The 57,671-nt window shown below is 42.8% G+C and carries 37 protein-coding genes (1 of these 37 cut by a window edge); 19 read left to right on the plus strand and 18 right to left on the minus strand.

The annotated features are described in order from the left end of the window. Nucleotides 1–55: 55 nt before the first annotated feature. Together ABIC84_RS19660 and ABIC84_RS19665 are read left to right on the plus strand one after the other, a co-directional pair. Nucleotides 56–895, plus strand: coding sequence for an MBL fold metallo-hydrolase (locus ABIC84_RS19660; protein ID WP_429264637.1), 840 nt, complete (start codon nucleotides 56–58; stop codon nucleotides 893–895). A gap of 12 nt (nucleotides 896–907) precedes the next feature. Then, nucleotides 908–1,297 carry a nuclear transport factor 2 family protein gene (locus ABIC84_RS19665; RefSeq protein WP_426585850.1) on the plus strand — a complete coding sequence of 130 codons (390 nt, stop codon included), beginning with the start codon at nucleotides 908–910 and terminating at the stop codon, nucleotides 1,295–1,297. An 88-nt stretch (nucleotides 1,298–1,385) separates the two neighbouring features. Here the strand turns inward: ABIC84_RS19665 and ABIC84_RS19670 are convergent, their stop codons facing one another. The 4 genes from ABIC84_RS19670 to ABIC84_RS19685 all read right to left on the minus strand — a co-directional run bounded on the left by ABIC84_RS19670 (nucleotide 1,386) and on the right by ABIC84_RS19685 (nucleotide 9,276). Next, on the minus strand, nucleotides 1,386–2,852 hold the full coding sequence (locus ABIC84_RS19670) for a cellulase family glycosylhydrolase (RefSeq protein WP_429264638.1): 1,467 nt from the start codon (nucleotides 2,850–2,852) through the stop codon (nucleotides 1,386–1,388). A gap of 384 nt (nucleotides 2,853–3,236) precedes the next feature. Then, entirely contained in the window at nucleotides 3,237–4,451 is a 1,215-nt protein-coding gene (locus ABIC84_RS19675) for a glycan-binding surface protein (RefSeq protein ID WP_429264639.1), read from the minus strand. Nucleotides 4,452–4,486: 35 nt separating this feature from the next. After that, complete coding sequence (locus tag ABIC84_RS19680; RefSeq protein WP_429264640.1) at nucleotides 4,487–6,103, minus strand: RagB/SusD family nutrient uptake outer membrane protein; 1,617 nt, start codon at nucleotides 6,101–6,103, stop codon at nucleotides 4,487–4,489. Nucleotides 6,104–6,114: 11 nt separating this feature from the next. After that, a complete protein-coding gene (locus tag ABIC84_RS19685) occupies nucleotides 6,115–9,276 on the minus strand; it encodes a SusC/RagA family TonB-linked outer membrane protein (protein ID WP_426585858.1) in 3,162 nt (1,053 codons plus the stop codon). A gap of 817 nt (nucleotides 9,277–10,093) precedes the next feature. Here ABIC84_RS19685 and ABIC84_RS19690 point away from each other — a divergent pair. The 3 genes from ABIC84_RS19690 to ABIC84_RS19700 all read left to right on the plus strand — a co-directional run bounded on the left by ABIC84_RS19690 (nucleotide 10,094) and on the right by ABIC84_RS19700 (nucleotide 16,849). After that, nucleotides 10,094–11,677, plus strand: a complete 1,584-nt coding sequence (locus ABIC84_RS19690) for a GH39 family glycosyl hydrolase (protein WP_426585860.1) — start codon at nucleotides 10,094–10,096, stop codon at nucleotides 11,675–11,677. A gap of 847 nt (nucleotides 11,678–12,524) precedes the next feature. Further along, on the plus strand, nucleotides 12,525–14,219 hold the full coding sequence (locus ABIC84_RS19695) for a cellulase family glycosylhydrolase (protein ID WP_429264641.1): 1,695 nt from the start codon (nucleotides 12,525–12,527) through the stop codon (nucleotides 14,217–14,219). Nucleotides 14,220–14,503: 284 nt separating this feature from the next. Next, nucleotides 14,504–16,849, plus strand: coding sequence for a beta-L-arabinofuranosidase domain-containing protein (locus ABIC84_RS19700; RefSeq protein ID WP_429264642.1), 2,346 nt, complete (start codon nucleotides 14,504–14,506; stop codon nucleotides 16,847–16,849). A 190-nt stretch (nucleotides 16,850–17,039) separates the two neighbouring features. Here the strand turns inward: ABIC84_RS19700 and ABIC84_RS19705 are convergent, their stop codons facing one another. From ABIC84_RS19705 to ABIC84_RS19720, 4 genes are all read right to left on the minus strand, one after another. Further along, nucleotides 17,040–18,446 carry a sugar porter family MFS transporter gene (locus ABIC84_RS19705; RefSeq protein WP_429264643.1) on the minus strand — a complete coding sequence of 469 codons (1,407 nt, stop codon included), beginning with the start codon at nucleotides 18,444–18,446 and terminating at the stop codon, nucleotides 17,040–17,042. A gap of 7 nt (nucleotides 18,447–18,453) precedes the next feature. Then, nucleotides 18,454–21,336, minus strand: a complete 2,883-nt coding sequence (locus tag ABIC84_RS19710) for a glycoside hydrolase family 38 C-terminal domain-containing protein (protein ID WP_429264644.1) — start codon at nucleotides 21,334–21,336, stop codon at nucleotides 18,454–18,456. A 52-nt stretch (nucleotides 21,337–21,388) separates the two neighbouring features. Continuing rightward, entirely contained in the window at nucleotides 21,389–23,191 is a 1,803-nt protein-coding gene (locus ABIC84_RS19715; RefSeq protein WP_429264645.1) for a class I mannose-6-phosphate isomerase, read from the minus strand. Between the two features lie 71 nt (nucleotides 23,192–23,262). Continuing rightward, nucleotides 23,263–23,997 (minus strand): GntR family transcriptional regulator, encoded by a 735-nt coding sequence (locus ABIC84_RS19720; RefSeq protein WP_429264646.1) that lies wholly within the window; start codon nucleotides 23,995–23,997, stop codon nucleotides 23,263–23,265. Nucleotides 23,998–24,312: 315 nt separating this feature from the next. On the opposite strand from ABIC84_RS19720, the gene ABIC84_RS19725 reads away from it, so the two are divergent. The 3 genes from ABIC84_RS19725 (at nucleotide 24,313) to ABIC84_RS19735 (ending at nucleotide 30,446) form a co-directional block, all read left to right on the plus strand. Further along, a complete protein-coding gene (locus tag ABIC84_RS19725; RefSeq protein WP_429264647.1) occupies nucleotides 24,313–25,611 on the plus strand; it encodes a GH36-type glycosyl hydrolase domain-containing protein in 1,299 nt (432 codons plus the stop codon). Between the two features lie 205 nt (nucleotides 25,612–25,816). Next, the gene (locus ABIC84_RS19730; RefSeq protein ID WP_429264648.1) at nucleotides 25,817–28,891 is read left to right on the plus strand and encodes a SusC/RagA family TonB-linked outer membrane protein; all 3,075 of its coding nucleotides are present in this window, start codon (nucleotides 25,817–25,819) and stop codon (nucleotides 28,889–28,891) included. A gap of 46 nt (nucleotides 28,892–28,937) precedes the next feature. Further along, nucleotides 28,938–30,446, plus strand: a complete 1,509-nt coding sequence (locus ABIC84_RS19735) for a RagB/SusD family nutrient uptake outer membrane protein (RefSeq protein WP_429264649.1) — start codon at nucleotides 28,938–28,940, stop codon at nucleotides 30,444–30,446. A gap of 383 nt (nucleotides 30,447–30,829) precedes the next feature. Here the strand turns inward: ABIC84_RS19735 and ABIC84_RS19740 are convergent, their stop codons facing one another. The 9 genes from ABIC84_RS19740 to ABIC84_RS19780 all read right to left on the minus strand — a co-directional run bounded on the left by ABIC84_RS19740 (nucleotide 30,830) and on the right by ABIC84_RS19780 (nucleotide 43,935). Next, nucleotides 30,830–31,804 (minus strand): hypothetical protein, encoded by a 975-nt coding sequence (locus ABIC84_RS19740; protein WP_429264650.1) that lies wholly within the window; start codon nucleotides 31,802–31,804, stop codon nucleotides 30,830–30,832. An 8-nt stretch (nucleotides 31,805–31,812) separates the two neighbouring features. Further along, nucleotides 31,813–33,240 carry an MBOAT family O-acyltransferase gene (locus ABIC84_RS19745; protein WP_426585882.1) on the minus strand — a complete coding sequence of 476 codons (1,428 nt, stop codon included), beginning with the start codon at nucleotides 33,238–33,240 and terminating at the stop codon, nucleotides 31,813–31,815. Nucleotides 33,241–34,470: 1,230 nt separating this feature from the next. Next, the gene (locus ABIC84_RS19750) at nucleotides 34,471–36,354 is read right to left on the minus strand and encodes a RagB/SusD family nutrient uptake outer membrane protein (RefSeq protein ID WP_429264651.1); all 1,884 of its coding nucleotides are present in this window, start codon (nucleotides 36,352–36,354) and stop codon (nucleotides 34,471–34,473) included. 35 nt (nucleotides 36,355–36,389) lie between these two features. Further along, nucleotides 36,390–39,848, minus strand: coding sequence for a TonB-dependent receptor (locus ABIC84_RS19755; protein ID WP_429264652.1), 3,459 nt, complete (start codon nucleotides 39,846–39,848; stop codon nucleotides 36,390–36,392). Between the two features lie 291 nt (nucleotides 39,849–40,139). Next, the gene (locus ABIC84_RS19760; protein ID WP_176628670.1) at nucleotides 40,140–41,285 is read right to left on the minus strand and encodes a FecR family protein; all 1,146 of its coding nucleotides are present in this window, start codon (nucleotides 41,283–41,285) and stop codon (nucleotides 40,140–40,142) included. A 60-nt stretch (nucleotides 41,286–41,345) separates the two neighbouring features. Further along, nucleotides 41,346–41,924 carry an RNA polymerase sigma-70 factor gene (locus tag ABIC84_RS19765; protein WP_090533154.1) on the minus strand — a complete coding sequence of 193 codons (579 nt, stop codon included), beginning with the start codon at nucleotides 41,922–41,924 and terminating at the stop codon, nucleotides 41,346–41,348. A 688-nt stretch (nucleotides 41,925–42,612) separates the two neighbouring features. Beyond that, nucleotides 42,613–42,750, minus strand: coding sequence for a hypothetical protein (locus tag ABIC84_RS19770; protein WP_429264653.1), 138 nt, complete (start codon nucleotides 42,748–42,750; stop codon nucleotides 42,613–42,615). Further along, the gene (locus tag ABIC84_RS19775) at nucleotides 42,747–43,637 is read right to left on the minus strand and encodes an amidohydrolase family protein (protein ID WP_429264654.1); all 891 of its coding nucleotides are present in this window, start codon (nucleotides 43,635–43,637) and stop codon (nucleotides 42,747–42,749) included. Before ABIC84_RS19775 ends, ABIC84_RS19770 begins: the two co-directional genes overlap by 4 nt. Nucleotides 43,638–43,788: 151 nt before the next feature. Next, the gene (locus ABIC84_RS19780; RefSeq protein ID WP_426585894.1) at nucleotides 43,789–43,935 is read right to left on the minus strand and encodes an ester cyclase; all 147 of its coding nucleotides are present in this window, start codon (nucleotides 43,933–43,935) and stop codon (nucleotides 43,789–43,791) included. 376 nt (nucleotides 43,936–44,311) lie between these two features. Here ABIC84_RS19780 and ABIC84_RS19785 point away from each other — a divergent pair, with 376 nt between their 5' ends. The 4 genes from ABIC84_RS19785 to ABIC84_RS19800 all read left to right on the plus strand — a co-directional run bounded on the left by ABIC84_RS19785 (nucleotide 44,312) and on the right by ABIC84_RS19800 (nucleotide 47,019). Continuing rightward, nucleotides 44,312–45,352: a serine hydrolase domain-containing protein gene (locus tag ABIC84_RS19785; RefSeq protein ID WP_429264655.1), complete on the plus strand. Its 1,041-nt coding sequence runs from the start codon at nucleotides 44,312–44,314 to the stop codon at nucleotides 45,350–45,352. Between the two features lie 13 nt (nucleotides 45,353–45,365). After that, nucleotides 45,366–45,833: a nuclear transport factor 2 family protein gene (locus tag ABIC84_RS19790; RefSeq protein WP_429264656.1), complete on the plus strand. Its 468-nt coding sequence runs from the start codon at nucleotides 45,366–45,368 to the stop codon at nucleotides 45,831–45,833. 415 nt (nucleotides 45,834–46,248) lie between these two features. After that, nucleotides 46,249–46,749: a hypothetical protein gene (locus ABIC84_RS19795; protein WP_429264657.1), complete on the plus strand. Its 501-nt coding sequence runs from the start codon at nucleotides 46,249–46,251 to the stop codon at nucleotides 46,747–46,749. A gap of 45 nt (nucleotides 46,750–46,794) precedes the next feature. Further along, nucleotides 46,795–47,019, plus strand: coding sequence for a hypothetical protein (locus tag ABIC84_RS19800; RefSeq protein WP_429264658.1), 225 nt, complete (start codon nucleotides 46,795–46,797; stop codon nucleotides 47,017–47,019). Nucleotides 47,020–47,741: 722 nt separating this feature from the next. Here ABIC84_RS19800 and ABIC84_RS19805 read toward each other — a convergent pair. After that, nucleotides 47,742–48,101 (minus strand): DUF4180 domain-containing protein, encoded by a 360-nt coding sequence (locus ABIC84_RS19805; RefSeq protein WP_429264659.1) that lies wholly within the window; start codon nucleotides 48,099–48,101, stop codon nucleotides 47,742–47,744. 234 nt (nucleotides 48,102–48,335) lie between these two features. On the opposite strand from ABIC84_RS19805, the gene ABIC84_RS19810 reads away from it, so the two are divergent. The 7 genes from ABIC84_RS19810 to ABIC84_RS19840 form a co-directional block, all read left to right on the plus strand. Next, on the plus strand, nucleotides 48,336–48,821 hold the full coding sequence (locus ABIC84_RS19810; protein WP_429264660.1) for a Crp/Fnr family transcriptional regulator: 486 nt from the start codon (nucleotides 48,336–48,338) through the stop codon (nucleotides 48,819–48,821). A gap of 77 nt (nucleotides 48,822–48,898) precedes the next feature. After that, the gene (locus tag ABIC84_RS19815; protein WP_429264661.1) at nucleotides 48,899–49,282 is read left to right on the plus strand and encodes a VOC family protein; all 384 of its coding nucleotides are present in this window, start codon (nucleotides 48,899–48,901) and stop codon (nucleotides 49,280–49,282) included. A 784-nt stretch (nucleotides 49,283–50,066) separates the two neighbouring features. Beyond that, entirely contained in the window at nucleotides 50,067–53,177 is a 3,111-nt protein-coding gene (locus ABIC84_RS19820) for a SusC/RagA family TonB-linked outer membrane protein (protein WP_429264662.1), read from the plus strand. 17 nt (nucleotides 53,178–53,194) lie between these two features. After that, entirely contained in the window at nucleotides 53,195–54,817 is a 1,623-nt protein-coding gene (locus ABIC84_RS19825) for a RagB/SusD family nutrient uptake outer membrane protein (protein ID WP_429264663.1), read from the plus strand. Nucleotides 54,818–54,953: 136 nt separating this feature from the next. Next, nucleotides 54,954–55,964 (plus strand): winged helix-turn-helix domain-containing protein, encoded by a 1,011-nt coding sequence (locus ABIC84_RS19830; RefSeq protein ID WP_429264664.1) that lies wholly within the window; start codon nucleotides 54,954–54,956, stop codon nucleotides 55,962–55,964. 22 nt (nucleotides 55,965–55,986) lie between these two features. Next, nucleotides 55,987–57,585, plus strand: coding sequence for a solute:sodium symporter family transporter (locus ABIC84_RS19835; protein ID WP_429264665.1), 1,599 nt, complete (start codon nucleotides 55,987–55,989; stop codon nucleotides 57,583–57,585). A 57-nt stretch (nucleotides 57,586–57,642) separates the two neighbouring features. Next, nucleotides 57,643–57,671 carry the start of a hypothetical protein gene (locus ABIC84_RS19840; RefSeq protein ID WP_429264666.1) on the plus strand. The gene runs 1,429 nt beyond the window's last position, so 29 of the gene's 1,458 nt are visible here — the first part of the coding sequence; the start codon lies at nucleotides 57,643–57,645; the stop codon falls past the right edge of the window.

The raw sequence follows: 57,671 nt of genomic DNA on the forward strand, positions 1-57,671 counted from the left end.
TGGGTACCTTTGTTTAATCTATTAATCAACAAGGTTTAACAAAAGGTTTTTAACTATGGAAGCGCAGGCACAGCAATTTAAACAATTTCAATCAGGCAATCTTACACTTGATGTATTTATAGCAGCGGAAACCAGTTTTGGCGTAACATCAACAATTATTTCGGGGAAGACGGAAGCAATACTCGTCGATGCCCAGTTTACCCTGGCCGAGGCGGAAGTTGTTGCGGAGCATATCAAAAACTCGGGTAAGAAATTATCGTTAATTTATATCAGTTATGCCGATCCCGACTTCTATTTCGGATTGGAGATCTTCAAACGCTACTTTCCTGAGGTTACAGTTTACGCAAATGATACAACCATTGAACATATTAAAGCAACCTCGCAAAAAAAACTTGACGTTTGGGGAGGCCGCCTTGGCAATGCCCTTACCAAAAATGTGGTATTGCCGCAATTGCTAAAGGATGGTTCATTTGAATTGGAGGACGAAAAAATTGAAATATACGGACTTGAAGAGTTCCCTTCGAGATCTTTTGTATGGATCCCTTCCGTAAAAGCTGTAATAGGGGGCATTAATATTTTTGGCAGCAATTTCAACCTGTGGACAGCCGACGCACAAACGCCCGATGCCCGCGATAAATGGATCGCTATCCTGGATAAGATTACTGCTCTGGCACCATCTATTGTAATTCCTGCCCATACTGATCAGTATTCCGCTTTCGATACTGCGTCAGTGTCCCACACTAAAAACTACCTTTTATTTTACGAAGAAGCCCTGAAAGCAAATAAAACATCAGGGGAGTTGGTTGATGCTGTAAAGAGCCATTATCCAGATCTTCGTTTTGATGTAGCGCTTCAAATTGGAGCAAAGGTAAATACGGGCGAAATGAAATGGTAAATAGTAACAGCAATGACAAACCTTGAAATTGTAAAGAGTACTTACGAAGGGAAATCTTCGGAAGAGAACGGTAAAAACCTTCAGAAATTTCTTGCACCGGCAGCCGTTTGGACAGAGGCGGCGGGTTTTCCACTCGCCGGCACTTACGTGGGTTTTGACGAGATTAAGCAAAATGTGTTTTATCGGCTGGCTACCGAGTGGATTGATTATAAGTTTACGCCGGAGGGTTATGTTGCTGATGGCGATAAAGTAGTTGCCTTTGGTACATATAGCGGTACCTATAAAGAAACAAACAAATTTTTTAAAGCGCGTGTGGCGCACCTATGGCAATTGGAAAACGGCAGTATAACGTTATTTGAACAGTTTGTAGATAGTAAAACGGTTAATGACGCAACAAAATGAATAATCAATAATGAGCTCAGTTGAGTTTATTATTGATTAGGTGGGCAAAAAAAATACCCGGGGCCAGTGGAAGCCCCGGGCGTTTTTTTTAATTTGCGCCTTGCTTAATAGCGGTTATCGTACGCTGATCTTTTACAGTATAATTTCTTCTGTCCAGAGCGCCGCCTGTATCCCAATAAAATGGCAGCATGCCACGGGTTTTCGCTTGTTTTGTAACATAGGTATTCCAATAGTCCACCGAACTTTCGTGCGTTGGTAAATCTAAAGGAACATGCGCTGTGTTGTCGCGCCTGTAGGCACCATATTCACCTAAAAGAACAGGAATTCCCTTGTCAACGAATTTTGTCTTCATTAGGTTGAATGAGGCGTCAACATCGGCTTCTTCGCCCCAGGTGGCATTTCGTTCTGGTTCGATAGCTGAGTGGTGCCCTGAGCCCCAATAATAAAACATTTTACCCCAGCTTGCATCATTGTCCAGCAGGCAGCAGAACTGAAATGGAGAGTAGTAATGTACCTCTACCATCAGCTTGTTTGCCACTTGATCTTGCGGAAGAGTGGTCATGAAATCACTTGTTTTCTCCATATTAGTAGAGGGGCCCTGAAGCACCAATACACGATAGGCGTTTTTACCACCGGTTGATCTAACTGCGTTTATGAAGGTTTGATGATAGGTAGAAAGTATCGCCGTTGCCGCGGCATCATCTGCAGCTGGCTCATTGGCACTGGCAAACATCAGGCGTTCATCAAAATCGCGCATAGCTGTGGCAATTTGTTCCCATAATGCCTTTTGTTTAGCATTAACTGAATCTTGTTTGGCTTGGGTAATGTTATTTTCAAGCCAGCCACCATCCCAATGGATGTTAAGCAAAACGTACATGTCATTGCTTACGCAATACCCTACTACTTCTTTTACCCTTTTTATCCAGTTTGGATCTATTTGCGCAGTTGCCGGGTTACTTAAATGGCCCATGTTCCAGGCGCAGGGAAGGCGTATAGCATTAAAGCCTTGTTGTTTTACAAATTTTACATAATCTTCCGTGATTAACGGATTGCCCCAGCCTGTTTCGCCGCCAGAAGCTTCCAGTGTATTGCCGATATTCCAACCCAATTTTATTTTCGCGGCAAGCTGAACAGCGTTACTGCTCATTCCGGTTGCATCAGGAGCTATTGGCGAAGTATTGTAATTGGGGAAAAGGTTTGATGTTTGAGATACTTTTATGGTTCTCGCCTGTCCGTTTGAGGAATTTATGGTTAGGGTACTGGAACGTGTTGATCCTGTACCGTTTTCTGATAACGTTTTGATATGAATGACGATACTACCGTTATTGCCTGATGTGGTGCTTAACTGCAGCCAGGTAGAGCCTGGATTAACGATATTCCATGTTGCATTACACGAAATAGAAAAATCCTGCGTACCGCCTTCGGGCGTAAAAGTTATTGCTGTTTGGTTTACGGTAAGTTCCGGCGGTGCACTATTCGTTTTTTTACACGAAAAAAACGATATCAATACAACTGTTATTAAAAATACCGATTTTAAGGAAAATGTTTTTTTCATTTTTTAAATGATTGGTAATAAATTCTTTGTTTGTATTTGCATGCGATTATTGGTTTGGGTTAGGTAAGTATTAGAACAATTGTGGTGTAGTCATTTGAGGTACACAGAGCAGTTTTTAAAATTTCATGCTGTATAAAGCATTGTTGGCTTATGTCTCGTTAAAAAATGCCGGGGCCCTGCTACAACCCCAGGCATTCACTTATTCAACTAACTTTTACTTTTTAATTTAAACTGTTGTGAGGTTATGAACAGTTATATTAAAATCTTTACCAGAATTTTCTCCGTATCTCAGCTTTCGGAGTTTTAATATCCAGGCATCAGCTACAAAAAATGCCGGGGCTTGTTAAGACCCCGCGCATTCATTTATAATCAACTAACTCTCGCTTATTTAACTCTTACTACTCTGATATTATCAATAGCTGCCTCGAAATTTTGAACAGTACTTGAACCATCATTAGTAAATGTAACGTTGATGGCCCCGGCTCCTGCTGAACCAAGCAGATCTGAAAGCGTTGGTGCCGGAAAGCCTTTACTGTCAACAAAATTTGACAATGGAATGGTAACTGTTTGCCAGCCCTTGGTAGTAAACGGAACTGTTGCTCCTGTGGAGGTTTTCCATGGATGATAAAGGGCTGAATAATTCCATGAATAATCTTTTACTATTTGGATAGAGCCGTTTGTCCACGGCTTGGTAACCGATATCTCGAATTTTAAAACATAATGGCTTAAGGTATCTTTCATGTTGGCCTGAGGTATCCATTGCGCCGAGTTTGTATTGATTGACCTGCCGTCATTCCACCAGGATCCATCGCCGGCAGGAACATTTGATGCTTTCAGAATCCCATAATAACCGGTGTTGCCAGGGTAAGTTGCTGAGCTGTTGGAAGTGCCCGAACCCCACGAGAAATTATTAATGTTATCGTAATTATTCAATACCCCGTTTACTAAATTGTGTATCGAATAAACAGTAGCAGCTTTACCTGATTTTGTTTCAACGCTAACAATACCACCCGTTTGCGTAATGCCTGCAGGCACTGCAAGGCTGATGCTTGTACCATCATTCGACGATTTAAAACTGGTAATATTAATTCCGCCGTAAATGACGCTTTTAACAAAGAAAAAGCTAAGCCCGTTTATTTTAACCGAATCGCCCGGATTAGCGTCTTCGTTAGAAACGCCTGTAATAGTAGGGGCGGGCGCTACAATAGGGAACGAAAACGTAGTTTGACCATGATTGGTAATGTATTGTATGGTATTCAGCTTATCCGATGGTACCGTCGGGAACGCGATAACAGCCGGAATCAGGGCGATAGCGCTGGTATCTGAAAACCAGGCGTCATTAAAAGAGCCTTTTACGCCATCAAAATTGATAGCAAGTGCACCTTTTAAATTTTTACCCGAAATAACTACCCATTGACCGGTACCCACACTGCTCAGTAGCGAATCCCCGGGATGGGCCACATAATTACGGATAGAGGTAATCACAGGAGTCCCTTTTGATGATGATGTTGCATCCTTTTTACAGCCGGATTGCATGAATGCGGCTGCGGCAAGCCAGACAAGTAGCAAACAGCTTTTAATATGATTTAATTTTTTCATGATTTTAAGAATTATCTAAATGATTCTGAATGCAATTAATAATAGGGTACAGGAGCCTCTAACAACTTAGGGTCTGCCGTTTGCTCATTTGCCGGTATAGGCAGCATAAATGTGTTAATGGTCGGCGGCGTTATGATCAGGCTATTATTAGATGCTTTTTTTACTCCAGTGGCCGGATCATAGCTAAATTGCGAACGCGGTATATACCTGTTATTAGGATCAGGGTCATTAGTAAGGGTTATCTGCTTACTAATTATCGAAATTGCCTTATTAGGGTCGTAATAAGAAAGGCGTACCAGGTCAAACCAGTATTGGCCTTCAAAAGCGAGCTCAATCCGCCTTTCCTTCATAATGACATCAGGAGTAAGTTGGGTAACAACATCAACGCCGGCCCTGCTGCGCACCTGGTTGAAGTATAGCAATGCGTCCGCGTTAGTGGTTGTTGCGTTGTTGCCTAATAAAGCTTCGGCATAAATTAAGTATACATCAGCAAGGCGTAATACTGTATTATGCTCGATAGATGACCAAAGGTCCATCGTAGGCGAGTTGTTATCGGCGGCGGTACCTACTATGTGTTTTTTAACGTTTACACCAGTTGCTGTGTAGCCTCCGCCTGCCGCGTTAAGCTCAGGGTATTTATCACCGGTAAGCATGAATGTAGCTTTGCGGCGTACCGAGTCCTGGGCAGTATACTGGTTTGCAAGATCTATCGTTGGGCCAATTGCTCCCCCCCAGCCGCCGCCGCCGGTAACCAGGCTGCCGCTTGGTGCAAATTGGGCTTGTATTGAATTACCTTGCCCGTAAGGTACGCCAGGCGCCCATTGATAGGCAAATAATGATTCAGAATTGTCATTATACTGTGTCCTGAAAAGATTGTAGTAGCTTGGTAAAAGAGATAAACCGCTGGTTTTGCAAACATTACCGGCATAGTACGCTGCGCTGTCCAGATCAGACTGGTTGCGTGAGCCTTTTTGATTTAAACCGGCCCGGGTTAAATAAACTTTTGCCAGCATACCCTGTGCCGACCATGTAGTAACACGGCCAGGCTGATCAGTTCGCGGTAAATTAGCAACGGCATATCTTAAATCATTGATAATAAACTTATATACATCCTCAAGCTTATGGCGAGGTACCAGCGGGTTAGCTATCAATTTATCGTTATCTTCAACAATAGGTACAGGGCCCCACAACTGGGCAAGATAAAAATAGGAAGTAGCACGAATAAACCTTATTTCACCAAGCGCGCCTGTTTTACTTTTTACGGCTACGCTATCGGGCATTTTGGTATTAATGGCTTTAAGATTGATGTTGCAATGCGCCACAACATTGTAAAAGCTTTGCCATGCCGATGTTAGCGTTCCGTTTTGCGGCGTGATGGAAAAGGTAGTAAGCTGAACAAGATCGGCGTTATAAGGCTGTAACATATTACCGCTCATGATGTCGCCCATACCGAGCAATGGAAAGTTATTCCAGGTAGCCCAGGGCTGTGCATACAGAGTAGCTGTAGCTAATCTCAAATCCGAACCGCTTTTATAAAAATTATCAGTAGTGATACCGGTTAAAGGGGGCCGGTTGAGGTAATCTTTTTTGCAGCTGCTTATGATAATTATGCCGATAACCAGCAAGATTATATTTATTTTGATGCGTTTCATGAATCTTGATTTTAATTGTTTAAGGATAGATTAAGGCCAAATGTGTAAACACGCGGCTGGGCGTAATATCCATTATCAATACCGGCTGCTAATGGGTTCCATGAGCCAATCTCAGGATCGTAGCCGGTATATTTAGTAATGGTGAACACATTAGTTACGTTGACATATACCCTTAGTGACCGTAATTTGATTTTGTTTAAAAGGTTATTTGAAAAGCTATATCCTAAAGCGATGCTTTTGCACTTTAAGAACGAACCGTTTTCGACGTATTTGTCGGAAAAACGCTGGTTATCATTACCGCTGCTTTGGCTAATCCTTACAATATTGGTTGAAGGGTTTGTAATGAATACATTGTTGATATCCGAAGTAGAACCGGTTGGATTAATCAACCCGATTTTTGCATAGTTGAACACAGACGGGAAATAACCAAAGTTTTGATTAGGGTTATCGCCGTTTACCTTTAACTGGTTATAAACTTTATTGCCATAATTGCCGGCCATAAAAATATTCAGGTCGAAATTTTTATAGTTGAAACTGTTATTGATGCCAAATTGAAATTTAGGCATAGGAGAGCCCAAAAAGGTTTGATCGTTGGCGTCAATTTTACCATCGCCGTTAATGTCTTTAAAAATAACATCACCTACCCAAACACCGCCAGAACCGGGCGTTATAGGTATGGGGCCGCTGCCATTTTGGGGCAAAGCGGGGTATTTTGCAAAATCTGCGGCATTTTTATAAATGCCCAGTACCTGATACCCGTAAAATTCGCCGATTGAACGGCCAACAACAGTTTTGGAAACAGAACCGTAAATGGCAGGGGTGCCGTCAACCAAAGCAAGCACTTTGTTGATATTTCGGGAAAAGTTAATATTTGTGGTCCAGTTAAAATCTTTTGACCGGATGTTTTGCGTAGAAAGTGAAAACTCAAACCCCTTATTGCTCACCGCGCCAACGTTTACATATGGAGCCTGCACTGCACCCGGTGAATATCCGCCGGCGGCAAATGTTCCCGAGTAGTACGGCAGGGTAAGGCTAAGCAACAGGTTATTGGTTTTGCGGTAATAAACGTCACCGGATAAACTGATTCTTCCATTTAACACGCTTGCATCCAGGCCAATGTTATATGATTTTGTAGTTTCCCATTTGATGTTTGGGTTTCCGGTTGTTGTAGCTATTTGCGAGTTACCTGACAAGCCCGTAGATATCGTACTTAAAGTTGAACCATAAGCATATTCAGCAATATTTTGATTGTTTACCAATCCGTAGCCGAGCCTGAGCTTAAGATCATTGATCGCTTTTACACTTTTAAGAAAATTTTCGTGGTTAATTTTCCATGCAAGGGCACCGGAATATGTGGTGTTCCACCGGTTAGCTTCGGCAAATTTCGATGAACCATCATGACGGACGGTTGCGGTTAACAAATAACGGTCGTCGTAGGTAAAGTTAGCCCTGCCAAAGTAGGCTTCCAAAGATCCCTGGCCCTTAACACCAGTATTGGTTGCAGTTGTGGCGTCGCCGCTGCTGATTGTTTGTACGTTATTACTTGCAAAATTGGTTCGGGTAGCCGATATGCCGCTATTTTTAAGCAACTGGGCTTCATGGCCAGCCACTACGTTTACCCAGTATTTTTTTGCAAATGTGTGCTGGTAGGTTAAATAATTCGAAATTGAGTTATAGAAATTTTGCGCGCTTGAAGCAGTACCGTTGTTATTACTTTTGGTGTACGCACCCATAACATAACTTGGATTAAAGTAATCCTCCGTTGCAAAGTCGAAATTTCCTGCTACCTCATTACGCAAGGTTAAATCTCTGGTGAATTGGATTTCTGCATAAGCATTACTGAATAGCTGGTAGCGGCTTTTAAAATCTTTCACAATAGTTGCTATTGCAAATGGGTTAGTGCCCACCGCACCATAAATATTGGGATCATTACCTCCCCATGTACCATCAGGGTTTTTTACAGCTACATCGGGCGTTTGATTAAGCGCTTGCAAAATCACACCTGTATTGGAAGTGGTAACATTCTCGGCCACATGCGCCATATTCAAGTTGATGCCAACCTTCAACCAATCGGTGGTTTTATTATCGATATTTGCTTTTACCGAAGTCCTTTTAAAATCTGAGCCTAACGCTATCCCTGTTTGGGAAAAATAGGTGCCTGATATATAATATTTTGTCCTGTTATCACCACCGCTGATGGCTAAATTATGGTTTTGCATAGGAGCAGTGCGGAACAGGGCTTTTTGCCAGTTGGTACCAACACCCAGGTATTGAGGATTAGCAAATTGCGGCCGCATATCATAACCGATAATTGCCGATTTTTCATTCATGAAAGTGGCGTACTGCCTTAAATCCATCACATCATAATACTTGGGTAATTTTTGCCAGCCCTGGTATCCGTCATAACTAATTAGCGGTGGGCCTGTGGCGCCTCTTTTAGTGGTAATAATAATTACACCGTTAGATGCCTGCGAACCATAAATAGCGGTAGCTGAAGCATCTTTTAACACATCTATCGAAGCTATATCTGAAGGGTTGATGCTGGATAAGGGGTTGGTGCCATTGCCTGCAATTGCCGACTGTCCATTCGGTGGGATCTGCACACCATCGATTACATATAGCGGAGGAGCACCTGTAAAACCACCCAAACCGCGGATCTGCACGTTAACGTCACCACCGGGCTGGCCTGACACCTGCTGCACAACCACACCGGCTACTCTTCCTTGTAAAGCCTGGTCAAATGTGGTAGGTTGCGCTTTTAACAGGTCTGCCGCTGTTACTGACGATATAGCCCCGGTAAGGTCATGTCTTTTCCTGGTGCCATAACCAATTACAACAACTTCGTTCAGGTCGCTGGTTGCGGGTTTGAGGGCTACGTTTATAACGGTAGATGAGCTTACGTATATTTGCTGGGAATTGTAGCTTATAAAGCTAAAAATCAGCACATCCCCGTTTTTTGCATTGATACTGTAGCTGCCATCTGCACCAGATAGTGTGCCCGTTGGCGAATCCTTTACTTTAATAGTTACACCGGGCAGCGGCTGATTATTGTCTGCACTGGTAATTTTACCTGTAATTTTAACACTTTGCGCGTAACCTGTAAGGTTTAGCAACAACAAAGTTGTAAACAGCAGTACTACATGTCTTAATCTTTTTCGTAAATCTTTTTCCATGTTAATTGGGGTTCATAATTGTTTGGTTATTTGGTTTGTTTATTTGATTGGTTTCGGACATTGATTTATCCTGTCATATTCACATTTGATGCTGTGGAACCGGAGTCGGGGACAGCATCGGTATGTTTACACGAAAGCATACTGATGTAATGCGGACGGGATATTTACAATAAATCCTGAATTGATTTTTTTAATGGGCTGCCTCGTGAAAGGCACAGGCATTAATAAGTACGCGTTTTGGCATAATGCTTAGTTTAAATTAGGTTATTCATAAAATTGGTTATCTCATCTGTCCCTTTGTTCAGGCATCAGACTACGGTATCGGTATAGAAGATATGCCGCTTTATGGAGGATGAAATTAGATGACCAATCGCAATCGATTGTTTACAAATGGGGGTACAAATGTTAATTGAAATTAACTAATTGATTATAAGGAAATTAAAGTTATTTTTATCAATAAATGGTGGCAAAACGCAGTTGCAGAGCCAGCAATATTCTCAAAAAAAGTAAAAGAGAGGCGTTTAAGAACGATATTGACATTGAAATTTGAAGGTAAAATCGCCGAAAAGTGCTAACAAATGCGAAAATAATACCAACTTTAAAACCTGTTGGGGAGGCCAGCGCGGGTTATTGCAGACTCCATCATTTGAAAATTAACATTTGTATCCCTATTTACCAACAATAAGGAGCGTGGTGCAACATAAATTTGCCGCCTCTGATAAAATATTGTTTGGCTTCGTTTATCGCTGCGTACTAATATTGTATCCCATGTAATAATTATCAGACAAGTCTTGTAAACAGAGATATAAAAATAAATATGAAAATCTTACCCATTATTTTAGGAAGCCTGTTTTTTAGTAACGTTTTTGCTCAGGGCAACAGCCCGGAAAAAGCAAATCAAGCAAAAAGGGTTATCAACATCGATTTTAAAAAAGAAAAAGGACGTTTTAATACCTCTTTTAATTTATGTGTAGGAGCAGGGCGCGCAAATGAAGGCTTGCGGGCCGACTGGCAGCAACAATTGGCTATTGTAAAAAAAGAATGTGGTTTTAAATATATCAGGATGCATGGCCTGCTTACAGATGATATGGCTGTTTACAGGGAAGACAGGAATGGTAAGCCAGAATATAATTACCAATACGTTGACGCCCTATATGATTATATTTTAAGTATAGGCATGAAACCGTTTGTTGAACTGGGATTTATGCCGGGAGCGCTGGCAAGTGGTAATAAAACAATTTTTTGGTGGAGAGGAAATGTAACACCCCCGAAAGACTATAATAAATGGGAAGGTTTGATCCGTAACCTTACCCAGCATTTTACCGAGCGGTACGGAATTGATGAAGTTAAAAAATGGTATTTTGAAGTTTGGAATGAGCCGAACCTCAAAGATGGTTTTTGGACTGGCTCGCAAGAAGAGTATTTTAAATTGTATCAATATAGCGCTAAGGCGATAAAAAGTGTAAATCCAGCCTATAAAGTAGGAGGGCCGGCCACTGCCGGTGCGGCATGGGTACCTGAAATGATAGATTTTTGCAGCAAAAATTCAGTTCCTATTGATTTTATAAGTACCCATGCTTATGGTGTAAAACAAGGCTTTTTGGATGAGTATGGTTCAACCGGTACCGTACTTGACAAAAACCAGGAAAGCGTTAGCGGTGATGTTCGGAATTCACGCAAGCAAATAGAAAATTCTACAATTCCAGGCCTCGAATTACATTATACTGAATGGAGCTCATCTTATACTCCGTCAGATCCCATACACGATAGCTATCACGAAGCTGCGTATATACTTGAAAAATTGAAACAAACCGGATCGGCAGCAAATTCCATGTCTTACTGGACGTTTACTGACATCTTTGAAGAGGCCGGACCACGGTTTACGCCATTCCACGGAGGTTTCGGTTTACTCAATACTCAAGGGATAAAAAAGCCGGCGTTTTTTGCCTATTCTTTTTTAAACAAATTAGGCGAAACGGAAATAGCAGATCAGGATAGTTCCTCCTGGGCTTGTAAAAATAAAAACGGCGATGTTCAGGTGTTGCTTTGGGACTACACTTATACTTTGCCTGATTCTGTCAATAACCAGGCTTACTATGTCCGCGATCTGCCCGCTAAATCAAAAGGAGAGGTTGAATTGGTAATATCCGGTATGCCCAGCGGTAAATACCGAATGGAAATTTATAAGACGGGATATAAAGTAAATGATCCGTACACAACGTACCTGTCTTTCAATAAACCTGATCAATTGACAAAAGCACAAGTTGACAAGCTAAAAAAAGAAAATAATGGTGCAGCCATCTGGCATGAGGATATTACAGTAAATGCATCAGGTAAGGTGTTAAAGAAACTTCCTGTCAGGGAAAATGATGTTGCTTTCATCAATATCGTTAAGCTTTAGTAAGCCTTCAGTTAGCTCATTTTAATACATCAGCGGGTGATACTCATTTAAAAGTATCACCTGCTGATGTATTCCCGGTATGGTTTGTTATTTAATTTGCAAAGCTAAGCCTCTTAAACAGTTATTTTTATTTTTGAAACTCAATTAAGCCGGCACGTATATTTATTCGTTTTATATACCGGTTAAAATTCACAACGTAGCCTGTCCGCATCGAATTTGGCAATTGCTTGGGCTAACTGCTGAGCAACATTTATTACTGGTCGGATATTTTATAAATATCCTTATGAGTACTTTAAATAATATTCAGGGTTTCTTTTTTTTTGTTGAATACCTGATTTGAAAAATCACCATTGCCATTAATAAAGTAAGAGATGTATAAAACCCGAAATTTTGTAGCGGCGAACCCACGGACATGGTCGCGGCTGTTTTTTCTATTTTGCTAATCATTTAAAGTAGGTTGAGGTATTAATAATATTACTAAATTACTATTATTTACAACTTAAAGGAGTAAAACGAATTGGTTTTATTTAAATTACTTCAGTAAGGCCTTAATTTCAGTTGATAATAATTTTCGTTATATTTTATCTTGAGTTGTACATATAGTATTCAAGATTATAGTCACCTGTACCATATTTTCTTTTAAATTAAACATTCAGTACCCTATTTATTCACTTTTGTGGCCTTGCCGGCCTATATATTTGGCTCCCAAACCAATAGCGCAAGAGTGGCTTTAACCAAAAAACAACCTGCACTGATTTGAAACAGAAGTACAATCGCTAAAACGACGTTTGTTTATGGGCTCTGTTTAACTGTTCTTTTTTTGCTATAAACCAATTAATATTTAAATATGAGAACACTTAACTATTTTTTCGGCGTAGCCGCGATTTTATTGTTTACCCGGTGCCAAAAGCAACAAATTGCCAGCCCGGCTGTTAAACCGCCTGTTTCCAAACCAGTTAAAACATTGGCTATAACCAGTTATCCAAATTACAATACGTCACCTCTTGCGCCAGATCAAGCAGGAGTAACCAGCACAGCCGCACAGCTTGCAGCAAAGTTTCAATTGGGCTGGAACATCGGTAATTCACTTGAAGCAATAGGCGGCGAGACATATTGGGGTAACCCTGTGGTAACCCAGGCCCTTATTGATGAGGTAAAAAAAGCCGGGTTCACTGCAGTACGTATCCCTTGCGCATGGGATCAGTATTCTGACCAAAGTACCGGGCAAATTCAGCAAAGCTGGCTTAACAGGGTACAACAAGTAGTTCAATACTGCGTTAACGACGGTTTGTACGTAATACTCAACATACACTGGGATGGCGGGTGGCTGGAGAACAATTGTACCACCGCCGCACAGGCCGCAGTTAATGCCAAACAAAAAGCCTTTTGGGAACAAATAGCTACTCAAATGCGAGGCTTTGACGAACATGTAATCTTTGCCAGCGCAAATGAACCTGCAGTATCTGATGCTACGGGAATGGGGGTACTGCTTTCTTATCACCAAACGTTTGTCAATGCGGTGCGGTCAACTGGGGGGCATAACAGTTACAGGGTGCTCCTTATCCAGGGGCCGGGTACTAACATAGATAATACCAACAGTTTAATGAATACCTTGCCTACAGATCCGGCATCCAATCGACTGATGGTTGAAGTACATTATTATACTCCCTTTAATTTTGCCGGTTTGTCATCAGATGCAAGCTGGGGAAGCATGTTCTATTATTGGGGCAATGGCTACCATTCTACAACGGATGCTTCAAGGAATCCCACCTATGGTGAGGAGTCGGATGCAGTTGCAGAGTTTCCTTTGATGAAGTCTAAGTTCATTGACAAGGGCATTCCGGTGATATTGGGTGAATATGGAGCTATCCGCCGGTCCACAACACTGACGGGAGATGCGTTAACATTGCATCTTGCAGGCAGGGCGTATTATCTTAATTATGTTACCCATAAAGCATTACAATATGGCTTGCGTCCGTTTTATTTTGATGACGGCGCGACAGGTAATAATGCATTCAGGCTTATGAGTAGGCAAACTAACGGAGCGGCCGATCAACAAGGTTTAGCCGCAGTAATACAGGGCGGGCAAAACAATACGTCTTCATCGATTCAGGTTGGGCAGGTTTACCAGATTTACAGCAGAAACAGTTTTAAAGCCCTGGAATTTGCGGGCTGGGGCACTGCAAATCAAACCCAGGCCGACCAATGGGACTATTTATCAGGTGCAAACCAACAATTTAAAGTAGAAGATGCAGGAGGTGGCTACTATAGATTAACACCTATGCATGCTACCGGAAAGTGCCTGGAAGTTTATGGCTGGAACACTGGTAACGGCGGACAGGTAGCGTTATGGGATTACAGTGGCGGCGCAAATCAAAAATGGTCCATTCAGCTAACAGACAACGGATATTATAAAATCATCAATGCCAATAGTGGAAAGGCATTGGACGTTAACGGAGCTTCGCTTAATAACGACGTCGCAGTTGAGCAATGGACTTATTCCGGAAGCCGTAATCAGCAATGGGGCTTTGTGAAAATATAATGTAACTGTTAAAACCATTACGGCCTTTTTAGGCTATTGATAGGTAAAAAGGCAAAAAACAAAAAGCCTTCAGATTTAGCGATTTGAAGGCTTTTTGTTTCTCGTCGATTGCTTTTTAGTCTTTAAATCGGCCAGTCCGACCGGAAATGCATGCGATGCATCCCTGCAAAAACTTTCCATTCGTTTTTAAACAGCTTCTTAGAATGGTGGGCTTTTTTATGATGTTGTTTTTTTTATTGTTGTTTTAACACTTAATGATGTATCTTGCCGATGAAAACCCAATTATGAGACGCATCGCTTTTTTATTAATTCTTAGCCCATTTTTGCTGTGGGCGCAACAAAAGCAGGTTGTCAAAAGCTTCCCTCTACATGATGTCAGGCTATTACCGGGGATTTTTAAAGAACAGGAGCAGACAGACCTCAACTATATGCTTGCCCTGCAGCCCGACCGCCTGCTTGCACCTTTTAGAAGGGAGGCGGGGTTGCCACAAAAAGCTAAAAGTTATACAAACTGGGAAAACTCGGGCCTGGATGGGCATATCGGTGGCCACTATCTTTCTGCCCTGGCTATGATGTATGCTTCTACAGGTGATAACCGCATACGCCAGCGCCTTGACTACATGGTCAATGAGCTTAAATTGTGCCAGGACAAAAACGGTGACGGATATTTGGGAGGCGTGCCTGGAAGCCGCGAACTTTGGCCCCAGGTGATGAAGGGTGATTTTACAGATTTCAATAAGAAATGGGTGCCTTTCTATAATATTCATAAAGTATTTGCCGGGCTGCGCGATGCATGGCTGTATGAAAATAATCAAACAGCAAAAGTCATGCTGATCAAGCTGGCAGACTGGTTTTACAATATCAGTACTGCACTTAGCCAGTTACAAATGCAGCAACTGCTTGGGAATGAGCATGGGGGTGTCAATGAGGTACTGGCAGATGTATACGGCATCACCGGCAAAAAAAAATACCTTGACGCGGCCTACAGTTTCTCTCACCAGGCTCTCCTTCAACCGCTGGAAAAAGGCCAGGATAAACTGGATAACTTACATGCAAATACGCAGATCCCAAAAGTGATTGGTTTTAAGCGGATTGCTGATTACAGTGGTGATACCGCTTACAATCATGCCGCGACATTCTTTTGGGAAACCGTGGTACACCATCGTTCGGTTGCAACAGGTGGCAATAGCGTAAGGGAACATTTTAACCCTGCTGCAGATTTCTCTACTATGATCTCCAGCGTGGAAGGCCCCGAAACATGCAATACCTATAACATGCTTAAACTTACCGAAGATCTGTATATGTCAGATCCGGATATTGCCTATATCGATTATTACGAACGGGCGTTGTATAACCATATCCTTACAACCCAGCGGCCCGGCAAGGGAGGTTTTGTTTACTTTACTCCAATGCGGCCCGGGCATTACAGGGTTTACTCGCAGCCACAAACAAGCATGTGGTGCTGCGTTGGCTCCGGGATGGAAAATCATTCAAAGTATGGTGAAATGATCTACAGCCATTCAGATAACGAGCTATATGTTAATCTGTTTATTCCGTCTCAGCTTATATGGAAGCAAAAGGGCTTGCAACTTAAGCAGGAAACCATGTTCCCTGACAAGGAAACAACAACGCTGAAGATTTTGAAGACTGGCAATAGTGTATACGGGATAAATATCAGGTATCCTTCATGGGTAAAAACTGGTGCACTTTCAATTAACATCAATAGCCAGCTTGTTCAAGTTACAGCACAGCCGTCATCATATGTGCAGCTAAAAAGAAAATGGAGGAAAGGAGATATAATCACCGTCCAATTACCGATGCACACGACGACGGAGAAACTTCCTGACGGCTCTAATTATGAAGCCGTGCTGCATGGGCCGATCGTACTTGCTTCAGTGATTGATACAATTGCTCAAAAAGGCCGTGAGGCCGATGACAGCAGGATGGGCCATGTTGCTACGGGCAACCTGTATAAGCTTACAGATATGCCGGCTTTTGTAAGCGATTCTGCTAATGATGCCCTGATGATAATTGGTGATAAAAATAAACCGATGTCCTTTACTGCCAGGCGGCTAATATACCCGGTTAAATACCGAAACCTGAAGTTGGTGCCGTTTTATAAGATCCAGGATGCCCGTTATGTAGTGTACTGGCGAAAAGAATCGGCCAGGGGCTTTGACGAATTGCAGGCTAAGTTAGCGGAAGAGGACGCGAAGGAAGCAAAATTGGCTGCTAATACTATCGATATGGTAACTCCGGGCGAACAACAGCCCGAATCAGATCATTTCATGGAAAAAGAGAATTCGTTTGCCGACGTTAATTTCAACAGGCACTTCAGGGCTGCAACGGGTTCATTCAGCTATAAGCTCACCGATAAAAATAAAGCCGCAAAGAAAATTAGTATCACGTATTTTGGAATTGAAAGGAACCATAAGTTCTCCGTCCTTATCAATGAACAGGAATTGGTCAGAGTCGACTTAAAAGATGGTAAACGTGACACTTTCTATACCGTGGAATATGATCTGCCGGCAGATTTGAAATACAACGCAGACCAAAGTCTCCGGATAAAATTCCAGGCGGATAAGGGTGCAATGGCCGGACCTGTTTATGAAGTAAGGCTTTTAAAATAATTGAGGGTTTAAATCTGTTCCAACCTGTTGCCATAACAGGAGTGGTTCACTGTTACATGGTAAATGCCCTAAATAATAGGATTTGGAGCGGCCCGCGATACTCAGAAAGTTGCCAGCCTGTTGCCGGGAATAAACCTCAGACGGATGATAAGCAGCAGTTTGAGGTGATCTTTCAGAATGCAAATTCAGATTAGTGCCCAGCCCAGATTTCCTGAACCTCTTCCAATGATTTTCCTTTGGTTTCGGGAACCATTTTATACACAATCACTAAAGAAAAAAAACAACACGCCGCAAAGAACCAGAAGGTGACCGCCGGCCCGATTGAATTTAAAAACATAGGGGTTAGCTGCCCTACAATTGTATCCGCCACCCACATGGTCATGATGCTTAAGCCTAAAGCTCGGCCTCGGATTCTTGTTGGATAAATTTCGGATGCGATAACGAATTTCAACGGGCCTATCGAGAACGCGAAACAAGCTAAAAATAGGATGATGCTAACAACTAATGCAAGGCCGGTTGTAGCACCTGTATAAAAGCAAGCCCCGGTAAAAAGAAGGCAAATCGTGGCGCCTAAAGCGCCGGCTATATATAGCGGTCTGCGCCCCATTTTATCAACTTTCCAAATGGCTATTAGCGTAAAAGCGAAGTTAGCAATGCCAAATATGATCTGGCTAAGCAGGGCGTTGCTTATATTGATGCCTGCATCGCTCAATATTCTCGGGCCGTAATAAATAACTGCATTAATACCACTGAACTGAGAGAACAGCGGCAGCAGCAACCCAATTAGCAATGGTTTACGCATAGCTGGTGCAAATATCTCGCGGTAGGTGCCTATGTTGCGACTTGGGTTGTTCTTTATCAGTGTCACGTCTTTTAGAGCCGATGCATAGTCGGTTACTTTTGAGAGGATGGCAATGCCATCGTCGGCTTTCCCGTTTTGAATAAGCCAGCGTGGGCTTTCGGGTACAAAGCACAGGCCAACAAAAAACAGCAGGGCAGGGATGGCGCCCAGGCCAAGCATACTGCGCCAAACTTCTTTAATCGTCACCAGATCGATAATTGTACCTAAGCTATTGCTCTTATGGTGTAATGAAAAATTAAGCAAACCGGCATTGGTAAGGTAAGCTACAAGAATGCCAGCGGTGATGGCCAGTTGATAAAAAGTTACCAGACGGCCGCGTATCCGTGCCGGGGCAATTTCTGATATGTATAGTGGTGCCACAATTGACGCCACGCCAACACCCATACCGCCCAGCATTCGGGCTAAGATAAGCAAGGTAAAGCCCGATGACAAGGCCGAACCCACGGCAGAAAGCAAGAAAAGCACCGCCGATAACATCAGCATTTTTTTACGCCCTACCCGGTCGCTCAAGTCCCCCGAAAAAGCTACACCGATAATACACCCGATAAGTGCCGACGATACGAACCAGCCTTCGGTAACGGCCGATAACGCGAATTGGCTTTTTACAAACGGGAGCACACCCGAAATAACTGCCATATCAAAACCAAAAAGCAGGCCGCCTAAGGTAGCTATAAGGGTTACAGCAGTTAAAAACAAGACGGAGGGTTTGGTGTCCGGTGATAGTTTTTGTTTCATGGCGATTTTATTTTTCGATGCGTACAGTGATTATTCCTTTTACCGGAATCTTAAAATTGTTATCAAGCGCGGCCACCTTTTCTTCGGTCAGATTGCTTTTCCAGATCTTTATCTTCGCTTTTGCTTTCGGAGTGATGTTCACTTCACTATCGCCGGTACTCACTATCTGCGCAATAACGCCATTGCCATCATCGGCAGGTTTTAAGGATTCTATGTAGATCTGCTTACCACCGATATTAAAAAACAGTTCGTCATCCTGATTATCCGAAGCGGAAACTATTAATGGCTGATGATTGCTAAGGCCAAACCGGTTGGCATCAAAACTATCGTATCCTAAGGTGTGGGAACGGAAGATATAACGGAACGTGGCCAGCCCTTTTTCCTGCTCAGCCCGGAAATTGGTGTGCCATAAGTTGTTCATTACCCACGAATAAATCTTTGGCGACTGCGCCGTGAATGTTAACCACTGCGGCGCATGATGCAAACCACCAAGCAAATCGGCAGTTGTGATCTTGCCTATCTCGAACAAAGGCGCATCCGGACTTGACCAGGTAATACCGAACGCCGCGTTTGAAACATCAACCCAGCGCTGCATGGTAAACCAATTTTTATTAGCGTTAGGGAGCTGGTCGGCTTCGGCAGCAGCACTTCCCCACGGAATACTATAACGTACCTGTGCGCCTGGAACACTAAACGGAAACGCGAAGTGAAAGCTCTCTTTAGTGCGAATACTTTCCTTATCAATGGTATTAATCAGCTCAATTTTATCAAGCCCGTTAATCAGCCTGATTTCGCGGGTTAAGCCATAGGCTCCAGGCGCTTTTGAGGTAGCCAAAAGGCTCACCACCAATGGCCCATTTTCTTTAATGCTAATGATGGCGTCGGTACTTGTTTGCTGGCGCTGCAGTGAATCGCCGGGCATATAAATGTATTTGTTAAAACCGGTGCTATCCACCAATACCTGTTGTTTACTACCCCCGGTTTTTACCAGTTTACTTATATCGCCGGTTTTGCTGTCAATTGTGACGGTGTAGATGCCGTTAGCCAACCCGTTTAACGAAATTATAGCTTTGCTGTTTACAAAAGCTTTACCACGGTTAATAGTGTAAGTTTTTTTACCAAACGCCGGCACCCCGGTGACTACCAAAGCCAGCTCGCCCGAACTTAAACGTTGCGATGGGATAGCATTACCTGTTGCATCTTTAACCAGGTCGCCTGCTTTGCTTAAACCGGCCGGTACATAAACAACATCGGTACGCGGCCATGACAGGGTGTTGTAAACGTCTACCTTATTTGCTGTTGCGGTTTTTACAGCCAATACCAAATTGCTGAGCGAATCGGTTTGCTTTTGGGCGCTTAGTGAATAGCCTTTTTTAATAGTCCACTCGCTTTTAACCTTTGCATCTTCGGGGGCGTCAACACTATTATATGCGCCCCAGGTGTGTTCATTGTAAAGCAGCAGGTTTTTCCAGGTGTCATCAAAATCATCAACAGGGTAGGCTCGTTTATTACGGATGGCCCAGAGGGCCGATGCCTGTTTTAGCTTATCAGATGTTTGGCGGCTGATGGCTGTTTCTTTCGCGGCTGACGACACGCCGTCCGTCCAGTACTCAGTATAATCGCCGGTGAACGACGGGATTTTGTCTTGATATTGTTTCTCAAAATCATGGAAAAACTGTTTTACCGAGGTGATCACCAGTTTTGGCGAGGCAAAATGCTCGTTCCAGCCTTTAACAGCATCGGGAAGTTCAGGATCGATAGGGGCATTATCGCTCATAGCCCAGGTTAACAACGACATGTTATACGGAAAATTATTTTGTTCAAGGCCGCCGAGATATTGGAAAAGGTGCGGGTTTAGAAAATTATCCGATGGGTGACCAGTGTAAAAAGGTTTAGGATCGTCTATAGTAAAAAAATTAGGGATTCTGGTTCCTTTTAACGCATAGCCTATCGAGTAAGGCTGGCATTGCCAGAACAGTAGTTTTTGTTTACCCGATGGCGAAATCCAATAAAATGGTTTATCCTGCCATTTGGCAAGGTTGCCTATCCTGTCGGATGCGTTTGGGCCTGATAAAAAATATTTGATCCCGGTTTGTTCGCTTTGCGCAGCAAGGCCCCAACTGGCGCCCGGCACATCGCCCTGGAACATGGTATGGATCTCAACCCCATGAGTCTTAGCCAGTTTTTGTGATTTGGCGAACATTTGCATCAACTGGTAGGAGTCTGTCATACTGGTATTGATATTACCGTAAGCGCCATCCAAATTGATCCATCCTTTTTTCACCGCGTCCCAAAAGCGCTCTTTTTTAGCTTCATCTGCCGCTTTCAGGTAATTATCAACTACCCAAATGGCTTCTGTTGTCCATTTATAGCGGGCTTCCACTGGGTAGTTGGCCGTTTTTTTAGCCAGATCAATAGCTTCATCAATATTATCCATGTGCAGTTTCAAAACCTTTGCCTGTGTGTTGGTGTAACCAATATCTACATGTGAGTGAGGGAGGATATACATGGTCCAGTTGTTGCGGGCCGGTTCAACAATGCAGCGGGCCATATAGGTTTGCCCGCCGGCATTTAAGGTAACAGTAACCTGCGCCGCCGAGGTTATTGGCGGGCCGGGAAGCGGAAGCTCAAATACATCAGTGCCCTCTTTACTGGCCGGTATTATAACATGATCGGTTATGCCATTGAAGGAAACGGTGGCTTCTGTGGCTGCGAAGTTTTTACCCTCATGAAATAGCAGCCGGGCCATTCTGCGGGACTGGCCCTGGTAATTGACATAGGCAATTGTTGGTTGCAGGGTGATTCCATTAAAATGCTTACCACCTGTTTGCGCCATTGCTGATGCACATATGAAAATGAATGCCGACAGGATGGAGAAAATCTTATTCATAACTTAGAAGGTTTTAAGAGGATGCGTTTTGAGTTTGATTTAAGCAGATATATTAACAACATTCGTCTTTAACAAAAGCTTTGATAACCTTAACCCTTGTTTTGCCCGTATTTTTAAGTGTATAGCTTTTAACCGCGGCCGGAATAATAAAGGTTTCGGCATAATTAATAACCTGTTCACGACCGTTAGTGATCACTGCAATGCTTTCGCCCTCAACCAGGCTCAATACATGGCATTGGTTATTGGTATCTTCAGTTATCTCGGCATCAAACTCAAAGCGCTCAATAGCGTAAAAGTGCTCAGGATGAGTTGATAAGCTAATAATCTCCCAGTTATGGCCTTTTTTTAAGGTGGTTTGTTTGGAGATGAGTGTTTCGGTCACTACATCACCTTTTCTTTCGAAATTGAGGTTTTCAAAGGCCCGGTCGATATTCAGTGTTCGTGGATTTCCGCTTAAGTCGGGGCGGAGCCAGTCGTATATTTTAAAGGTAAAGATGTACGGCGTGGCGCTGATCTCCAGTACCATATTATTTTTGCCCGAACAATGTACCGTACCATTTGGGATCAGGAACAAGTCGTGCCTGGCTGCCGGGAAGGTTTGTACGTAGTCTTTGATCTCTACCGGTTCGTTTTGCTCAAAACTGTTCTCTAAAACACTCCTGAATTGTTGTTTATTGATGTTTTCCCGGAAACCAAGGTAAACTTCGGCGCCTGGTTCTGCATCGAGGATATAATAAGTTTCATCCTGCGTAAAATCTTCGCCGAAGTTATCTTTAATGTATTCAACAGAAGGGTGGCATTGCAATGAAAGGTTGCCACCGTCAAAAGTATCCAAAAAATCAAACCGGATAGGAAAGGCATCGCCAAACCTGGTTGCCGCTTTGCCTAAAATGGCTTCGTTATCCAGTAACAGCAAGGTATCCAACGATACCTCTAACATATTGTTGCCGCTTTGCAGCAGAATGCCGTTCTCCGGGGCGATAAGTTCAAATGACCAGGCATAGTTTACAACATCTTTGTTCAAGCCATTGATGTTGTTTTTAATCCATTGGCCTCCCCAAACCCCGGGCTCAAACCATGGCCTGGCCCTAAACATGTGACTGGACATGGTTTTAAGTCCGTTTCTTAACGCATCGCCAGTTGTCCACGAAATTTTATTGATCCTTTGCTCATCGATGATTGCATCTATCGCAGGCAAAAGCTGTTTTTTATGCTTATTGAGTACCGGCCAATCTATAAAATAAAAACGTTTGTATTGATTTTTGGGATCGGAAGGCAGCTTTTCGCCAAGGTTGCAGATTGTGTTGGCCCTTGACCGGAACTGGATCTCATTTTTAGGAACATCGATATATAGCAATGTACATTTCCATTCGGCAAAAGCGGCACCCGCACCATACAATATGTTTAATTTGTTTGGTTCGGGTTTAAGACTTTGGAGTTTTTCGACATCAAAAAAATCGCTCAGCTCTCCATCGTATAGCTTACCAAATAACGGGTCATCGCCACCATCGTAATTAGCGGTTATTTCATGAATAATGCTTTCCGGTTTTAATGCTTTATTTACATTAATCCAATTAGCCTGGATGTCTGAAGCAGCAAATTCATCGTTTAGGCCGCAGATAAGTACATCCCAATATACGCCCGAATAGCCATCTATAACAATGTCATGGTTGCATGTAATGATCCAATTGGCTAAAGTTTTATAGCCGGTATATATCGGCCCGGCAATGTCGAAAGTGGGGTAAATGTCATACTCCTGCCTTTTCGCAGCTTTCTTCAGATCCGGAAGCAGAAACTGTTTGGTGTTCCTCATCGTTTCGATATTAACCGAGTTCGATAAAATAGATTTATTCATGCATTAATATGTTGTAATGTGCAAACATATTTTATTTCGTTTATATTTCAAATAAGTCAAAAAAAATAAATTTAGGAACTGCGCCTGCTTTCTACCGTATAAACAAAGCTTTCGGCTTTATAATAGCCCAGGTTATACTCCATCAGCCGTTCGCCCTGGTCGTAAACAAACCGTTTCCTGATCAAAACAGGACTGCCCGGATCTATCTCCAGTTTACCTGCTATGAATTTATCGGCCGCCTTGGCGCTTATTTCTTCCTTTGATAGGTCTGCAACTACAGAATGCTCACTCTCAAGCATTTCGTAAAGTGGTTTCTTGAAATCTTCTTCGCCCGTAAGCCCGATCCGTGGATGAAAATACGAAATAAAATATACAAAAGCTTCTTCGGCGTTCCCCCTTAACCTTTCCATTTTCAAAATTTTCTTATCTGTTTTGATATCGAAAAAATTGGCTATATGATCTTCCGGAAAGACCCAGCTAATATGAAGCTCGTAATTTTTTATAGGGATGCTGCGGGCTTCCATCTCCTGTGTAAAGCTCAACCAATTCATTGATTTGGAGCTCATTTTGGTATGGGCCACTTTGGTTCCGAGCCTTTTTTTCCTCACCAGCAGCTCTTCATAAACCAGTTTGTTAATAGCCTGGCGTAAAGTGGTGCGCGATATAGCTAACTTTTTAGCAAGATCAACCTCGTTAGGCAATAATTTACCGGCCTGATATTCAGGCTCGCGGATGAGCTCTCTTAGCAGGTTCTCTGCCTGGATATGTAAGGGTACGGCGCTTTTATGATCGATGGAAATTTTCATAATGAATTAAGTGGCAAGGTAATAATTTATCAGGAAAACGGCAGGGGCCGGCATGTAGTGGTATCACTTTTGGAGGAGGAACATCTACGGAGCAGAAAAAGGTTGAATTTTTTTATAATACGGTTTTGGGGTTCAGTAGCAGTCTCCTTTACTAAGGTAATTTTCTGACCTCTGTTCATTTTTTATCATAGTTAATAAAAAAACTTTGGAAAAACTTTGGAATATAATATTATGATACTATGTTTGTACATATTATAACAATCTGTCTCCATTTCTATCTGGTAAGGCAGCAACCTAGATTACATATTTACCTGCATGAAAAAACGTCTACTCATTTCTACGGCATTGTCTTGCTTTGTTTTTTGCATTGCCGGAGCGCAACAGTCCTCCAACAAAGCTTTGGCAGGGAAAATTCTTGCCGATATCCGGCTTGATACAGTCCAGGTGAAAGCTTTAAAACTGCTATCCGGTTTTTCTGCAGGTACATCCTACAGCGAGGTGTGGATCCGCGACTTCAACACTTTCATCAATGGCTCATTAAAAGTACATCCCAAAGAAGAAGTAAAAACCAAACTATTGATGTTTTTTCGCATCCAGGGCCAGGGCGGGGATATTGTGGATGGTGTAGTTGACAGCGCTAAAGCCAGTGTAGGTTATAAATACCGCTACTCATCCTTATTACCGGGTTGGGCAGCGCATAAAAACACGGTAGAGACCGACCAGGAATCGTCATTGATCCAGGCTGTGAAAAAATACATTGATTTTACCGGTGACCAATCTATTTTAAACGAGTGTATTGGTGGTAAAACGATTTTGCAACGAATGGAGGAGGCGCTGACCTATCTGCATAAAGATCGCTGGTCGGAAAAATATGGTTTGATAACCGGGGCCACCACTATTGATTGGGGCGATGTGCAATCCGAAAACGGCGGGGGCGTGGCTATTAATGATAAAACCAAATGGGCTTTGGATATTTATGATAACGCCATGTTTGTGAAGGCAGTTCAAGATTTCCTTGCAATGGCACCTCGAGGCTATAAAGCCCAAACTGATTGGAAGGCCGTTGCCTCAAAAGTCACTGCCAATGTTCGTAAATACCTTTGGGATGCTGCCGCTCAAAAATATATTCCGCATATCTACCTTAACGGCAGCCCTTTCTCTTCGGATTTTAATGAAAAAAAGATCTTATACACAGGTGGATCTATATGTGCTATCATAGCGGGGTTTAACACTCCGGCCGAAGTTTTAGAAATAAACAAACAAATGCTTGCAGCCGCGGCTAAAGAAAAGCATGCCACTATCGGCATTACAGTGTACCCTCCTTATCCTGAAAAGCAGTATCCAAACATGAAACCCTATAATTATCAAAACGGCGGCGACTGGACATGGTTTGGCGGACGAATGATAGCACCGCTCATTATCTATGGTCGCCCGCAGGAAGCTTACGCCGAGTTATCACCGATGCTCGACAGGATGCTTGCCAACAAGGGCTTTTTTGAATGGTATGATGTACAATCCGGCGCACCAAAAGGTTCGGGCGATTTCAGGGGTGAAGCAGGTGTTTTATATGATGCCATTACGGCACTAAGGCAATGGGCCGCTAAAAACCGGTAGCCTGCCAGCCAATAAGCTGACATAAACTAAAGTAAACTATAATCCAAATTCATGAAAAAAAATGATGCCATAAAGGCAATCCGGACTTCTTTGCCCTTTCTGAAGGGCAACTTCCGGCCTTGCGGCGGTTATAAACCGCCATGAATGCTTCGCAGAGAAGTGTTCCTATAATTACCAGTTTAAAAACAACCTACTAAACAATGTTATGAAGAAAAATCTTATCTACTCAATTCTGCTCACCTTGCTGTCGCTGCACACGATGGCGCAGGTTAAGATCAGCGGCAAGGTAACCGATGCTAAGGATAATTCAGCTTTACCTGGTGTAAGTATCAAAATAAAGGGCACCCAGGGTGGTACCCAGACGGATCTTAATGGAAATTACACGATACAGGTAACCAGTGCCAAACCCGTATTGATATTTTCATATACAGGTTATGCCAGTCAGGAAATATCAACCGTTGGCAAAACTGTCGTTAACGTGCAGTTAGCTGGAACGTCCAGCGCCCTTAACGAAGTTGTGGTGATCGGCTACGGAACTGTTAAAAAATCGGATCTTACCGGCGCTGTTACCGGCATCAAAGGCGATCAGTTAAATGATAAACCCGTGGCTAACGTAACCCAGGCCCTGCAAGGCAAAATAGCCGGTGTGGAAGTTAGTGTTAACAGCACGGCCCCCGGCGCGGGCGCTAAAGTGAGAATTAGGGGTATCGGATCCATCAACTCCAATGTCGATCCATTATATGTGGTGGATGGCGTGGTAGGAGTTGATCCAAACTCTATCAACCCGCTGGATATAGCCTCGGCCGAGGTGTTAAAAGATGCTTCGTCCACAGCTATTTACGGTTCGCGTGGTGCCAATGGTGTAATTATGATCACTACCAAACGTGGCCGTACAGGTGCTGCAACTATTACTTATGATGATAACTTTAACGTAAGCGAATTGTATCGTCATTTACGCACTTTAAACTCGGCCGAGTTTGTTAAAGTTTACAATGAATCATTCGCAAACGGTCAAAAATTTGACCCGGCCGGAGGCGTATGGGCACCGCCGGTTGCATTAAACCATGCTAATTTCCCTAAGCTTTTTGACGCTAATGATAACCCAATTTATGATACCAATTGGGAAAAGGAAACCTATAAACCAGCGTTTTCGCAAAGTCACCAGTTAAATATTCAGGGTGGCAGCGAAAAATCGCTTTACAGTTTATCGCTTGGCTATTTTAACCAGAATGGTCTTGCGCCAACATCGGCCTTTAAGAGATATACCATAAAAATGACAATGGATAACGACCTGAAAAGTTGGTTGAAAGTGGGTGGCAGCATCAATCTCATCAGCAGCAGGCAACGTTTAGTTACCGATGGTAATGGTGGGCTAAACGTGCCAAGGGACGTATCAGAAGAGGTGCCAATAGTGCCTGTTAAATATCCTGATGGCACATGGGCAGGCAATTATGATATTGCTGGTCTTGAGGGCGCGCCAAACCCGGTGCAGGTTGCCAACGAGCGTTACACGCTTAACAATAACCTGCAAATGTTAGGTAACATCTACTCTCTGTTCCACATTACAAAAGAGCTGGATTTTAAAACAGATTTCGGCTATAACTTAAGCGCTCAAAAAAATAACTTCTACTCAGCAGGCGATCTGCCGCACTTATCACAAGATCAGGGAGGTGTAGCTAACGTAAATGCTTACAATAATTACTACTGGCAAACAGAAAACTACCTTACCTGGAACAAAAAGATCAACGAAAGGCAGCGCTTCACCGCCTTGTTAGGTATCTCGTTCCAGCAACAAGGGTATGCCCGGGTACGCTCAGAAACGCAGAATTTTATTGATGATATTTTCCAGTACCACTACGAGCAGGCGGGTTCTGTGAGGAGTGCCAATGAAACGCAGGATGAAAAATCATCATTAAGTTCATATTACGCCCGTTTAACTTATAACCTTGATGAAAAATACCTGTTTACCGCAACGGGCCGGTACGATGGCTCATCGCGGTTTGGGGTGAATAACAAGTACGCATTCTTCCCTTCGGTGGGTGCCGCCTGGCGTGTATCGCAGGAGAATTTCCTGAAGGATAACCATACCATCACCAACATGAAATTGCGGGCCAGTTACGGTACTTCGGGTAACCAGGAGATAGGTAACTATCGTTCGCTGGCACAGATCCAGCCGAGCACCACGGTTTTGGGTGGGGCTGCTCAGTCAACATTGTTGCCAAGCTATATTGGTAACCCTAACTTAAAATGGGAGCGTTCTGTTCAGTTTGATGCCGGTTTGGAGTTAGGTTTATTTCATGATCGTGTAAACCTTAACCTCGATTATTATAACCGCACCACTAAAGATCTGTTGTTGCAGGCCCCTATACCATGGTCTGCCGGTGAAACCAATGCCAATGTATATAAAAACGTAGGATCGGTGCGTAACTCAGGTGTCGAGGTTAGCCTGAATACCCTAAACGTTAAAACACCCGATTTTGAATGGAGGACCAATTTTATATTTACTACCAATAAAAACAAAGTTTTAAAACTGAACGATAACGGCGCGGACATCTTCCCGGGCCCTAATTTCCTTGGTCAAAACTTTGTGATCAGGGTTGGCGAACCTATCGGTTCGTTTTATGGTATGACAAGGCTTGGCACCTATAGCACTTCGGCCGAGGATGTAGCCGAAGCCGCTAAACACAGCTTAAAGCCCGGCGACAGGAAATATATTTACAACCCGGATGGCAGTAATTATTATAGTATTATCGGCCGCGCTTATCCTAAATGGACGGGCACTTTCAGCAGCAGCTTCAGATATAAAGCTTTCGATTTTTCGTTCGATATCCGCTTTGTTCAGGGTGTAAATACTGCCGCCAACTTCAAACACTCGGTTGAGGACAGGCAAACCCTTTCAAACAGTTTGGCCACCGTGCTTAACGCCTGGACACCTAATAACCAGAACACCTATATTTCGCAGGTGCGTAACTACAAATTTGCGCAGGATTCGCATTTCGATACCTGGTGGGTTGAGGATGGTTCGTTTATTCGCGGCCAAAACTTTACGTTGGGCTATACCTTGCCACAGCCAGTGCTTAGAAAGCTTCATGCCAATCGTTTCAGGATATATGCAAGTGTTCAAAACGCGTTCATCATAACCAAATACACCGGTTATGACCCGGAGGTGGATACCTTCAATTCAAGCTACGGGTCGAACGGTTCGTTCTCGCAGAATTTAGATTTCTTCTCAAACCCCCGACCCCGTGTATGGAACCTTGGTTTACAGGTGACTTTTTAAACAGCGGTAGAGGATCGATTGATAGTTTAATTTAAATTATATAAAAATGAAAACCATAAAAAATATATTGCTTGTAGGGGTGGTGTTGTTTGCATGCTCCTGCAAAAAGTTTTTGAAGGAGGAGCCTACCAGTTTCCTTACGCCCGAGTCAAATGTATCGAGTGTTAAAGTGGCCAGGGCTTTTGCCAATTCGGGTTACCAAAACCTGCAGGGCTTTTTATCAGGCCAAAGTGGTTCGTACGGTGGTAATACCTGGAATTTGATGGAATTTATGACCGGCAAATCGGGCAGCGACCTTGGGCAAACCGGTTACGTAAATTACCAGAACCTAACTTACAGCAGTACTTCATTTTACTTTGATACATGGTGGCAACAAATGTACCTTGGCATAGGCGCGTGTAACCTGGCCATTGGTAAAATACCAACCATCAATGCACCCGGCCTTACTGACGAGGTAAAGAACAATATGCTGGCCGAAGTAAAAAGCCTGCGGGCGCTTTACTATTTTCAACTGGTACGTATGTATGGCGCGGTACCCATGGTTACCGAAACGCCCAAAGACCTGAATCTCAATGTTCCACGTACAGCTGCTAAGGATATATATGATAAAGTGATTATCCCCGATCTGTTAGCTGCCGAAAAATCAACGCTGCCATGGAAGGATAACACCGGCAAAGTATCGATGGGTGCTGTTGAGGCCTTACTGGCCGATGTGTATTTAACCTATGCAGGTGCCGCGATCAACGGCGGTAAAACATTCTACGCCGAATCGGCCAAGCGCTCGCTCAACGTGATCCAGAATGGTGGTTATACCCTGTTTCCGGAATATACCGACATGATCAAACCTGCAAATAAAAATACAGGCGAATTTATATTCCAGGTGCAATATGCGGCGTCGGTACCATCGTCAAATCCGCTTACACCACTTACTATTCCAAATTTTTCGGGTGTTTCGCAATACTCAGATGAGTATGGTTCGGTTTATCCTACAACTCAGTTTTTAGCATCATTTGCTGCTGGCGATAAAAGAGTACAAGAAAAACAGTTCTTTTACTCCAGCTATACCAATACAAAAACGGGCAAAAAAATCACTTTCCGCAGCCCTTATATCTACAAATGGTTTGATTCTACTGCAGTTAATACCACATTAAAATCTGATCTTAACTACACCCTTTACCGTTTGGCCGATGTTGAGTTGATGTACGCCGAAGCATCAAACGAAGCTGAAGGCGCACCAAATGCTACGGCTATATTGATGGTTAATAATATCCGCGCAAGGGCTAAGCTGGCCCCGATAGGGGCGTTAACCCAATCAGCATTTGAGCAGGAGGTGTGGTTGCAGCGGTATTTTGAGCTCTGCTTTGAAAATAAAATGTGGTTTGATATGCTCCGAACCCGCAAAGTTCATAACGATATTACCGGTAACTGGGACAATTTTATAGGCCATAAAACTGTATTTGGCGCCACGTTTACTGATAAACAGCTGCTGTTCCCGCTGCCTAAACAGGAAACAGATGTCAATCCGAAGTTGTTACCTAACAATCCGGGTTTTTAAAGGGAAAACAATCTGAAATTTATTAATAACAAACAGTAAAAGGCCGCGCAAGTGGCCTTTTACTGTTTATGGGTTTGACTCATAGCTACCTGCCGTATTTCAAATTTAATATCTTACCAGCTTAACAGTGAGCGGGGCTATGATCACGCCTGGTCCTTTATCAGAGGAGTCACCTCCTTTGGTTCCGGGAAAATCGATCCGTTGATATTAATAGATGTATGGAATCGGCAGCGAACGAGCTTGCCAGTCTCCAGCCGGGCGATATTCCAGCATTTTCGGTTTTGAAAATGCGGCTGCATCATCATTATATGGTGTACGGGCAGCATTGAAGGCCGGGGCAAACCGATGATACTTATCCCATTTACATTCAGACGGTTGCTTATCTATATTTTGTTGACGAGCTTAGATTTTATGTAGTGTGCTATGCTATTTGAAAACTCCTCTGCCCCTTGTTTATTTAAGTGAAATACATCTGAGAACTTTTCAGGCCGGAAATTAAAGTGGGGGTCTGACGAATAATCCAAAAACGTTACGTTAGGATATTGTTGGGTAAGCTTCACGAGCAATTCTTTTTCTACAGCTTGATTATCCAGGTAAAAAGGATTTCTTAATACAGTTGGTGAAATGACTACTAATGTTTTAACGTGTCTTTTGGTGCTATTCTCCAAAAATGTTTTAAAATACCTGATAGCCTTTTCTTCCGGAATATCTTTACGCTTTTTGATTTTTAAATAGCGCTTATTCATTCTTAAACTATAATCGTCAACCTCGGGTTTGGTCATTTGACCTTCCAGTGGTAAATATCCGTTATCATCTTTTTTTACTGTTTTAGCAAACAAGACATTAGTAGCCAGTATAAACACCGAGGAGTTGAATGGATAGGTTTGGGATAAAAGTTTGTAAGGCTCAAACGGACTAATTTCCTGAACGTATTTGATAAGTTCCGGATGTTTATTACAATAGGGCAGCAAGATGCTTAATTTATCGTATTTGGATTGATCAATCCCTAATTCTCTGGGACTGATATCTAATATGATAAGTTTGGGAGTATGCCTGCTTAACGAAATTTCTTCCATGGCGGTTGAGTACGGTATCATTAGTCCGTCCCGGCCGGAATCATAACAAGTTAGCCCTGTTATTTTAGATATAATGGATGGCGAATAATGACGGACAGCCCTTGAACTGCCATAAATCATAATGTCATGCCTGGCGCTGTCAACAGCATAGGTAGTTTGACTAAACTGCCCAACCTGCTGGCTGAAGTAGATTTTTCTGAGTCCGGTTCCCACTAAATAGTCAAGTGATATCAATACTACAAGAAAGCAGGCTGGTTTAATCAGAAACTTAGCAAGAGACATGGTTTTTATCAAAATTGGAAATATATAAACTGGCCACCATTAAACACACCCAATAACAATATCAAAATAATGGTGAAGGCTACGGAGCCCCATCTTAAGGCAATATTGGGTGAAGTAAAGAAATTGAATTTTTCAGGGTAATATTCCATTTTGTACTCCACTGCAAATAGCAGAAATATGGCCAAAATAGAATGGGCAAAATTGCTTATTCCATCGCCAAAAAATGGTTTTGCTCCAAAGCTCCTTAAATTATAGATCAGCGTCAATGCATCGGAAACGCTATTGGCCCGGAAAAATATCCAGGCAAAGGTTACGAATAAGCAGGTCAAGGCCATATTTCCTATTCGTATTGCTGTGGCGGTTGCCTTACTTTGCTGCTCTTTGCGTAAATATGGTTTAATGATCATATACACAACAGAATATAAACCATGTAAAATTCCCCATATGATATAAGTATAGTTGGCGCCATGCCATATCCCGCTTATTAAAAATACGATAAACAGATTAAGGTATTGCCTTTGTTTTGATACCCGGTTTCCTCCCAGCGGGATATACAAATAATCACGGAACCAGGTTGATAAAGAGATGTGCCACCTGCGCCAGAAGTCCTGAATGTTGGTTGCAAAATATGGGCGTTCGAAATTTTTCATCAGGTCAAACCCCATTGTTCTGGCGCAGCCAATAGCTATGTCAGTATAACCGGAAAAGTCGCAATAAATTTGTACCGAAAAAAAGATAGATGCGATTACAATGGTGGTTCCGTTATGGAGTTCAGGATTGTTAAATACCGAATTTACAAAAATGGAAAGGCGGTCGGCCACTACTATTTTTTTGAAAAATCCCCAAAGCATCATTTTTAAACCGGACTTCATTAATTCGTAATCAAAACGATGTTCGGTATGCATCTGTGGAAGGATATTCTGAGGCCTTTCTATTGGTCCGGCTACCAGTTGCGGGTAAAACATGACATACAAGCTGTAAATACCCAGATGCCTTTCTGCCTTTTGATTACCCCGGTACACCTCAATTGTGTAGCTCATGGCCTGAAAAGTATGGAACGACAAACCGATAGGTAATAAAATAGTTAAATAGGGTATCGGATCATGATAGTTAAACTTTCCCATAAACCTATCTATATTAAGATTCAGAAAGTTGAAGTATTTAAAAAATGCGAGGATACCTATATTGGCCACTAAACTTGCTGCTAAAAGAAGCTTCCGGCGCCGTTTATCTTTGGCTTTTTCAATGTATATGCCTGCCAGGTAGTCAATTATGATAGTAAAGCCTAATATCAGAATATAGATGGGGACAAAGGCCATATAGAAGTAACAGCTTGCAAGTAACAGTATGATCCATCTGAATTTATGGGGAAAGGCAAAATATAGCGATGTAACTATTACATAAAAGAGTATAAAACCTACAGAGTTAAACAGCATATGTATATAAGTAAGCTATGCTTACGTGATAAGAAGTAAAGGTCAAATATTTGCAAATATATCAATGTATATCCTTATATCAATGATATATTTATCAAATAATCTCAAATCATAACCCATAGTAATAATTTCGTCCCTTTCATTTTTGCGTATACAAAGTTGTCAATAAGGGCCAACTGAAGTGCTTAATGGCTGAATGCATTGTTGCCAGGTTAAATAGAACGGGCTACAGCTATACCCGCTAAGGCTTTTTACCCAAGTTGCTTACTAATGCAACGGCGATGTATGCCTTGTTGATCTTTTGCCAGTTGTGTTGGCCTTACGTTCTAAATAGACATCTGTTCCTGTTTGCACGGTCGTATCAGCGAACAATCGGCCGATAACTGCGCCCGATTTGTCGAATAATAAATGCGCCACTTTGGGCTGGTTTTAATGATCGTGCTGGCAAGCTATCCTGCATTGTGCCAGTTTATTATCATTTGCTATAAGCGAACGCGTTAATATCCCATCCGGGGCCGAAGGCGACAAATCATACCGGTGATTTATAAAATTAACTTTTGATTAACAGATAATATGTTGAAACTAATAAATATGTTTTAATGATAAATAATTATATAAAATAATCGAATATATCGTATTGACTAAATGATTTCATCGAGCCGTTCAAAGGGGTAGCGTAGCCGATCGTTTGTTTGCCATAGGTTTGCATAAATAGGTGAAGATGAATGTTTTCCCGCCTCACTAACGGAGGGCATTGCGCTTCCGGGTAATTCCGGCAAGTATCATCAAAGTTAAAGTCATTCATACCGTTGTGGCTTGATCCTGATCAAAATTTGGTTATTGCGGTTAAGAACATTTTTATGAAGAACACAATGCCTTGTTCATCTGTTTGATCGAAGAAATCCTTACCCCGCAACCAATAATGAATGTGAAAATCATTATAAAGAACCTACAGTATTAGAAAAAGAACTCATCTAAATTTGGAATAAAATGGAGATCAGGGATTTTACTGCAATATATATATATAACAAAGTAGCCAAATACGTTGTATCTGGCTACTTTGGTGATCCCGCTGGTACAAAACCCGAACCATTTGGAAAATGATTTGAAGTTGTTAGTTTTAATAAACCCGATAAGTAAGTAAATTCGATTGCCCGGTTGGCAATTTTTTCATTCGTTACTTAAGGTTAGCGCTGTTTAAACCAACTTAGAGGTCTCTTTCGGATATATTTAATATCCGGGGTTTTGTATTAGTAAATTGTTCTTGTTTACTTCATCGCGGGTGATTGGCCTGAAGTAAAGCGCGTTGTTCCAGGCCCTGTTTTCCAATACATTATATTCGGACGGTGTGTAGCTATAATCATAAACCGACGGGTCATAATGGTAAGGAGAGGATTGCGTTTTTCCCGATTTGAATTTTCCGGTAACAGTTACTATGGTTACCTTCCTGCCTACGGTTTCGTTGGCTATCAGCCATCTGCGTACATCATGATATCGCTGTTCTTCATAGGCCATCTCAATCCGGCGCTCATGACGGTAAATGTTTCTCAGGCTTGTTTGATCTGAGGCTGTAACCGCGGGCATACCAACCCTGAAGCGGATCTTGTTTAACCATTCTACCGCCGGGCCTGTGTCACCGAGTTCTATAGACGCTTCAATATAATTCAAAACCGCTTCTGTATATCTGAAAAAAGGCCAGGGAATAGTTTGCGGCATGTTTTGATCAATGATATTAGGATCCGGATCGGTAAATTTATGATAGTAATAGCCGGTGTAGGTACCATTCCAATTTTCTAACGAGCTGTTGCGGGTGTCCAGTCCGCTGAAAGATGTTAGTTTGCCGCTCACCATCAAATCATAAGTGCCGGTTTGAATTTGATTGGCGGGGTCAACATTGCCGGATACTTTATCGCGGGGTTTCCAATCCGAGCCATCGTACAACACCGTTGCGTAAAATCGGGGGTCACGGTTTTGATAGGGATTAGCTTTTTCCAATGGGTTCGACCAGCTGAATGGGGTGCCGTCCTGCATATCGTAATCATCAACAAGTAAGCCTATCGGAGAGTTTCCTCCCCAGTTATGATAACCGTTAGGCCCGTTGTAAAGGTTTGGCGTTACCGCATAGTTTGGCAGCAGGAAATACTTTGCAAAGATGATTTCTGAAGCCCCGGCGGGGTCGATATTGGGCGCTTTACTGCCTCCACCCATTGCGATACTCGCATAATTGATAGTTCCCTGGCTGGCCGAAACAGGAGCTGATAAATTAAGTTTATAACCCATGCGCGGATCAGCATCCATCACCGCCTTTGCCGCGGTTTGTGCGAGGCGGTAACGATCGGCCTGGTTGCCGCTTGTGTAACATAGCAGGGGAAGGGTTTGATCCGGAATACCACTAACTTTTGCTGTTAGTTTAGCTTTATCATGCAAGTCACTCGCTGCGTAAAGTAATACCCTCGATTTAATGGCCAGTGCTGCAAGCGCCGTGGCACGACCTTGCCCCATTGTTTTACCGGATAATAATTTGTTCACTTCATCGCAATCTTTTACAATGAAGTTTACACACTCCTCGTAGGTATTACGCTTTACCTTAAGATCGTCGGTAATATTATATACTTTGGTGATGAGGGGGACACCGCCGTAAAAGCGCAATAATTGCTGATAGTAATAGGCCCTCAAAAAATAGGCTTCACCTAAAAACTGGTCTTTTTTGGTCTGGTCGGAAATACTGTTTTTGCCGCTTACAATTCTGTCGATAGCCGTATTACAGGTTCTGATATACAGGTACATCCTGTCCCAGTTCCACGAATCGTCAATCCAGCCGGTAGTAGTGGGGCTAACATTGCCAGTATTGACGATATCGATACCCCGTCCGGTATGGTTAAACAGAGATTCGTCGGATACGGAGGCGAGCATCTGCTCAGATAATCCACCGTTTATCAGACCTTTATAGGCATCGTTCATATAGGCTTCGGCCAAAGTCGGGTCGCTCCAAACCACATCAGCAGATAGTTGGTTAGGTGGCGTAACATTCAGGAAATCCTTTTTACAAGCCGCGCCCATTATCATAATGAACACAAGCAGATATAGATTTTTATTTTTTAATGTTGTTTTCATATCAATTCCTTTCATAATGCGTTTTCTCACGCTCCTTAAAAAGTAACTTTAACACCCATGTTAATCACTTTAGCCTGCGGATAATACTGCCCGCTGGTATTGGTAGATTCGGGGTCCCAAATTTTGATCTTATCAAAAGTGGCCAGGTTGATGCCATTAGCGTAGATCCTCAATGAATTGAGCCCTAACTTTTGTATCCATTCTTTCGGAAGTGTATAACCCAACTCCACATTCTTTATCCGGATGTAATTGCTGTTGATTACATAATAGCTATTGTCTGACGCGCTGGAAGTGAAGTAGGTAGCGCCGCTATTAGAGTCAGATAACCGCGGATAAAGGTTGTTAGGATGATCAATACTCCAGCGTTTTTGATATGACCATTCCAGGTAGTTACCGATACTTCCTGATTCGGTCAGCCCTATTTTTTGTAAGCCGCCGGTAGCTCCCTGAACCAATACGCTTAGGTCAAATCCTTTGTAACCCAGGTTGATGTTCACGCCACCTGTAAAGGTAGGAGTGCCGTTTTTATCCATCCGTATTTTGTCATCACCATTAATTTTACCGTCGTGGTTTACATCTTTAAATTTCATATCTCCGGGCCTTAAGCTCGAATTTGAAATTCCTAATCCGCTGTAGTCAAGCTTATTGGCGTCGATATCTCCCTGGTCTTTAAAAACGCCGTCATATTGGTATAACAGCCAGGCATCTGTTGGATGATCGGTTGCTCGCTGCCAGTCTGGCGCGCCCGGGGTTTCGTCAAAATACAATACTTTATTTTTAGCATATCCGGCGTTTACACTAACGCTGTAATTAAAATCGCCGGCGCGGTCACTGTAATTCACGCTGAAATCATACCCCGAGTTTTTCAACCTGCCGAGGTTAACAGGAGGGAAGTTGTATACAGGGATACCTGCGCTTCCCGGTATCGATCCGGTTTTAGGCGCCAGCACATTTGAGCGGAGGTTATAAAAATAATCGAACGTTACTGATAACCGGCTGTTTAAAAAGCTTGCTTCAAGGCCAACATCGGTATTGTTTGCAACTTCCCAGGTAAAATCATAATTAGGTACGGTGCCTTCATAAACCGTCGCAACGGGCTGTCCGTTAAACATGTTATTGCTGGTTGCCAATAAAGTTAGGTATTGGTACTCTTTAAGCGCACCGCCATAATATGCTTCGGCCCCCATCCGGCCCCATGAGCCCCTTAGCTTCAAATTATCGACAAAGTGAATGTTGTTTTTAAAGAAGCCCTCTTCCGAAATGCGCCATGCTGCCGTAACACCCGGGAAGAAGCCAAACCGGTGGCTGGGGGGAAAGATATAGGAGCCATCTACACGCCAAAGAAATTGCGCGATATATTTTTCTTTGTAGTTATAATTGGCCGAACCGAAATAGCTTAAGCGCGCACTTTTAAATACATCATTGGCCCCGTTTGATTGTCCCAATTCCTGGCCAAATGATAACTGCGGGATTTGCGAGGATATAAAATTGGTTTTAAAAGCTGTAAAGCCGCTGCTATTAGCAGTTTGGCGCTGTACACCGGCCATTAATGAAACCGCATGGCCATTAAAGTTCCGGTCATAATTGATGATGCCGGTTAAGTTTATATCCAGCTCATTAATGTTTTTTTCTGTAAGATTTGGTGTATGAAACTGGTCAGGATAGAAGTTTTTAACCTGCAATTGCGGGCTGCCATCAGCATTCTGGGTAGTTTTATCCCACGAATACAATTCATAAGGTGTTCTCCAGGTACTTTGCCTGTTCCAGTATTTATCCAACGACGCCGTACCGGTTAATTTTAAGCCTTCTACACCCGGTACTTTAATTTCAATTTTACCGGTAGTCTGCAGGTAATCTTTAGTGTTTTTATCATACCCTGTTTGGTTAGTGGTGGCCACAACCGGGTTGATACCGTTTTCAATATCCGGACCGGCTAAACCGTTGGGCCAAATGGCCACATCGGTCGGCCTGCCACGCATAATAAACCTGAAAATGTTGGCGGCACTCACTGTTGGGTAGTTGGGGTTTTCTTCCCTGCCGGTAACATTTAAGCTCGTGGTGATATATTTACTAACTTTAGATTCTACATTGATTCGCAAATCGTACTGCTTGTACCTGGTGGCCGAGTTCTTATAAAAACCGTCCTGGTTTAAATAGCCCAGCGAAACAAGATATTTGGTAAACTCATTACCGCCTGTAACTTGCAGGTTATGCCTTTGTTGTGGTGACCATTTTTGAAATACGGTGCCAAACCAATCGGTATTTGGGTATCTAAGCGGGTCAGATCCATCCCTGAATTTCTGCATAGCCTCCGGCGAAAAAGCCGCGTTTATATCGCCATTGCCATCGGGCCGGGTGTACGTGCCCGTGCTTTTCAAAGCTTGCCAGGCATCGTTCCAGTTGCTTTGATTTAAGCCCGAATTGAATATTTGTAATTCGTTCATAATCTCGGCATATTCAGGTGCATTGGCCATTTTAGGTGTACGGGTAGGGCGCTGCAAACCATAATAAAAATCATAACTGAATTGTGGCTTACCCGATTTACCTTGCTTGGTAGTAACCAAAATTACACCGTTACCGGCCCTTGATCCATATATTGCGGCAGATGCATCTTTCAGGATTGATATACTTTCTACGTCGTTAGGATTGATCCTGTCAATACCACCTGCACGTCCCGGTACCCCGTCAATTACAATCAACGGGTCTGTGTTACCACCTGATAAGGAGTTGATACCGCGGATGCGAATAGTAGAGCCATCACCACCAGGTTCGCCGCTTGATTGGATAGCAACTACACCCGACAGGCGGCCACCAAGAGAGTTAGAGAGGTTAACAGAGGCTGATTTGGCCAGCTCCGAGCCCTTTACATCTGATACCGCACCCGACACAACGACCTTTTTCTGTGTGCCGTAACCAACCACAACAACCTGGCTCAGATCTGAAGCCAGAGGAACAAGCTTGATATTATCGAGGTTCTTTTTCGCCGGTACTTCCAAAGTGGTAAATCCCACGAAAGAGATAACCAGGATACCATCATCCGGAACATTGCTTAACGTAAAACGCCCTTCGGTATCGGTTTGTGTACCTAAACTTCCGCCTTTTAATTTTACCGATGCACCCATAAGGGGTTTTCCGGTCTCATCAACAACCTTTCCCTTGACGGTGATCGGCGGAGGAGCGTTTTCCTGCTCAGCTGTTTGAGGATAAGTTGCTCTCAGCAAAATATTTTTACCGGTGATCTTGTAGCCGATCTGCGCGTTTTTAAAACAGGCGTTCAATGTTTCCTCGATCGAGGCGTCTTTAACATTAACACTGATGGACGTATTCACCAGGTTTTGATCGGTATACAGAAAAACATAACCTGACTGGTTTTTAATCTGGGATAAAACTTTTTCCAGGGGGGTATTTTTTTCGTTTAGACTGATCTTTTGACTATAACTTTTAGCGCTTGCATGTAATAGCGTAATTATTAGTAGGAGGGTGGTTAGTTTCATAACCATAATAAGTTTATGGACCAGTGAGCCTTTTTTAGGGCATATCACTGTCAGGACACCTGTAAAATTCATTACATTTGTTAGGTTTGAGGTTAACACATAAGATAATACTCCATTTGTTTTACCGATTTATTCGGAAGGGTTGACTCAAGCTTTATCGCAGAAGTGCTTCGAACCACTTCTGCGTTCTTTTAAGAACCCTGTTTTCTCTGATCAGGTTATTTGACGTAATATTTTTTTCATCGTTTTCAGGTTAGCTGTTAAATAATTGGTTATTTATTTAGTGTAGGTTTAAGGTTTAATGATAATTTTCTTTTCTGAGCCTTTGGTTTGCTGTACAATTTCATAGTTTACTTTAAAATAAGCCAGCATATCCAGTATTTGTGTGGCGTTCGCATCTTTGATCATTTCGCCAGAAAAAACGGTTTTCGGAACACCATACGGGTATGAAACATCAACGTTGTACCAACGCGATAACTGCCGCATAACATCCTCAATTTTTGCTTTTTTAAATTTGAACAGCCCGTTTTTCCAGGCGGTTGCCTCGTTAATATCTGCGTCTTTAATTTCAATTGCTGTATTTGATAAAGACGTTATACTTTGCTGTCCCGGGCGGAGGAGCACACTCCTTGAATCTCTTGATAATTTTATGCTGCCTGCCACCAGGGTAGTTTTTATTACCTGTTCATCATCATAGGCATTTATATTAAACTCAGTACCGATATCTTCAATAGTATGCCCTTTGAAATTTACCCTGAATGGTTGTTTCGCATTATGTACAATCTCAAAATAAACTTCGCCGGTAATATTTACGGTGCGATCATTTCCTTTAAAAGCCGTGGGGTAAGTGATGGATGAGGCAGAGTTTAACCACACCTTGGTACCATCAGCTAACACCAGGTCATATTTCCCCCCGCGGGGGGTACTCAAAGTATTGTAAACTACAACTGAAGGATCGGTATTGTCAGGTGCATAAGCCAACTGACCGTTAGCCGTTTTTACGATTCTGATATTGCCTTGTTTAGCTATTGTCCCGTTTATCTGGCTGTTTAAATTAATCTTGAGGCCGTTGTTTAGTACCAGGACCGCTTTATTACCGCCAGGGGCAATGTCTACCCTTTCAACCTTTGCCGTCATTTGTTGCTGACTGGCTTTCGAATTTGAAAGATAATAGTAGCCCCCTACTGATAAACAAAGTATCACAGAAGCTGCCAATGCTATTCGTGGCCATAGCCGTTTGGTTGCGGCCGGCAGTACAGTTACATTTAATGATTGCCAAACATCCGCTTTCATCTGGTCAATTTCTTCGGATGAAAGCTCCTGTTGTTCAGGTGTCCATTGGGCGTACCACTCCTCCAATAAAATGCGCTCTTCGTCGGTTATCGTGCCGGCGTGATATTTACTTAATAACTCCTGAAGATTGATTTTTGGGTTCAACTGGCTAAGTATTGTCTTATTTATTATAGACAAATAGCCCGGTAGCCAGGGGGGTAAAAATTATTTATCGAATAAAATAAAAATCAAAAATGTTATGATGCCCAATTTAACCCTCAATACTTTAAGCGCATTTTTTACATGGCTTCTTACAGATTGTTCGGTAATATCCAGCTTACCGGCAATCTCCTTATAGGTCATATGATGCTTGCGGCTCATTTCAAAAACGATGCGCATTTTTGGGGGTAAGGCCTGAATTTCTTTGTTAATGATCTCGGTCAGTTGCCGTTCACGCACCAGGTGATCGGTCATGATAGGGGCGATAAGCTGGTCAGGAAGTTTCAATCTATATCTTTCATGGATCTGTTTACGCCCTATTAAGTTCAGGATCCTGTTTCGGGTAGCAGTATACAAATAATTTGACAGGTTGGTTTTAAATTCAATGGAACCATGATTAGCCCACAAAAAAGCGAATAACTCCTGCACTACGTCTCTTGCTTCTTCTTTATCCCTTACGCGGTTAAACGCGTGGATATAAAGCAAACCGAAATACCGGTCGTATATCTCTGCAAAGGCCAGCGGATCATCCAGCTTGAGAAGATCTGTTAACTCGGAATCGCTTAATGTGTTATAATTGACCATCGCGATTATTTAAGTTACCTAAAAAAGCACACCTGACTGACGTAAGCAGCCATTGCGTGTAAATAATCAAGTTATTAATTGGCAGATGTATTAAATGTGGTTTTGACATTAAACGCAATTTGAGTAAAATGGCCGGTCAATTCCTATGAAGATGTAATGAAGATCTTGAAACGAATTGGTAGGCGTTATAACTTAAATTTCGAATTAAAGTACAATAACGCAAATTTATTTTTATGCAGGAAATTTATTTCGTTATGCCAGAGGCGGACATAATCGGCACATGAGGTTAGAAGGCAATCTGTCAATTGCTTAAGCGTTATCTCCCGTAAGCCCTCTGTTAAATACCGCGCTAAATTAAAAGATTACACCGGCATTTTTTCTGATGAGGTTGAATCTAAACTTAACATCACGGTAATCGGCAAACAAAGGTCACGATGCTGCGTGTTTATGTTTTTGCCGATATGTCGGAAGGTGTAGCCATTTGGTTGGGTTCAATTAAGACGGATTAATGCGATCAGCCTTGGGGCTGGTAAACATGCGCAGTCACGGATTACCTGCGAATCCGAATATATTTTTTGTTCATATATCAATAATTCAAAATCACATTAGCTGGATTTCGTGGCTTACTGATATTTTGATTTGGATATTGCGTTAATATTCACGTGTTTATATGATGGTAAGCCGATGGTCAGCGGGAAAGTACTCGGGAATTTCTCCTGGGATTTGCCGGTGATTCGATCTCTTCGAGTTTTAATACCTGCTCCAGGCTGCCAAACTCGTGTATTCTGATAGCTTTCATAGATGGGCTGTTCTTGTGTGTTTTCATGGGGTCAGTTTTAATAACCTGTCGGCATTGCCGTGGGCGAGTTTGGACAGGTCGGCATCGGGCAGATCGATCCGGCGAAAAAATTCCATACCTTGCTCGTTGGTGCTGAAGGGGTAATCTATGGAAAACATCATGTTGTCGATGCCGAAAGTATCCAGCGCGATTTGTAGGGGTGGCAGGGTAAAGAAGCCGCTGGTGGTGATATGAACCTGCTGGCGCAGGGTATCGCTTAGCTTGCGCTGGTTGGCGCCGCCCGCGCCTGGCTGAAAGGCCCGCTCTGACCTGGCCATCTGGAAAGGCAGCATTTCACCCATATGACCGATGATGATTTGCAATTTGGGGTATTGATCGAAGATGCCGGCATAAACCAGGCGCAGGATGTGGAGCGCGGTTTCAGCATGCCAGCCCCAGCCATAGGCAGCGAGGGCTTCCGCTATGCCAGCATGATTGGGCAGGCCGCTGTAATAAATATCTGCGACGCCTTTAGGCGGCAGGCCGGGATGCAGATAGATAGGCACATCCAATTTTTCTGCACGCTCCAGTATAAGGCCAAATCCGGGATGATCCAGGAACTGGTCTTCCGTCAGTCCGCGGATCATAGCACCCCGAAAATGATGTTCTTTTACTGTTCGCTCCAGTTCATCGGCGGCGGCAGCAGGCGCAGTCATCGGCAAATGGGCAAACGCAGTGAACCGCGTTTCATAACCCCTGATCCTTTCTGCGATCAAATCATTATACTGCATGGCAAATGCCGGGCCTGTATCTTCGGCCAGCAGGTTGGCGCCCGAACTGTCCACCGATAATACCTGCATCCTGATGCCATTGGCATCCATGGATGTTAAACGGTCCCCGGTGATATCCGCCAGTTTGGGTACCAGCTGTTTCATTCTTTCGTTTTGACCAAACCCACCTAGTTTTTCCGTGGGTATCTGTCCGGCCATTTCCGGAAACGAGAGGTGTTCTTCAAGTGTAACGATACGCATGTCCAATAAACCAAGACCACCCGCTGATTGTTTGGGGGCGGTCTGCGGGCTACATTTACTTTATGGTATTTGTTGAAAAGGCCTGCTCGCGGATCGCGTCTTTATCGATCAGCGACCAGGCCTCGCTGATTTTATCGTCGCGAAGCCTGTAAAATACATATTCTGAAAATAGAACTCTCGGGTCATTGACCGGGATATCCATAACCGGCCAGACGGTGTACAATCGAACAGCAGCCGACTGGCTACTTCGTTGTCACCGGCTACAATAAGCCAGTATTCTAAGACTTTTACAAAGTTTTTCCTAATCATTATTTTTAATCAATTAAATAGAAAAATTTGCACTTTCTTGGCGGCATGAAGCCTACGTGATTTACCGTTGTGTCTCCTTCAGAAGAAGCAAGCTGTTATATAGAGTTGATTGATGGTCAACCTTCATCTGTAAACGGACACTGATTGTCCGTTTACGATACACGAATCTCGATCATGGTAGTAATAATGTATTATCTATCAATTAATTATATAAGTGGCATAACGATGGTTTCTCAGGTTTAAATCATAATTATATAATTTCACCCGCAATGAACCGAATAATACCTAGGATTACAACGCTATTATTATTAACTTTCTTTTATGCGGCAGCTGTAAATGCACAAGTAGCAGATTCTACTATTGTCCGGTTGATGAAGGATAAGCATATTCCCACATTGGGATTGGCCTTTGTTAATAAAGGCAAAGTCGCCTTCTCAAAAGTGTACGGCGAACTTAACACGGGAGTTTCTGCGCCTGCTAATACGTTATTTAATGTCGCCTCAATCACCAAAACAGTAACAACAATGGTAACACTATGTCTGGTTAACTCCGGTGAGTGGGATCTGGACGAACCAATCTATCATTACTGGACTGATCCTGATGTTGCAGCTGATCCAAGGAGTAAAAAGCTCACTACTAAAAATATCCTGACGCACCAAAGTGGGTTTCCAAACTGGCGATGGATGAAGCCTTCAAAAAAGTTGGCCTTTGAGTTTGAGCCCGGCTTAAAGTTCCAGTATTCCGGCGAAGGGATGGAATATTTGCGGCACGCGCTTGAAAGCAAATTTCACCGGTCGTTGGAACAATTGGCTGATTCCCTGATTTTCGAACCCTTACATATGAACGATACGCATTTTATTTGGAATGATAGGATGTTAGATCATTTTGCCGTTGCGCATAATAGCAAGGGAGAGCCATTAGAAATCATAAAAAATAGCAGCCCCAGTGCGGCCGATCAACTAAAAACAACTGTAGCAGATTACGACAAATTCCTGATTTGGATAATTAACGGGGCTGGCTTATCAAAGGCGCTTTATCGTCAAATGACCAGCCCGCTGTCCAGGATAAAAGAGAATAAGTTCATAGGGTTAGGTTGGGCCGTCTATCCAGATTTGAGACGAGAATTTGGCTTATCGCACAGTGGCATTGATCCGGGAGTGAATACAATCGTATTTGTTTTACCAAAATCCGGTCGCGCTTTATTGATCTTCACTAATTCAGATAATGGGCCTCAAATATATACCGATCTGGTTAAGATCTTTCTGAAAGAACAGGGCAATGCCATAATTGCTACCGAAATGAGAAATTAACAAAAACTACAAGATGAAAACAATGAACAAATTTTTTACTACTGCGCTTTTAGTCGCCTCAATTTTTTTTACCTGTACTCGTGCAGAGGCACAAACATCCGGACCATTGTACAATGAAATAGCCCAACAGGATTCTCTTCAATTCAAGGACTTCAATAGCCGCAATCTTGATCAGCTAATGAATCACTTCGATAATAGTCTGGAACTTTACCAGGACAACACCGGCGTACGAAACTTTGATCAAGCAAAACAAGCCTTCGGTGGACTGTTTAAAATGAGTTATGTATTGAACCGGAAATTGATTCCTGGGTCAATGGAAGTGTATCCAATTAAAGATTATGGTGCTATCGAGACGGGAATGCATACTTTCTCTCATGTTGAAAATGGCAAATTGCAGGTGTTTACGTATAAGTTCATGCAGATCTGGCAAAAGAAAGATGGCATTTGGAAAGTAACCCGGGAAATCACCTACGGTCATTAGAATGACATGGTTGCTTAAAAGTAGCCATGCCATTTGGCAAACTAACGCATCGGGAGTAACATTGCTAAATATGTCGCGTTTGTGCTTTTGTACTCAGAGCGGGAATCTAACTCCTGTGTTTATTAGATTTAAAATCAATGTTTTATGACAATTCGCTTTTCCTGCTCAATAAATCGATTTTGAAAAATAAAAAGGTTGACACTGTATTTGCATATTACATTTCTAACATAATCGTCTCATAAGCGATGTGATACCGTCAAACGGGCTGGTTAACAACGCAACAAATTCAAAAGTATTTGCAACATATGCGAAAGTAATTTTTGGGTGAGCTACGTTTCTTTGTGAAGAAATTGTACTGGCCTTACAATCAGTGGTGATCATATTGGCTGGTTTCAAAACAACATTCTTAACTTCAATGAAAAACCTAAAAACAACCTTAGCGATACCGCTTCTCATGCTATTAAGTTGTATGATATTTGCCGGATGCAACTATAGTAAAGGCGCAAAAAAAGACTTCCGCACCGGTTTATCTTTCAGCTACAATGGCTTTATCGTGCGCGATGTTTTATTGATTGACCCGGCCAATAAACGAATGACCGATAATAAAGTACAATTGAACACCCAAATAGCTATTGTAGCGCTTGGCCTAAACAATTATGGGCTTAAAGATGGAAAGGTTTTCCCGGGGATGATGCTCTTGGTAACTGATAAAAAGGGAACTACGGTACTTAATGCTGCCGACCTGTTTGCAGGTGCTCAGGGCTATCCGCCGGCAAGCGCTACCGATCTGCGCGGTGATATCACCATTGCAAGACCGATGGCAGCAGGGGAGACCTATCACGTAAAAGTACACATTTGGGACAAGGTGAAAGCGGATAATGAATTAAATATTGAAGCAGACCTGGTTATACAGTAAATTATTATACACCGCAAAATTTACTAACCAATTAAATTATTTACCATGGCCATTTTATTGCCGCGAAAACCGACCCTTATTAGCCTGACAGTGCTGGGCCCCATTTGCGTGGTGGACGGCATTGTCAAAAAAAACACACAGGAAATCCTGGCCATGTTGGCCGTATTCATATATGCTGTAATAACCCTGATTATGGACAGCAGAAAAAAGAAAAAACTTATAGATAAAAATAACCGGGAACATAATAATCCCGTTAATCCGAACCGATAAACCTAAACAAACACCATTATGCCCGATGGGAAAACTTTTGGACCACCGTTTCAGCATCGCTTCATAAGCACAACTTCCATTGCCACCGAAGGTTTTTTTTGACTTGTACTTCGCCAATTCAGTTACGTATGCTTCGGCAGACTCCCCTCTTTTATAATAATCTACCTGCAATATCAAATAGTTTCCAGTCTACATCGTCCCAGGTTTATGATGAACAGGTCACCACTCTGTTAAAATGAGAACGCACACCGTCGCAAATTTTAGCAAGTATTATATTCAGCCGTTTAGATGCTTCCTGCATCGCCAGGCTTTTTTCCTGACCATGTGGCGTTGCTCCTCCATTAGTAATCATCTATGAAATACGTTCATTTAAGGCTTCTCCCGGGAAGGCTCCTTTGCTGAAAATAGTATATTCACAGCCCGCTACAAAGACGAGATCGAAACCTTTTTTTCTAAGCTTCTCTGTCTTTATTGCCGCTTTATTCATGTACAAAATTGTTCATCGGCACTCCCATGCATCTTCCAGGGATTAAAAACAACATGCAAGCCGGCTCGGTAAGCTGCTTCGGTTGCCAGAACGAGATGGGAAGTTTCTTCACCTGCTATACGAAGGTTTTGACGAAAGGCTGTTTATAGAGGATCTACTCGATGCTTATTCACCATTCGCCATGAAAACAGTTAAAGAGGGGTTTATACTATTGCAGAATGAAGATTGTCCTTCCTTAGTTTAAAAGCGTCTTTATGGCGTCTGATTGCGAGCTTACAAAATTGACCATTTTGCCTTTGTTGCTTTCATAAATAAATTCGGCGATACTTTTTCCATGATATTTCTTAAAATCACCCACTATGGCAAGACGTACGCGGTAGTTTGAAAACTTCTGGAGTATTTCACCAGCCATTCCATTTTTCAGGTTAAAAAATTCCGGAGTAATGTTTTTTTCATGAATGATGATCCGGTCAAAATCCTGGTAATATAAATTACCCAACAGATCCAAACCGTCTTGAGAAGTCAGAATTATCTGCTCCTCAGAAATGACTTCGGCAATTTTTGTTTGCTGAAACGTATACGTTGTTATGTTCATACTTCAAAGTGCTAATGGTTACAAAGATCAACTATAACTGTGATGCGTCCACAGTCTTTTTTCGAATTATGGTGATACTAAAAAACCATGTACTCATGAATAAGATAACAGCTAACATATCCGTAAATGGTATTTTTGCGCAATGGAGACATCAATTTTTCAGCGGGTGTATGCTAATGATCTGCTTAAAGGCCAGGACTACGAGGGATTTGTAAAGCACATGTTAAAGTTGATGTGATACAGGGAACATCGCTGTTAAAAGCCGGGAAGATTGCCAGGGAATTTTATCTGATTGAAAATGGAGTGTTCAGATCTTGCTTATACAATTATGACGGCAATGAGGTTACCATTGAATTCTATTGTCAAAACGATATACTGATTGAGTCATTCTCCTTATCTCACAGGATGGCGTCGAAAGAAAACTTCCAGGCCGTAACTAATGGAACAGTAAGGAAAATAGAATACATTATCTTTGAGCAATTTCTTTATAAAATGGAAGGCTTACGGGAATGGGGACGTATATGGTCAACTAACCAGCTATATCTGTTAAAACAACGTTCCATTGATTCGCTGACCATCACTGCTACAGAAAGATATTTAAACCTCATCAAGGACCGGCCTGAGATTGTCAGGCATTGTCCTTTAAAATACATTGCATCTTACCTGGGTATAACCGATACCTCGTTAAGCAGAATACGCAAAGAAATTACGACCGCTTAGTATTACTTGCCATATGGCAAGCAGGTGGATTTTCATCAGCGCTAATTTTGAGATATAAATTAATTAAAAAAAAGACGATGAAAAATCCTATTAACTGGTTTGAGATCTATATCTCAGACATGCAAAGAGCAAGAATTTTTTATAGCACAGTATTTCAATGTGAACTAAAAGATGTTCCAATGAATAATGAGCGGCATCCAGAGATGCGATATGCCTTCTTTACGGGCGATCCGGAAACGAACGGCGCTACCGGTGCGCTGGTGAAAATGGATGCAGCTCAACCGGGAGCTGGCGGCACCCTGGTTTATTTTGCCACGGATGAGATCAATGCCGAACTAAGCCGGGTCGACGCCGCAGGTGGTAAAGTTCTGCGCGCAAAATTGCCGGTCCCGGACGGCGGCTTTATCGCCCTGATACAGGATACCGAGGGAAACATGATCGGGCTATCCTCTAAGAAATAATAGCGGACATTTGAGGAAAAGCCAGAAATAAAAACAGCACCGGATAAGGTGGCTCTCTGATACCATTGTTCCGGCCGGTAAGATCGGTACGGTCTATGAAAATTCCGCCCTTTGCGGAATGCGCCTACCGTTGGTACAGCGGGCGATGTGGAACGCCCGTCATAATAGACGGCAACGACGGTACACATTTTGATTAAACGGAAAACTGGCGGAACATTGGGACGGGCACAAAAAAATGCATTGATACAGAATGAGCTGCCGGTTAAGCCTGGAAAATACAGACAGGATTTCACCGATCCACGAATCCGGCGTTTGAAATAGAGACGACTAAATACGCGCTGAAAACCATTTAACACCAAATTATATATAAATCAAGCCGAAGGAGATTCTTAGGGCAGTTGTCACTGGTTACTGCTGCCCATAGGATTATCTGCTACAAACCACAGCAAGTAAGGGTTTTTGAAATAACCATTACTGTTGTTCTGTAATTTGTCATCGACCAAATACGGATGGAGTTCAATCAATTCCATCAGTTCGGTAGTTCTACTAGAATCTATTGCTGCTATTGGCCGTTGGGACGATAACATCCGCCATATCTTGCATAGTGCATATTGATTACGTAATGCAATATTACTAAATGGTTAATGCAATATTGCTACAACAACTATCTTCCAATATTATCCCCCGCTCTCAAATTATTAAAAAAAAGTTTGACGGTGTCTAAAAAGTTTTTACTTTTATAACATAATAGACCAGAATAGACCAATTAAATCAAAAATCAATTATGAAAAGAAAAGTACCTAAAACCCTGGGGCTTGTTATGTTTTGCTGTGTCATGTTATGCAGTATTCAACAAGCTTTTTCCCAGCAGCTTAAATCAATTTCGGGGCTCGTGAGGGATGAGCAGGGGATACCTATGCCCTCGGTAAGTGTAAGCCTTGTGGGCACTTCGCAAGGCACCGTTACCAATACTGATGGGGCTTATAAGATCAGTGCTCCCCAAAATGCCACACTTTTATTTTCTTTTATCGGTTATGAAAAACAAACGGTAAAAGTCACCGCCAACTGGGATGGGAACATAATCATGGTCCCGGATAAAAAAACGAAAGACCTGAATGAGGTTGTTGTGGTAGCCTACGGTACGCAGAAAAAAGCTAACCTAACCGGTTCGGTAGCTTCAATAGGCTCAAAGGAGCTGCAGGACAGGCCCGTTACCAATCTTAATGACGCTTTGCAGGGCACCATGGCCGGCGTTACCGTTACTACAACCGGCGGACAGCCGGGGACTTCGGGTAACATTAATATCCGCGGTATCGGAACGTTAAACAACAGCGATCCGATGGTGGTGGTTGATGGGATCATTGGTAGTTTATCAGATGTGAACCCGAATGATGTGCAGTCTGTTTCAGTATTGAAGGATGCAGCATCAGCGTCAATTTACGGATCGAGAGCTGCTAATGGCGTGATACTGATCACTACCAAACGCGGTAAAAGCGGCAAAATGCAGGTAAACTATAATGGTTATTTTGGTAAACAGAAACCATCGAACCTGCCCGATTTTTTACCATCGTGGCAGGCGGCTACCCTTTACAACCAGGCTCTGGCCAACGAAGGTCAAACTCCTTATTGGACAACCGACGACATCACCAAGTTTAAAAATCAAACTGACCCTGACACTCACCCCAATACCGACTGGCAAGGTTTCCTATACAAAGGGAGCGGCTTTCAGCAAAATCATGCTGTCCATATCAGCGGGGGAGATGAGAAAACCCAGTACGCCTTTTCACTCGGTTATTTTCAGCAGGATGGTATTATCGCGAAGTCAAATTTCAAAAGATATTCTACCCGTATGAATATCAATTCGGCCTTAACAAAAAACTTTAGTATTAACGCCAACTTATCGTTTTTATACGCGCCAGCTAAAGCGCCTGATGGTTTGGGTGGCGGCGATATCGGCGGTATTATAGGTACAACGGCCGCCATGAGCAGCACAGTGGTAAACCAGTATAAAAACGGAGTTTATAACTACCTGTCGTTTGGCAACCCTATTGCCTGGCTTAATTCGCCGGGGTATAACAATAATCAAAATACGCTTTTTACAGGTAATGTAGGTGCCGTTTGGGAACCGCTTAAGGGTTTGCATTTCAAGCCATCATTTGCGTATAGGTACAATGCCAACCCCGCGCAGGAATTTAAACCGGCGGATGTTTACTATGATCCGAAAAATCCTTCTTCGGTACTTACTACCATTAGCCAAAGTTCACTGGCTAATGCTAATGTGGTTAACAGCTACTACAACCTGCAGGGTTTGCTGGAGTATGACAGGACTTTTGGTAAACATAGTATCAATGCATTAGCGGGCGCTTCGCAAGAACTTACCAATTACCAGTATCTGTATGCCTACAGGCAAAACTTTTTAAATGGTTCATTGTCACAAATTGACGCGGCACCATCCTTAGGTCAGCAAAATGCCGGTACAGCCAGTCAATTAGCTCTGTTGTCATATTTTGGCCGCGTAAGGTATTCGTACGATGATAAGTATTTGCTGGAAGCTAACATTCGTGACGATGGTTCATCGCGTTTTGCCAGGGGGCAGCAATGGGGCGTATTCCCTTCTTTTTCGGCGGGTTGGAATATCTCGAAAGAATCGTTTTTTGAATCTTTATCCAATACTATTTCCCTTCTTAAGCTAAGAGCTTCATGGGGTAAATTGGGTAACCAAACTTTGGTAAATTTTAACAACAGCAGCCAAACTTTGGCCAGCATGGGGGCGCTGAATATTGTTAGCCCTTACCCTGCTATTTCCGTTATTTCGAGCGGGCAAAATTATTCATTTAACCAAATCCTGGCACCGGGTATCGCACTTAATAACGGCGCTAATCCCCTGATCACCTGGGAAAAATCGACCACTACCGACGTTGGCTTCGATATGGAACTGCTGAACAGCAAATTAAGTTTCACAGCCGATTACTTTGTTAAAAACACCAACGATATCCTGCTGCAACTGCCTGCCAGCAATGTTTATGGTTTTACCACACCTTACCAAAACGCAGGCTCGGTGCGCAACAAAGGCTGGGAGTTTGCCGCCGCGTACCGCGATAAAATCGGTAGTGTTTCGTACAACATAGCGGTAAACGCGTCATTCATAGCCAATAAAATAACTGATTTGGCAGGTACCGGCTCTATCTCGAGCGGACTGGTTGTTGGCGAGCCTATCAAAGCCTTTTACGGTTACCAGGTTGAAGGTATTTTTCAGACACAACAACAGGTAGCCCAGCATGCTAAGCAAAGCGGTGGTGTTATTGGTCCAGGCGATTTGATGTACAAAGATATCAGCGGGCCTAACGGCACACCCGATGGTGTTATTGATGGTAACGACCGTGTATACCTGGGTACGCCTTTCCCAAAAACAACATTTGGTTTTACACTTGGCGCTGGCTGGCATGGTTTTAATGTAAGTGCCTTTTTTCAGGGAGCTTTGGGTGTTAAAAACTATGTTCAGGGCTTCGAGTTAGGTTCATTGCAACAGCCTAACATCGGCAATCCAACTAAGGCATTGCTCGATGCCTGGACTCCGGAAAATACTTCAGCTACTTTCCCAAGGTTATGGTCAACATATTCGCAAAATAATCCGCAGAGCTTTGTGTCATCTTTTTGGGTTAGGAATGCTTCTTATTTAAGGCTCAAAAATTTATTGGTAAGCTATAACATTCCAGGCAAGCCACTGCAGCGAATAGGCGTGAAAGGAGTGAGGATTTATTACAGCGGGCAGAATATCCTCACGTTCACCAGCTTTTATAAATGGGTTGATCCTGAAACCAGCGCCGGTAACAACGCGTACGGATCTTATCCGCAGTTAAAAACTAATACCCTTGGTATCGAGGTATCATTTTAATTATTAAAAAAATGTCGATGAAAAAATTATTCATAACCGTAATTATATTAGGTTCGGTGGCCGCCTCGGGATGCAGAAAGGCTTTCCTGGACAGAGCGCCATTAGATTCGTACACCAATACTGTACTCTGGAAATCATCCAACGATGCCCTTGCTGCTTTAAATGGCTGCTATTCTAAATGGGGAGGCAGCAATAACGGCTACTACGGAGTTTTTGCCGATAATAACTCTGATAACACGTTCGATCAGTTCCCCTGGGAAAACTGGTTGTCGCTTTCGGCGGGGATAGCAACCCCAACCAATACGGGATACTCGAAATGGAATTATAAATGTATCCAAACCTGTAACTGGTTTTTGGATAACGTTGGCAGCACCAACATGGATGCCACATTAAAGGCCAGGCTTATTGCTGAGGCCCGTTTTTTAAGGGCTTACGAGTATTTTACGCTTAGCCAGTTATATGGCGCAGTTCCGCTGGTTGAGCACAATGTTTCGCCCGATGAGGCCAATAAAACGGTACAGGCAACCAAGGCTGATGTTGTAGCCTATATACTTAAAGAACTTACTGCCATTGCGCCCGATCTGCCGGTTAGCTATTCAGGTGGTGATATTGGCCGTGTAACCCGTGGTGCTGCCATTGCTTTAAAAGCCAGGATTGAGCTTTTTAATAAAATGTACACCGAGTGTATTGCCGATTGCCAGGCGTTGATGGCGCCGCCGTTTACCTATAGCATTTATCCAAGCTATGTTAATCTGTTCCGCCAGCCTTTTGCTGACAACCAGGAAGTGATACTGGATGTTCAATTTAAAGCGAGCGATAATAACTTTGGATGGGCCAGGAATATGACCATCAACTCATTGGGAGGCTATAACTCTATAGCTCCAACCCAAAGTCTGGTAGATGCTTATGAAACAAGCAACGGTAAAACCATTGATGATCCTGCATCGGGATATGATCCAACGCAACCTTATAAAAACCGCGATCCGAGGTTGAGCGCAACCGTTTTTTATCCGGGTGCGCAATATAGCAGCAGGTTGCCTTACGGACAGTACTATGATCCTCTGTCTGGCAGTCCTAAAACTATCGACCATTGGGGCGATAACAATTGTAGTCCATCTGCTTATGGTTTAAGGAAATATACTCCTGTAATTGCCGACTTCCCGAACATGGACCAGGTAGGCATGAATGTAATTCTGATTCGCTTTGCCGAAATTAAATTGATGGATGCCGAAGCCAAGATCGAAAGCAATAAAATCGATGCTACGGTATATGATGATATCAACTCGGTACGAAAACGTCCTGACGTAAACATGCCTGCTGTTGATCAGGCAAAATATAACGACCAGGCAAGTTTACGCACCTTATTACGCCGTGAACGTCGGGTTGAGCTGGCAGTTGAAGGCTTGAGGTGGTTTGATATCCAGCGCTGGCAAATTGGTCAGCAGGTAATGAACGGGCAGGTTACCGGCAGTTTGCAAGGTAGCGTGAGCCAAACTAATGGCGCGCTGACCCTTACACCGGGCACTACTATTAAAGTAGGAACACCGCGTGTATTTAATCCAGCTAAAAATTACTTATTCCCAATACCTCAAACAGAGATAGATTTGAATAAAAATCTAAAACAAAATCCCGGGTATTAATTAAAATACAAGTGTTTGGCAGCCCCGGCTGCCAAACATTTGTATCCGATCGGAATTACAGGCCGATTGGTAACGGCGAAAAAGAGCAACGGGTTTGCCGCCTTTTTTCTTACTTTGGCTAAAATGTACTGGCACAATGGATAAAATTTTTCAGGAGATCAAAAAGCTTACAGATATCCCTTCCTATTCCAAACACGATAGGTTTGTGCAGGGCATCATAAACGCTATTAACGAGAAGGTTATAGGCCAGGACGATATGCTGCCATCTGTAAACAAGTTGATTAAGGAGTTGGGGTTTTCGAGGGAGACGATCATTAAGGCGTACCGGGAACTGATTAGCAGGGGCATTGTTGAATCCAAAAACAGGCATGGTTATTTTGTGGCCAACAGTAACGCGGAACAGACACTGAATGTAGCCCTGTTAATGTATAATCTGGATAGTTTTGAAGAGCAGTTTTACCGCAATTTTCGTTATGAGCTTGGTCCTAATATCCGGTTAAACCCTTACTTTCACCATGGTGATATCGAGATATTCGAAACCATTCTTAACCAGATCAGGGGAAAATATGGCATGTATGTAATAGCGCCTATCCCTCATCCAAAAACAAAAGAACTGCTGGGAGCTATCCCACCAAATAAATTCCTGATGTTTGACAGGTATGAACCTATGGATGGCGATTTTAACCACATTACCCAGGAGTTTGGCCAATCATCATACCGTATCCTCGCCGAACTGGCCCCTAAGATCAAAAAGTTCAATGAGATTATATTTTATCATTCGCCGGCGTCGCTCGATCCGAAAGAGATCGTGCCATCGTTTAAGAAATTCCTGAAGGATTTTAACATCAAAGGGAGTATCATTAAGGAGTATACGCATGGTTCGGTTGAAAAAGGGAAAGTTTATTTTACTTTAGACAACTTTGCTTTATGGCAAATTATGCGCGATTGTAAAAGCATGCAACTTATTCCCGGCGAAGATGTGGGTGTACTATCGAGCAATGATGAGCCGGCCAAAGAGATCATCGGCATTACTACTTTTTCGGCCGATTTTGCCCGTATGGGTACACTGGCCGGGCGGGCTATCGTCAATAAAGAAAAGATCAGCTTAACGATGCCAACCATTTTATTTGAACGGAGCACACTTTAATCTTTACCAAAAACAGGGCGGGGTGAATTGGACTATACTAACCAGTTTTCTTTTTTTTACAGGTGTAGTTGGCCTGTTATCCTGGTATAAAACCCGCAAAAACAAGCTCAGCACACTTAATAGTTTCTTTTTTGCCGATAGGAGCCTGGGGTTTTTACTGGTTGGCGGAGGCCTGCTGTTTACTAATATCAATACCGCCACTATTATAGGCGAAAACGAGCTGGCCTACACGCACAATATGTCTGTAATGGCCTGGGGCATGACATCGGTGCTGGCTATGCTGCTGGTATCGGAGTTTTTGATGCCCATGTATCTTAAGTTGGGTATTTCAACCACTCCCGATTATCTTACCGCCCGTTACGGCGCAGGCATTGGAAAGCTGGTTTCCTGTATATTCCTTGTAAGTTACATTATTAACCTTTTACCATCGGTTTTATATAGTGGTGCGGTTGCTTTTAATGGCCTGTTCCATTTTTCTGATGTTTGGAAAACCGATTACTGGACAACCATCTGGATCCTGATCTGGATAATGGGAACAATCGGCTGTCTGTATTCATTGTTAGGGGGATTGAAGGCGATATCTACCTCAGATACCCTGCTCGGCTTTGGTATATTCGCCGGAGGGCTTTTGTTACCATTTTTGGGTTTACGGTACCTGGGGGACGGCAATATGATGCAGGGGCTGCATATTTTGCTGAATAACCACCGTGAGCATTTAAACAGCATTGGTACGGCTGCCGATCCAATCCCATTCAGCACCTTGTTCACCGGCATGCTGCTTGTAAACCTGTATTACTGGGGTACCGAGCAATATATAGTTCAACAGGTTTTGGCCTCGCGGGATTTAAAAAGCAGCCAGAAGGGTATAGCGGTAGCCTGTTTGGGTAAGCTAATCTCGCCGTTATTGCTAAACTTGCCGGGCCTGATAGCTGTGCATGTTTTTACGCATTTAGATAATACAGCCGAAGTATTCCCGAAACTGGATAGTCTTGTATCGCCGCCTTTTATAGCGGGTTATATCGCGGCCATTGTTTTTGGTGCAGCCCTCACTACTTTTAATGCTGGTCTCAATAGCTCAAGTACATTGTTTATATTAAATATCTATAAACCCTGGACGGAAAAGCGCGGCAGAACAGCCAGTGAAAAGCACCTGATCCGGACAGCGCGATTATTTGAGATAATGATTTGTCTGCTGGCCATGTTCATAGCGCCTTTTATCATTTTTGTTAAAAACGGCTTTTATACCTATGTACAAATGGTGAACGGTTTTTTTAACGTGCCCATTTTTACCATTATGTTTATGGGGCTGGTTACCAAAAGAGTACCAGCCAAGGCAGCAGCGATAGGCCTGGCTTTTTTTATTATAACCTACGCGCTTACACAAACGGTGTTCGATCTGCATATTCATTTCTTGCATATCCTCGCTATACTATTTGTGATAACCTGTGGGCTGATGCTGTTTATCGGTAAGCTTTTTCCTATGGCAGAGCCCTATCAACTGCAGATCAATACCCTGGTTGATATCAAGCCATGGAAAAACCGGCATATCTACAGTTGTATATTATTGCTGATCATGGTATTGATGTTTATTGTGTTTTCTCCACTTGTACTTGCAAAATAAGTTTGAACAGTCAATAAAATTATCTATTTTTATAAAATAGACCAGAATAGACCAATTATGAATTTTCAATTTTCCTTAATTCACAG

This window comes from Mucilaginibacter sp. 3215, from assembly GCF_050433785.1.
Lineage (GTDB): Bacteria > Bacteroidota > Bacteroidia > Sphingobacteriales > Sphingobacteriaceae > Mucilaginibacter.

What these genes read in the sequence shown, in the direction of transcription:
- ABIC84_RS19685 (WP_426585858.1), bottom strand. Translation starts at nt 9,276, where the DNA reads ATGGAAAAAGATTTACGAAAAAGATTAAGACATGTAGTACTGCTGTTT.
- ABIC84_RS19720 (WP_429264646.1), bottom strand. Translation starts at nt 23,997, where the DNA reads ATGAAAATTTCCATCGATCATAAAAGCGCCGTACCCTTACATATCCAG.
- ABIC84_RS19690 (WP_426585860.1), top strand. Translation starts at nt 10,094, where the DNA reads ATGAAAATCTTACCCATTATTTTAGGAAGCCTGTTTTTTAGTAACGTT.
- ABIC84_RS19750 (WP_429264651.1), bottom strand. Translation starts at nt 36,354, where the DNA reads ATGAAAACAACATTAAAAAATAAAAATCTATATCTGCTTGTGTTCATT.
- ABIC84_RS19725 (WP_429264647.1), top strand. Translation starts at nt 24,313, where the DNA reads ATGAAAAAACGTCTACTCATTTCTACGGCATTGTCTTGCTTTGTTTTT.
- ABIC84_RS19775 (WP_429264654.1), bottom strand. Translation starts at nt 43,637, where the DNA reads ATGAAACAGCTGGTACCCAAACTGGCGGATATCACCGGGGACCGTTTA.
- ABIC84_RS19695 (WP_429264641.1), top strand. Translation starts at nt 12,525, where the DNA reads ATGAGAACACTTAACTATTTTTTCGGCGTAGCCGCGATTTTATTGTTT.
- ABIC84_RS19815 (WP_429264661.1), top strand. Translation starts at nt 48,899, where the DNA reads ATGAAAAATCCTATTAACTGGTTTGAGATCTATATCTCAGACATGCAA.
- ABIC84_RS19800 (WP_429264658.1), top strand. Translation starts at nt 46,795, where the DNA reads ATGGCCATTTTATTGCCGCGAAAACCGACCCTTATTAGCCTGACAGTG.
- ABIC84_RS19755 (WP_429264652.1), bottom strand. Translation starts at nt 39,848, where the DNA reads ATGAAACTAACCACCCTCCTACTAATAATTACGCTATTACATGCAAGC.
- ABIC84_RS19715 (WP_429264645.1), bottom strand. Translation starts at nt 23,191, where the DNA reads ATGAATAAATCTATTTTATCGAACTCGGTTAATATCGAAACGATGAGG.
- ABIC84_RS19805 (WP_429264659.1), bottom strand. Translation starts at nt 48,101, where the DNA reads ATGAACATAACAACGTATACGTTTCAGCAAACAAAAATTGCCGAAGTC.
- ABIC84_RS19700 (WP_429264642.1), top strand. Translation starts at nt 14,504, where the DNA reads ATGAGACGCATCGCTTTTTTATTAATTCTTAGCCCATTTTTGCTGTGG.
- ABIC84_RS19735 (WP_429264649.1), top strand. Translation starts at nt 28,938, where the DNA reads ATGAAAACCATAAAAAATATATTGCTTGTAGGGGTGGTGTTGTTTGCA.
- ABIC84_RS19660 (WP_429264637.1), top strand. Translation starts at nt 56, where the DNA reads ATGGAAGCGCAGGCACAGCAATTTAAACAATTTCAATCAGGCAATCTT.
- ABIC84_RS19770 (WP_429264653.1), bottom strand. Translation starts at nt 42,750, where the DNA reads ATGAAAACACACAAGAACAGCCCATCTATGAAAGCTATCAGAATACAC.
- ABIC84_RS19705 (WP_429264643.1), bottom strand. Translation starts at nt 18,446, where the DNA reads ATGAAACAAAAACTATCACCGGACACCAAACCCTCCGTCTTGTTTTTA.
- ABIC84_RS19785 (WP_429264655.1), top strand. Translation starts at nt 44,312, where the DNA reads ATGAACCGAATAATACCTAGGATTACAACGCTATTATTATTAACTTTC.
- ABIC84_RS19665 (WP_426585850.1), top strand. Translation starts at nt 908, where the DNA reads ATGACAAACCTTGAAATTGTAAAGAGTACTTACGAAGGGAAATCTTCG.
- ABIC84_RS19780 (WP_426585894.1), bottom strand. Translation starts at nt 43,935, where the DNA reads ATGGATATCCCGGTCAATGACCCGAGAGTTCTATTTTCAGAATATGTA.
- ABIC84_RS19820 (WP_429264662.1), top strand. Translation starts at nt 50,067, where the DNA reads ATGAAAAGAAAAGTACCTAAAACCCTGGGGCTTGTTATGTTTTGCTGT.
- ABIC84_RS19830 (WP_429264664.1), top strand. Translation starts at nt 54,954, where the DNA reads ATGGATAAAATTTTTCAGGAGATCAAAAAGCTTACAGATATCCCTTCC.
- ABIC84_RS19790 (WP_429264656.1), top strand. Translation starts at nt 45,366, where the DNA reads ATGAAAACAATGAACAAATTTTTTACTACTGCGCTTTTAGTCGCCTCA.
- ABIC84_RS19745 (WP_426585882.1), bottom strand. Translation starts at nt 33,240, where the DNA reads ATGCTGTTTAACTCTGTAGGTTTTATACTCTTTTATGTAATAGTTACA.
- ABIC84_RS19670 (WP_429264638.1), bottom strand. Translation starts at nt 2,852, where the DNA reads ATGAAAAAAACATTTTCCTTAAAATCGGTATTTTTAATAACAGTTGTA.
- ABIC84_RS19675 (WP_429264639.1), bottom strand. Translation starts at nt 4,451, where the DNA reads ATGAAAAAATTAAATCATATTAAAAGCTGTTTGCTACTTGTCTGGCTT.
- ABIC84_RS19740 (WP_429264650.1), bottom strand. Translation starts at nt 31,804, where the DNA reads ATGTCTCTTGCTAAGTTTCTGATTAAACCAGCCTGCTTTCTTGTAGTA.
- ABIC84_RS19730 (WP_429264648.1), top strand. Translation starts at nt 25,817, where the DNA reads ATGAAGAAAAATCTTATCTACTCAATTCTGCTCACCTTGCTGTCGCTG.
- ABIC84_RS19825 (WP_429264663.1), top strand. Translation starts at nt 53,195, where the DNA reads ATGAAAAAATTATTCATAACCGTAATTATATTAGGTTCGGTGGCCGCC.
- ABIC84_RS19710 (WP_429264644.1), bottom strand. Translation starts at nt 21,336, where the DNA reads ATGAATAAGATTTTCTCCATCCTGTCGGCATTCATTTTCATATGTGCA.
- ABIC84_RS19795 (WP_429264657.1), top strand. Translation starts at nt 46,249, where the DNA reads ATGAAAAACCTAAAAACAACCTTAGCGATACCGCTTCTCATGCTATTA.
- ABIC84_RS19765 (WP_090533154.1), bottom strand. Translation starts at nt 41,924, where the DNA reads ATGGTCAATTATAACACATTAAGCGATTCCGAGTTAACAGATCTTCTC.
- ABIC84_RS19680 (WP_429264640.1), bottom strand. Translation starts at nt 6,103, where the DNA reads ATGAAACGCATCAAAATAAATATAATCTTGCTGGTTATCGGCATAATT.